Here is a 44,299-nt window from a genome sequence, read left to right as displayed (position 1 = left end):
CTCTACGTGACCGGTTACTTTGAAAAAACTGCATTCGGGTCACGTAGACACCCTCTACGCGACCGGTTACTTTGAAAAAGCCAGATCGGGGTCACGTAGACTATTCTGGGCAACAATTAGTGGTTTTCATTGGCTGGCAATTCTTGTGCTTACCTTAAGATTTAGGGAACATTTCCTTTATGCCCCAAAATAGCCCTGGCCCTTTCATCTGCACTGGGCCAATGAATTATTCTACATTTTCTGATTCGAGAATTGTTAAATTGCCTGGGCTGTGAGGTCTCCAAATTTCCCCTTAGCTTGTCAAGCTTCCTTTCAACCAAGCACGGGGACGATATGGTCCTACAGGGATTTGGATGAGACTCGTTACTTGGTTCGAATCGGCTCTGTATAGTTCATCACATCGATTCGCGTCAAACCCTAACAAAGGGTGCCCTCCCATCCCTAAGGCACACGATATCAAGAGCAGCCGTTGTACGAGGATACCCGCCTCCATCTGTTGTATTCGATATCCCCTATATCCCAATTCCTCGTTAAGGTGATCCTTTCCTCCAATAACATGCAGGCAGAGCGGAACTTGAAACAGATTGACATTGGGCATTGTGAGCCCATATTGCAAAATCTCACGGAAATCACCGCTTGCTATTCTTCGAAGTGCATGTGCACTTTTGTCATAAGCATATGCACCATTTGGTATACCCTCTACATTATTAAAAAAGCCATTCAAAGATAGACGAGTCTTAGAAAACCTCTGGATGCCATCTAGGTCATTCTGATACGAAAAAGAAAATGTCTCTTTTAACAAAGTAGACAGTGTAGCTTGACTGACTTTCCCTCTCATAAAATCAAGGTCGGGAGAGTGTCTCTCTCTACAAACAGAAGCAAAGTCGTATGAAAAGGGCTCCGTAAATGGCAGAATAAAAAATTCTGAACTTAAGGCCCTTGTCCCCTGCTCCTCCTTGGTTATCTTCCCAAATGACTGTGTCGTTTCAAATATCGATGCTTCATTCATCTCTTTGAGCAGCGGGTAATCAACAATTTTCTTGGAACGATTGTAAGTTTCATGCTCCAGTATTGGTACTTCCTGGGACAGTTCAGCGGCAGAAACATGTTCTTTTTTAGCAAATGTGCCAACATCATGGATAGATGAATGACTCGATAATGGGATGACTGCATAGACACTTTCGTCCTGTTCAGAGAGCCCTAGCAAATGATTAATCGAACGATCAAGAAATTGGTAACATACCCGTGATGAGAACCCCATCCTACTGGCTACTTCTAATGTTTGCCCTATGACCACACCTGCATCTAGACCTTGAAGTCTGTAGGAAAAATTATTATATTTATAGAAGTTTTTCCAAAAAACAGTCGAAACAAAAACGGTGCAGAAACAATCAGAAATGTCACAGCTGTTGCCGAGGCCTCTGGATATATAGGAATCGTAATTACCTTCGCGCAGCAATAGGAGGCGATGATGTGCCACATCGTAGTGATAAATTCCCTCGGGTACATCCTCCAGCTTTAAATAAACATATAATTCATTGGGATATAATGCCCCACCAGAGGGAACATATCTGCGATACAACTGGGCATAACTGACAGAAGCAATCTCCTCAGATGTTTCTAAAAAAGCTGTTTGGGCGTACTTGGAAAGCCCGTATACATACCATAAAAAATGGCCAAGCTCCTCAAGTTCTGGTTGTGCCTGAGTATCTCTTAGTGTGAGCGTTAGAGGTACATCTCCGGATAATGCTATTTCAGGCAAGCCACGGTACAGTTTATAAGGAAGTGGCGCGTCCTCCCAGTCCACTTCCCAATCTGATGGTACAACTTTATCTGTATCATAATGCAGATGATGCAAAAACGTTTCCAGCTTCACGCTTACACCTCCTGCTTTTCATTATGGGAATGGATGAGGATAGGGATTAAGCTGTTCATACGATAACGGCTGTTTGGTGAATCCGAGCTTCATTGGTACCTGGCGGACCCTCTCCAGTCCTTTGACACGGGTAAGGTGATGTCCGAATGTCATCGGCAGCATACCAGGAATCAATACTTTAACACAGTATAATCCATTCCGTTTGGTTACCGGTGTCGTCTGGTCTACCACAATGACTTCGAGGTCTAACTGGCGAAATGTTTGCAGGATATCCTGAAGCTCATCCCTTAAATCAGCATGAAACGGAGGCTGTTTAAATTCCTCAGCAAATGTCCTTAATGGGCGAGTCACATCTAATAAAAAGTTCAGCCGTTCCTCTGCTTCCCGAAGACCATAAAGCATTCCATGATCCTCCATGGTACGGACAGCAAATGAATTTTTCAACATTTCTTCATATTGCTTCCGGTTTTTCTCCAACTTCTCGTCATGCCGAACCATCATTCCCGCAAGTTCGTAGATGGAACTTTTCGCCGCCCTTACAGGGTCGGGACTGGCACCTGCGGCACAAATCAGGTTCACACCCTTTGAGCTTCTGTTTTTTGCCACTGCCCAAATACTGGGGATCCCATGTTCCATTGTAGAATTGTAAAAATAAACATCATAACCCGCCACGTCACGTAAACGGTCAACCATCAGCTCTAATTCCTTATCGTTAGCAGAATAAGGGTCAAGACGCGGAAGGGGCAGCTGCGCATACCATGTTACCAAGAAGGAATCGCGCTCAACGACCTCCATAATTCCATGGAATATGGCTTCCTCTACACTCCCTCCTAATGCACACCCGTTAGAGGTTTCATAAGCAAAACCCTCCCCATATCCCAAACTGTAATAGGCGAGTAACTCTGGAACCAATATAGGCCGTTCTTGTAAAAACGAATATCCCCACACCCAATTGATTGGGGTATCAGGGTTAAACCGTTTAAACGGGAAATCAGACTTTGCATATTGTTCGTCTTCATGTAACCCCACTCTTGTCGGATTTAAAGCGATGTCCTTTAAATGATGATAGCTATCACGAACTTTCTTCCTCTTGCCTTGAGGCTCGATTCCACAATGGCGCTCCAATCCCTCCAAGATGGCCGTGAGCTCACTCATCTCATAGGAATTCGTACGTCCTGCCACTCCCTCATCTGCCCCAAACAACGGCATGTTGACTAAAACATCTGCAAATGGGAGCCTGATATCCTCGATTTTGCCATTCATAATCCCAGTACGATCATCCAGATAGTCATCGACTAGCACTGTTTTCAATTCCTCCATCGAACGACTGCGATAGCCTGCACCAGGCAATTTAGGACTGGACTTTAAGCTAATCCGGGCTAGCTCAGGTGAGTCTTCCGGAATTGGACTGCAAACAGGACACAATGGATCAGGCAAGAAAAAGTGACTAGTGTTCGTTAAAGTCCTGAGATTGGTAATGAACATGCTATCTTCTAAGGAGGATGGCTTCCCCTGAAGGACTTTCTGCACTTCATCACAAATTAAACCAGCCATGTGAAACATCCCTGAACGTGAAGACCAAGCATCCCGCAAGCCACCTGCACCTGTACCCATTCTTGCTTGAAGGAGCCACATTTCAACCCGGTCGGGGCCAGCTATCAAACGCCGTTTATCGGCACAAAGAGAACATCCCGATGTACCCTGCCGAACTAATGGACCAATAATTCCCTCGCCAAACGAAACGAAACCACGAAGCCAAGGAATTCCGGAGAACCTAAACCGCTCTTCCGCCTTCTGGTGTATCGATGGATGCCAGGCATCGTCCAAGACCAATGCTAATTCTATCTCATCCGATATTTCCTCCATCATACTTTGACGTTTTACTAGATAGTTGGTTGACAAGTGATCGTAAACATAATCTGCTAATAGTCCGTCCCCGACAATGAGGATATGTGGAGTCATACAGTATCCCCCTCTCGCACATGCACACCATACACACCTGCCAGCCCTTCCTTTAAAAAAGGTTCCATTGACAAATCATAGACTACTAGCTGTTTACCGTGTCTAGATAAAACCTGGATGGATGAATGCAACAGTTCCAAATGGGTCATGTTCTCACAAGTGGGGATTTCAAGTTTGGAGTCCTTTTTTTCAAGATAAATCAAGGATTCTTTCTCTTCCCTATCTACGGTATTCACTTGGTTCTGGGCATCCAAAAGTGCTTTTTGCAAAGCATTTTGCAATGCCATTGTGATATTTAAATCTATCCCTGTGTACCACCGGCGCTTAGACTTTACCCCGACAACTGGAAAACCCAGCACATCGTCTTTTAAACCGATGATTGGGGAACCGTTCAGAGTTGTGATAGCATTCAAATAGTATTGGCATCTTTTATCATCTATGGCTCCGATCGGCGCACGAAAAACCGTATTTAAGCCATCTCCCTCTCGACTTTTCAATTCTTCATTCAGATAGTCTTGCAGACCCCGGCAAACAGCCTCCGCGGTGGTTTCCCCTGAACCAATGCCTAGAAATCCTTCTGGAAGCACCCTATTAACGCTATATTTCCGATTTACTGAATGGACCAATTTGGCGACATACATTTCGATGCCCTTCAATCCGGCATTTTTTCTTGCTTCTTCGTGGGTCATTCCCGAACAGACAACTTTGGTCAGCAGTTGTGCTGGTCCATCTGACACTGGATTAACCGCTTGAACATAGCACTGGGAAAGAGGAAGCTGCGACAGATTTTGTTCCTCCCAGGAATGAAAAATGCCAATTTCCTTTGAAGTTAATCGACTAAAATACTCCAAAAGCTGCCCCTGCTGTTGTTCTCTATTGAATTCTTGTTTAAGTCTTTCATCAAGGTTTTCAACTAGCTCGGGTTTAACACTGTTTGATGAAACGGATGGATGCGGGATGAAGGAAAGCCAATCTCCCTCCAACGTATCAAGATGGAGCAGGTATATTTGATTACTTTGATTGGGGCCTGCTATACCCGTTGCCTTTTTGAAAAATTCAAATACAGAGACGTTTGCCAAAATGGCTCCTGCTGTGGAAGAGTACATCTGGGGCTGCTCATTTGCCCTTAGAGAAGAGTGATGGATTCTGCGCCAGGCAGACTCGAAGCATCCATCTGATTCTGGGTGAGTTAACGGACCGGCGAGCCCAACTTTGTCTAAATAAATGGCCGGGAAAAATGCTTTCTTTTCTTCTTTGCAAGCTTGATTTATACTCCTTAATTCATTTACATTGCCTTCCTGAGAAACATAGAGAATCCAATCATACTCCCGAACGGCTTCTTTCCAAAAAGCTGACCCCGCCCCTTTAAAGTAGGGTATTTCTTCCAACTCCACAACGGAATCTAGTTCCCTAGCATTTTGCACCAACTCATTGAGCCGCTTTCTATTGGTTTGAACCGCATCTGTAACCATGACATTTAATTTCGGCAAACCTGATTCTAATAATGCCGATACCAAGGATACAAAGAAGGGGCCCGAGCCGACAGTCAGGACCCTTGCCTGACGGTACTTTTCAAAATGGTATGCGCCCGATTCGGTAAAATTCTCAATAAATTCAATTTGTGAAGCATACTTTTCAAGAACCTCACGATTTAACTCATAGGGCAAATCTTTACTAACATCGCGAACAAACCCATTCTTGTACAACGTCTCCCCAATTTCATAAACCCTGTCACGGTACGGTGCTGTTAGTCCCTCTGTGATGGCTCCCATTGTTACATCTCCATTGAACATCGGCAGCAATTTTTCGATCCACTGATAGATGGTTTTGCCTTCCATACGAAAAGAGCTTATGTTATTTCTAAAGTACACCCCCCCTTTTTGGTCTGGGAGAAAAAACGTATCCCTTTTGACCTTCAGACGTGAGGACGAGTTAAGTTCTGCCACTGGAGTACCTCCTTATTCCTCATTGTCACTACTTACGCACTATCAGTTTATGTACGATTTTTTGTCCATTATGTTAAATGCTGAAAAGAAGTGCCCCCCGCGGCACAGTTACTTGCAGGGGACACGTTCTTTCTAGAACGATATTTTCCAAGTGCATTCCTAATTGCAAACCAATTAAATAAAACCAACACCGATGCCAAAACAGCTAAAACACCCAAATCCACCAAAACCAAAGCCGCCACAGCCAAAGCAGCCGCCGCAACCGAAACAGCCGCCACAACGAAAGCCGCCACAACGGAAGCCGCCACAGCCACCGCAACGGAAACCGCCACAGCGGCCCCACAGGCGCGTATCCTCGAATTGTGGACCGATTGCCATTAACTCACCAGTTTGATAAGGATCGATTCCCAATCCTTGCAGTTCATTTTGAAAGTTCTGCATATGTTCCTCCCCTTTGTATTTAATAATATTGAGCCTAAATAGAGAGCGGGAAAGTTATAAGGTTTTTTTTACAAACATCCAATACGATTTGTACTCTCTTCAACAAATTATGATTCTGTTTAGGTCGCTGTTACTAAAGAAAGAGCCTATTTTAGGTAGCAAATTACACAAAAAAACGGTTACTCTATTAGCTAATAATGGGCAAAAGAATAAAGGGACAGCACCTAGGAAAAATTGGTACTGCCCCTTCAGACTTTATACTTTTTTGGGCCTTATTTTAATTAGTTAAGAAAAGGTAAGTTAAGCTTTTATCCTCTTTTAAGTTCCAATCGACAAACATATCTCCTATTTGTTTTTTAAATATCTGTTCAAACCGGCCATTTCGTTGACAGAAACTTTTCTCTAACTCATCCTTTACTACTAAAAGTTTCTGTTCATAGCCTTTTTGAATCATTGCCTTTTCAATCGGAACTAATATTCCTTCTCTTATCACCAAATATACCTTTGAGGTTATTTGAAAGGCCTGTATTTGTTTTGGCTTTTTTTGAATTAAAATAGTTAGCCGCTCTATTTCTGCAATAAAATCTTCATACTTGGGAAAGTGTACACTTGATTCAAAAGAAGGAACCACCTTTTCAAAAACAGCCGTTATCATTCCAGTGTTATTAGCATAGTTCCAATCATGATAGAGATACTCAACATCTTGTTGATAGTTTAATTCAAGCAGTCCCTTTAATTCATTTAGAACTGATTCCATAACAATATTTCGTGAAATGACTATATTGTCCAAGTTGTCATTTTCTATCAAAACTTTTTCCATCGGCGACAGAAACCCTCGTATGTAAAAAACAAGAAACCGATCCTTTGCATAAGCATGGCAAGAAATGGGGCCCTTGCCAAAATTCTTTCTTAATAACTTACTAACGAAACTACTAATATCCGAAAGTGTGTGTTGCATGGGAGAAGACATGTAAATGATCCTCACTTTAATTATTAATATTTATTTCTTAGAGTAGAATTAGCGAATCGACTTCCTTTCATTGCCAAAAATTTACAAACAAAAAAAGTCAAGATAGGAATATTTCTTTCCCACCTTGACTTATGACCAGCTCAATCAATAAATTGTCCAGAACATTCCCGTCAGAATAAAAGAAGTTTATCAAAACATTTTTATGGTTCTAACTTTTACCTACTATTAATTACATCCTTGAATAAAAGCATCCATTCTCTTACCAATGATAATTATATTCTAACTTGTTTAATGTAATTATTCAAATACAAAAAATATAGGGTTCTATGGGCTCGTTTTGGTCACGATTGAAAACCTCTTTTCCCCCATCCACTTTTCTCCTTTATCATTGATGATGATGCTGGCAGTGTAATCACCTTCCATTTCAATATCTGCGTTACCAACATATACCCCATCCTTTGTTTCTTGCATCTCTATTGAAAGATTTCCATGACTCATGCCTTTCATTTTCAGGTCTACGGTTACCTTTGCACCTACTACTGGGTTACTATCAGAATCTTGAATCTTTATTTGAATGGGAGAAGGCTGATCAAGGGTAAAAGATTTTGGGGTAGAGAGTTCTATCTGAAATTTATTGTAATCACAACCTGCCATTACTACCAATAATAAACTGAAAACAAAGGCCAAGTATTTGCATTTTTTCATTTCACTACAACCTTTCTGGTTTTCTTTTCTACTGTGGGTTCTATTTTATCAAATTAAAAAGGACTCTCCTCATTTTACCAAATGAGAAGAGTCCTTTTAACAAAGTTGTCCTTGAGGTTATATGTACATCCAATTAGAATGGGTTAGTGGCCAGCAAACTTGCTGTTTTCACATAAATACGAGGATGCAACTTCAACTGATTTACGATCACTTCAGCAATATCCTCTGGCTGCATATATTTTTGATCGTTGTTTTCAGCAATTAAGTTTGTATTAACCGCAAGTTCCGTAGCAACAGTGCTCGGAGTTAATGCGGTAACTCGGATATTATTTCTTCGAACTTCCTGTGCCAACGATTCGGTTAAGCCAATCAATCCAAATTTGGATGCACTATAGGCACTAGAAGTAGCTGCCCCGTTTAAGCCATTTGTAGACGAAATATTAATGATATCTCCGCCATTTTTTTCAATTAATTGAGGTAGAACTGCACGTGTGACATAATACGGGCCCATTAAGTTGACATCAATAATCCTCTTCCATTCTTGCGGATCCATATCTAAAAGTGTGGCAAATTTTCCGATTCCTGCATTATTAATCAAAATATCAGCTGTGCCTAGTTCATGGGTAAGTTTTTTAATAGCTTGGTCTACCTCTTCCTGTGATGAAACGTCAACAGCCGCATAGGCAGACTTTACTCCTAAGCCTTCAACTTCTTTTGCAGTTTCCTTTAGGTCCGCCTCTGTTCTAGCAAGCAGTCCAACGTTTACACCTTCGCTCGCTAATGCAAGCGCAACCGCTCTGCCAATGCCTTTTCCAGCACCAGTGATAAATGCTGTTTTTCCTTTTAATGATTGTGCCAATTTCAACCACTCCTTCCATATCTCATTATATTATTGTGGGAAAATAATTCTAACAGTATGCTCACAAAATGAGAATATGGTATTTGGTTGTCATAGACTACGGTATCTTCCGCTGTCATTAATATTTAGGGAACCTATAAGCTGCTTTCCCGTATTTCAAGGAGGTAACCCATACTTAACAAACCCAAACCAACACCAATCTGGTAACCTGTTTCACCGCATCCAAATAAACTCCCAATGCTGCCGCCTATAATGACACATGCAGACATAATGATGCCAACCATTATTCATCCTCCTCCAATATTATTTTTCTTGAACTTAAGCTTTAACTGGCGTAGCAGCAAGAAAGCTTTGTGATTGTTTTACCTTCCTAAACTTAATAAAGGAAACTATTCTCCATGGCACAACATAGCTAATGGCGACAGCAAAGAAAAGCATTCCTAAACTTGCCGGATCCAATCCAGAAATGAACTGTTTGAAAACCATTCGAATAACTAGCACGAAAATCAAGGCGATAAAAAAGCTTTTGTTCTTCTGAGCATATATTTGACCATCTTCACGAATTTCATAATTGGTAGTCCACATTAACGGAATGGCAAGCAATAATCCAGCTAAAGCCGCAACAGCAATTTCCCAGGTCTTTAATTGCAACTGAAGACTCATAAATACTGAGATTCCTGGTAAGAAAATCATTAGCGGCATCAGTATTCTTATTCCAGACCCTTTAATCGGGCGAACCATTGCCCGGGTTCGTCTCCAAAACACTAAACCAAACACCAAAATAATCATCCCATACATTGCTAATCCGTTCATTTTTCCGTCCCCTTTTCCCTTGAGCCTAGTGGCTGTCAGGTTTGATTTGATGGTTTAATCTTACAGCACCTAGATCAGACCTTTTAGGATTCATTGTCATGAATCTTCGGTGACATTTGTCATTACTTTTAACTTCCTCTAGCAAGTTTTATTCTTGATATAACTATAGTGTTTAAATCTTACTTAAATCTTACAGATTTCAAACAAGATTCTTAAAATAGCAGATCTGTTCTAGGCCACGTAGCACCCTTTACGTGACCCACATCTGTATTTTGACCCATTCTCGGTCATGTAGAACTCTTTCAAGATGAACCAAACTTACACTTATATTATTTAGACAATCCGCTTCTAGATAGAAGAAAAGATCATATTAAAAGTTGTTTCAGAGATGAAATTTTTGTATAAGCTATGAAAAAAGTGGCCATCCTGTAGCTATAAAACTAGCTTAGGAGAGTAGGAAAATGAGGTGGTTTGGCCTCGGAAGAGATCGGTCAAAACTGGGGCGCTATATTGATCAGCATGGCATCAGCCAGAAGGAGTTAGAGAAGTCAGGGGTTAGCCGAGCAACCATTAGCCGGTTATGCTCAGACGATACACATCAACCGACGATAAGCACAGCCAGGAAAATCATTCATTTCCTCCAGAAGTATGATTCAACGATAGATTACAGAGACTTTTTTAATATGTAGGGAAGGGGATTACTAATGAGCACAGATGAATTAAACAAAATTATCGCAGTTAAAAAAATGGATTTAGAGGAATGCGAACATGAACTTAACAATAAATACTACCCATCCGTGGTAAGAATGGCCATGATGCGTTACATATCAGAACTTCAGCATCAAATAGAACTGTACAGCGGTGATGATTTAAACAAGATCGAGAATGGATAAAAAGAAAGACCAGGGGACGGCTCTAATGGTTATTGACTTGCACAACCTCAAAACAACCAGAACCGTCCCATGGACTTATAATAGAAACTTCAATACCTCACGATTGAATTCTTCCACCTTTTCTATTTTACCCATATGCCCAGCTTTTTTAATGGTATAAAGCATGGAGTCCGGTATCAGTTTCTTCATTCTCTTTTGAAAGAAGGCCGGACAGATTTTATCCTGCTGACAGGAAATGACCAATGTTGGCACCGAGATTGTCTTTAAAGTTTCTCGATAATCAATATGCAGACAGGCTCTCCACGATGGCATAAACCCGTCCAGATGATTGGACCAAACTGGCATTACTTTTTGGACCATTTCATCACTTTTATCATAGAGACAACTAAATGTTGCTTGACGTTTAAATTGGTCAACCGTCATTGTTTCAAATCTTTTAAACACCATCAGTAGAAGTTTTTCAAGCCATTTGGGTATGTAAAAAACCGTACTTGCTAGAATGAAAGACTTTACTTTTTCGGGGCGGATTTTATATATTTCTTGTGAAATAATTCCTCCCATTGAAAAACCGAGGATATGCGCTTGGTCAATTCCTAAATGGTCCAATAAGCCAATGATATCTTTTGCAAAAGCGTTCATGGATATTTCTTGGTCTTTAGGACAAAGAGTTTCCCCAAATCCTCGCAAATCAGGGATAATGACATCAAAATACTCGGAAAGGCTATGCTGTAGCACCCATCCTTCTTTTCGTTCACCTAGACCATGAATAAGTACAAGGGGCTGTCCGCTGCCCAACCGGTCATAATAAACATTCGTTCCATTAACGGGTGCATAATACATACAGGAACCTCCCTTTAAGTTTTCTTTTGTCTTTCCCTCAGCATACTTCCGAGAGGCAAACTTCACAAGTGTTATATATGTATAAATACTAGTTTAAATTAACGCAACATTTCTTTTGCTTTTTCCCTCATTTCGGCGAAACGGTCGTTTAATAAATTTAGGTTAGAAGTGTCGGCGGTAAAATGCAAGTAGATAGATTGAATTTCACGTTTATGGAATCCGCCTTGTTCATGTATTCGAAACCCTCTGCCGTTAAGTTTTACCCCTATCATAAAACTATCAGCCTTTTTATCCTCTCTCGGATAAACTTGAACAAAATTAAGTGCTGACTCTTGGCATGTACACTCCGGATTCATGCAATAGGAGTCAGCGATTAAAAATAACTTCCCCATATAAGCAAGATGGAGATAATTGTTGTCACGATCAGGAAAAACTTCTGCATAGCAAACAGTAATACCTTTAGCTATCTTATTCAACACAGCAATCATAATACTGCTCCTTTATGGGCCTATTTCATCTGAATGGCCCCCTATTTATTTAGTTATTAACGAAATTACAGCCTTTTGGTAAGAGTGATGATTAGCGGAAAATAGTAGGTTTATAATGAGGAAAATGACAGTATTTTTTATAGAAAGGTTATGAAATTAATTATTGTTCAACATCTTTCCCCTCCCTTCCGGTAAGATTATATCATGTTTCATCGCAGAAAAATTTTGTCTTTTCTAAAAGTTTTCTACAAGTATGTGAACATACGAAAAGTGAGACGGTCCTCTGGCTTTTTAAAGGAATCAAATTAATCAAAGTCACGAGAACCGTCCCGCATGCAATTAGTGTGCCCTCTTGGGAACGAGGGACCCCACATTTCCCAGCTTGTCCATTTCTTTAAAATACGGGAACAAATGTATACTATCTTGCTACTTACCTTTTAATTGTTTACCTGGTACACGAATCATTTAAAGTCTTCGAAATAAAAAAAGAATAGTTTAATTAATTCTAATCCACTTTCTTTTATTCCGCCGCTGGAGTTTTCTGCCACCAAGGGATAGACCGAAAACAGCCATTATTATTCCAACTAACCAAAATAATTGCCTCAACTTATTTTACACCTCCACACTTTTTCTTTATCCATTGGCTGTGTTAAACTTGGTTGTTGATTTCCGCTCCAGGCGCTTCGCTTTCCGTGGGCGTGCCCGGGGAGCCTCCTCGGCGATAAAATCGCCTGCGGGGTCTCCCCATCCCCGTACTCCCACAGGAGTCTTCGCGCCTTCCGCTCCAATCAACTGGTTAAAAATCAACAATCGTCTTTAACACAGCCTATCCATTAAAAAGATGGTCAATAAAGAAGGTCTTAATGAATCCCTTAAAGGTTACTCAAGCAGGATCCCTGTTAATATATTCAAGTAAAGGACAAAGTGTTATCGGGCAAATAAGATTGGGCTGCTATTTGACCACAGTTGGGCAGCAGGAAATCTCTTTGAAATATTGCAGTAATTCCAAGCGAGCAAGGATGAGGAATACTTATTAAACAAATTTAAGCATTTAAAGAGGGATGAGTACGATACGTAAAAAAGCTGTTAACTATTCATGCAGAAGTAGCTTAACAGCTTTTTGTAAATATAAGAATTTCATTCACAAGTGCCCCAAACAGGGGCAGACTACGTATTCTCCTTTGTTAGCCCTCGTTTACAGCAGGCAGCTTTACGATAAAGGTCGTTCCTTCATTCAATTTGCTTTTTACATCGATTTCCCCGTTATGGGTTTTAATAATTTGATAAGTAACCATTAGCCCCAGGCCAGTTCCTGTTTCTTTTGTGGTGTAAAACGGCTCCCCCAAGTGACTTAATTGTTCTTCTGTCAGTCCAGCTCCGTTGTCCTGAATAGAAACAGAGACAATCCCATCATGGCTTTCGACAAAAAGGCCAATATTTCCCCCATTAGGCATTACTTCAATTGCATTTTTTATAAGATTTAGAAACACTTTCTTGAGCTCGGTTCCAACTCCACTAACGGTCACTTTTTCTTGAGTAAAAAACGTTTGGAACGTAACCGATCTTCTGCTAGCCTCTTTTTCTAAAAGATTCACTACATTTTTCACAAGTTCTTTTATGTCAAGTTCCACAAAGTCTAGATTGTATGGTTTAGCCAGCGTGAGAAACTCACTCGAAATGTCATTGATTCGTTCCAATTCATTTTCCATAATCTTGAGGATTTCCTTGTTAGGAACCGTATCCTCTCGAAAAAGTTGCACAAATCCTTTTAAAGAAGTTAAGGGGTTTCTTATTTCATGAGCAATTCCCGCTGCAATTTGTGCGACCACGTTCATTTTTTCTGCTTGAATCTTCAAGTCTTCTGCACGCTTCCGTTCTGTTACATCCTGAATAATCAGCTGTTTGGCTACTTTTTCTTTAAATATGCTCGGAATCAATACCGCTTCTGTATAAATTTCTCTGCCATTTAGGATCTTCCAATTAAATCGAAACTTGGAGTCTTCTTCACCATATTCCTTAAGTCTGTTATATTCCTCAATAAACCTCGGTGAGAGCATGTCATAAATACTTCTACCTAATAGTTGCTCTTTTGACTCTGCTCCGAACAATTCTAAAGCAGCCCTATTGGCAAAAACCCACTTATCATCCTGTATGACAACAATCCCATTGGTCGATGATTCCACTAACCTTTGATACTGATCCTTGGTTTCACGTATCTCTTTTTCGGATCTTTTTCGATTCGAAATGTCCCTGCAAACGGATAACGTGTAGTTTTCCCCTTCAATTTCGAGAAGATGGGTGTTGACTTCCACCGGTATTCGACTCCCATCTTTACATTTATGAACGGTTTCAAAGGTTAACGATTGATTATTTTTTATCATTTTAAGTAAATCAACGATTTCATCTTTTTCATGATAATCGATATCGAAAGGAGATAAGTTCATGGCTTCTTCACGTGTATAGCCTAATCGACTATGGGCTGCTCTGTTCACTTCTATAAAGTTTCCGACAATTCCATCCTCTTCTATTTTCAAATAATAGATAGCATCTGAAATACTATTAAATAGATGCTCAAACTTCTTTTCACTGTCATCGAGATGGGTGCTAGCAGCTTTTGATGCAGTAAGCTGTAACTTTAACTGCTCATTTTCCCTTTTTACTCGTTCCAATTCATCAAGCAGATGCTGATTATCTCGATCTACGCCATTCATGATATTCAAGTTGTTTCACCGACTTCTACTATGATTCTTTAACTATATTATACTTAAGTACGTTTTTGAATATCATGGAAACTATTGCAAAATCTTTTTGTGATCCTTGTCTAGAAAAAGGGAATTACAAGTAAAAGCATTATGGAGCAAGAACCCAGTTTGTCCCATTCCAGTATCGCCACACCTGTCCAGGCCCATCGAACCAGAACCATGTCTGTGAAGCATCATCGAAGAAGATATGGCTTCCGGTATAGACTCCATTATTATCAACTTGGTAATAGGTGTTGCCGGTTTGAATCCATTGATCTGTCTGGCGAATATTGTTGTCGTAATAGTACCAATTGCCACTGTCTTCATCTTCCACCCAGCCATTGCTCGGAGCGGGCGTAATTCCTGTGACATTAAACATCGTCCAGTTACAAGTTCCTCCATTCTGCCAATAGGGACTAACAAATGGGTTATTAATGTCAAAATCGGGGTTAGGAAAATATCGTACCAGATGAACATGTGGTCCATTTGTTTCTGCCGAATTGTCTACCGCTCCAAGAAGAGTACCTGCTTGAACCCTAGAGCCAACTGTTAAAATCATTCTCGGGAGAACATGAACATATTCGGTGAAGAATCCATCATCGCCTCTGATGACGACCTCATTAGCCTCTAAACAACCTGCTGGTGACCTTCCTGCGGGGTCTGCAGAAGTCGGAGAGGTCATTGGACTTTTACAACCAGAGTTCCCTTCCAGGAATACCACGGTGCCTGCCTCCACGGCATAAACATTTTCACCCCAGCGCATACCAGAATATCCAATGTCTTTTGCCCCAGATGCAAACCCATGGCAAACTCCCCACATTTGAACCTCTTGTGCGGTATTAAAGGGAGTACGTTGATATTGATAAGGCAATATTTTCATCCTTTCTTTTAAAAATATTTAATGATACTAGCCACTGCTATAAATTAAGGAGAATATGGGATATTAAGTGGAAAAGTTGGCGGTCTTTGACTTGTTGGTGGTTGGGATATAATTGGCGGCTGATTTGTTGGGGGTGCTGACATATTCCGATCACTACATCTGTCATTTCTATGACGGTTTCTCATTTTTCTTCGTGTTCGTTTTTGTGACATTTTTTCACCTCCTTCAAAATTTATAATTTATTCTATTAAAGTTATCACAGCTTGTCTGTTTTCTTTCACTATACGAAGAAAAATTATTGCAAAATGATAAATTTGACCAATAATTCGTTAACAGCTAGCACTCGGCCCCTTGCCAATCAAGGGATTTATCAACTTGAAAATGTTATAGGGAAATTAGATTTGCAAGTTGTACCAGATGGATATATTTTAAAAAAAGTGCCTGTCACTGCCGAATGATGCCGATGAGAATTCGACATATTACGGGTAGTGACAGGCACTTATATCTTTTTTTCTGTGCTTCTATTATTTGTCTAACACCAATTTTTCAATTGCATAAGCTACTCCATTTTCATTATTGGATAATGTATGGAACTGAGCCACCTCTTTTACTACGGCCTCGGCATTGCCCATTGCAACTCCACAGCCTGCATACTCTATCATAGTTAAATCATTTTCGCCATCGCCGATACAGATAACTTCTTCCCGTTTAATTGAAAGTTTCTCAGCCAGCTGTTTTACTGCATTCCCTTTGCTGACACTCGGGTCAAGGACCTCTAAAAAGAACGGGGCGCTTTTAACCAAGGTATACTTCTCCCAGACTGATTCCGGTATTTTGCCCATAATTTGGTTTAAACGTTCCGGTTCATCAATAAACATCACTTTCGGAATAATCATGTCATTCGGAACTTCCTCGATTGGAAGATACTGTAGGGGAACTCGATTGACATAGGCCTCATGGATGGTGTATCTGTTAATTTCTCTATTTGGTGTATAAATTTTTTTGGTATCAAAGAAATGGAGCGGCGAATTGATCTTTAGGCTTAGTTCATATAAATCCTTTAAGTCATCATATGTTAACGTAATTTGAGATTTTACCTCATTGGTGTGGGTATTTTGCACAAGGGCGCCATTAAAGGTAATGACATAGTCATCTTGATCATTTAATTTCAATTCTTCAATAATTGGTCGGACACCGCCGATTGGTCTTCCAGTACAGATAACAACCCGCACTCCTTTTGCCCTTGCAGCTTGAATGGCATCATTTACTTCTTTTGTAATTTCTCTTCGATCATTTAAAAGCGTACCATCAATATCGATTGCTACTAATTTATACAAATCTCTTCCTCCTATATCATGGTGTGAGTACAGACTAATATTAAGAATTAAAAGACTTATGAATCTTCATTATACCGAAACTATAATAAAAAGGACTAATATTCGTTTGTCTCACTTTTAAAGAGCCATAAAAAAAGTCCTCTTTGATATTCTGTAAAAGAGGACTTTTGATTGACTATGGTTGATCGGGACTGTTTACCATAATGGCGGCTACTTGGGTCAATCGGTCATAAAATGCCTTTCCTGCCGGGGTTTGGTCAAGTCCAATTTCTTGAAAGGCTTCCTTCATACAACGCAGCCAAGCAATGGCACGTTTTGGGGTTACCTCGTGTGGTATATGCCGGTGCCTCATGGCTGGAGGTCCGAATTCCTTACTATACAAAGCAGGGCCGCCTAAAAATTGGGGTAAAAACATTTTTTGCTTCCGTTTAATCTCGTTCATATCGCCTTGAAATAATGGGGCTAGGTCTGGATCAGCATATACGCGCGGATAAAATGCCTCTACCAGTTTATCGATGGTCTCCTGTTCACCTATCTCGTGATATAGTGTCCGTAATGGATATTCCAATTTCTTCACCATCCCAAATGAAAGTTTATAGTTAATTTTCATTATATAGAAGTTGTTACTAGTGCTTAGTGATGTACATCACGCTTAGAAATACTTACATAAATCGTATCGGCCACTGCCTGATTAATGCCGAGGGAATCAAGACGATGGTCTTAACGACAAAACTGAAAGAGAATTTCGGGAAAATGTCGTTAATTGGTCGTCTTAACGACAAAACCTAAGAAAAATCATGGGAAATTGTCGTTAATCAGCCATGTAGTTCCGGTGAACTTCACTAAATCTGTTTTAACATGTATTCACAAATTTTGCTTGAACTCAGTCTAGCTGCTACATAAGGCGGCTGAACTCCTTTAGTTCCTTCTAGTGGCAGTCCCAGCCACAGAACTTTCTCGTCCACCATGACAAATGGAAACGGGAAACTCTCTTCAATCCATTCATCGGCCTCACTCCACTTCTGAGGGGAAATGATAGTCAATTTTCGTTTTCCTTTATTCCGTAACTGCTGCTTCCATTCCTCAGATAACTTAGTTCCCTCCGGGAAGGATATCGTAATCGATGACTTTGCCAAGTTGAGGTCCCGAAAGACAACCTCCAATCTCCGCGCATGAAACCATCTTAATTTTGGAAGCTGGTTTTGTATCCATGAGCCAATTTCTTTAGTAGACACCAATTGGTTGTGCCGAACCTGATGGTCAACAAGCTGCCGAAGCGTTTTTCCCCGATAAACGTGCTTTTCGATAAAATTCCGGTTACTGACGTGTAGAAATTTCCCCTTCGTTCTCGTAATCGCTACATTAATCAGCCGTTCGCTATCCTTGCCGGTTAAGAGCATGCCAGCCCGGTCTTGCGGTTCGCTGTCCACTGTATCAAAAATCATCACGTCCCGTTCACTCCCCTGGAATCGGTGGACAGTAGCCGCAATAAGATCCGCTTGGCCTCGCTCTTTCTCATAAAGCTCTTCTAAAAGCAGTTCCATAAGATTAGCCTGGGCCCGATAAGGCGTTACATATCCGATCGACTTCGCCCCACCCAGATAGGTTTCATGAATCAACTGAAAAGACAACAGCAGCTGCCATAGATTAAATCTAGATTTTGTCGCTTTATCACTGATACAGTGCAAGCCTGTGAAACTAGTATCTAGCAGCACTGCGGCCTGTTCTTTAAAAGGAGTCTGACTTACGATTTTATTTCTGCTTTTATACACACTTTCATGGTCCCCCACCAATGAATGATAAATATATCGGTTAGTAAAGGCAGAAATATCCGGATGCATCCTTCTTTGTTCTTTTAACAGGAAAAGTTGAGGATGAAGCTTTCCCTCATTCAACGACTCTACCACCCCCGCATGGTGAAACACATCCTCTTTTAGCCATTTGGTTACAAGCAGGTCACGGCTAGAAGCAATCGGAGGTAACTGCTTGAAATCCCCGCAAATAATGACCCGTTTTCCCAAAGAGGCGGCAAAGGCCGCTTGTGGCACGTAAGCCATACTTGCTTCATCGAGAATAACGACGTCGTATTCCGGCTCATAAATAGCACTGTCACTAGCTGCCTTTGCGAGTGTGGTACCGACAATGTATGCATCTTTTACTAATTGAACCTCTTTCTTTCGGACTTTTTCCAGAACCCTCGCAATCTTTGTTTCAAGTTCTAGCAGTTGATCCGAATCTCTTTTACTAAAAGAATGCACTAAATCTTGTTTCAAGTTTCGCCTTTCCTCTACCAGCTGCTTGCGATCCTGGGCAAGTAGCGGGTCCTGTTTTTCTAGAAGCAGAGTAGTGGTAATTTCCTGATGTGCACCCAGCGTTTCTCCGAGATTCCCGCCGTAACGAAGTACATCACCTTCTCTAAATCGTTGTTTCTTTTTGATAAAATCCGTCAGCTCCCCCATCAATACATCGACCGCTTGATTGCTATGAGATAAAATCAATACTTTCTTCTTCTGAAAATATTTGTTGGCGGCTGTTCTGGCTAGAGTATAAGTTTTCCCTGTACCCGGTGGTCCCCAGACGAACGTGACAGGATTGTACTTGGACCGTAACACGAGTTCATGGACATTGCTCTTTATCTTTTCTACGGGATGTTTAGTTTCCTTGGAAGGGTTCATCAATCGTTTCACTCTAAGCCGTTTTTGTTTGTTTTTTTTCATTTCATCCAAACGCTCGATTAATTGTTCAAGCAGTTCCCAAGGATCATGAAGCAGATAGGCATTCGGAATGAGGTCACCAAAGCTTTGCTCTAATGCCAAAATGATTCCCCTGCCTTCAGAGGAAAGCACTTTGCCACTCGTTTTCATCGCCCCCCACTCTAGTTTAATCGAGGAACCAACTGGTACCCTTAAGGATATGCTTGTATCAAAATAATAGCTGTAAGGTCCATCATTAGATAGCAGCCTTCCATTGGTTACGGAATATCGGCTTCCGCCAAACTTTTTCAAATGATTGATCTCTTGCTGCAGAGCCTGCTGCCACTCTTTTATGTATAACTTGATTGTTGTCATTTATTTACCCTTGTCTTTCTGCTTTTAATAAATATCAAATTTGGCTCAATTTCAGATGGGCCGGTTTCCTCTATGGACCTTTCTTTAAAAGGATTGCCTGCTTTTATTGAGAACATGCTATGTTGTCATAATCATAATTTGCCTAATTCTCTTTGGAAAAGTGAATTCGGGCCCTGTATGAGGACATAATATCCTATAAATTACATTTATTTAGGGTGAGTTAAAGGAGCTTTTTGTCTATGGCGGATGAACAAATCGTAAGGGCAAACTACAAGGATCTTCAAATCGTTATGGACGTATTTGAGGATTGCAAATCCTATTTGAAAAGTAGGGGCATCCTGCAATGGGATGAAAAATATCCAAACCAGGAGTATTTCGAAACAGCATTAAAGGGCGAAACTTATTTGTATTAAAAAAAGAAAAACAAGTTTTAGGCGCCATGGTCCTAGATGAGTGGCAGACACCAGAATGGGAAGCTGAACAATGGACCGAAGTGACGAGGAATCCATTGGTTCTCCATTCTTTTTGCGTACATCCCTCTTCTCAAGGTGGGGGGTATGGCGGGAAGATGCTGCAATTTGCCGAAAGCTTTGCAAAGGAACAAGGATATCAGGCACTTAGGCTCGATTCGTTCTCTGGAAATCCCTCCGCTGTAGGCTTTTACGAAAAAAAAGGATATAAAAGAACAGGAGTTGTAAAATTAAAAGGAAAACCACAAGATCATGACCAATACTACTGCTTTGAAAAAATATTTAGGTGAACCAGGTACCTGTCACCACCCGAACCATGTCCGATGCAATTCCACAGATTAGCGGCAGTGACTGGCAGGTGGATTAACCTTAACTTTCTTAATTGCAATAAGTCCCTCAAAAAAGTGCCTGACCCCTAATCACTGGGGGAAGCAGGCACTTGCTTTTTATGGCCTGTATTTTAAGGCTAGGCCTTTTAAGAAATTTCTTGCGAATTTGTCACCGCATTCTTTGTAATTCTTATGGCCTTCTTTCCTTAATAAAGCACTTAATTCCCCTTTTGTTACCCTCACGCCTGCTTCTTCAAATATATCAAGCATATCCTCACTTGTTAAAGCTAGCGCAATTTTCAATTTTTTTAAAAGGACATTATTAACATTTGCATTATTTTTCAGGGTCATTTCTGGTGTAGCAGGTTGTCCTGGTTTTGGATCCTGTCTTCCTCTTTTAAAAATGATCAATCCATTTAAAAATGACTCCAGCATACTATTCGTGCACCTTATTTGCTCCTCATTATCAGCAAAATCACCATCCTCATCGTAACTGTCTTGTGTTTTCACAAGAATTTTCATCACTTCTTCTTTTGTTACTTTTATGCCGCCAAGTTTAAAAATATCTGCCATTTCTGTATTTTTTATATCTAGGGCATATCTTATTCGAATTAATATATCATTGTTATCCATCTATAAACCTCCAACCTTAATCTCTTATTTTTGCGTTAGACAGTCATCTTCCAATTTGATAAAGCCAACCAGGTCTCCCGAAGTTCATAATCCGGGTGAATTTTTCCAACTAGCCGCCAAAAGGACCGATCGTGATTCAAGTGGACCATATGGCACATTTCGTGAACCACGACATAGTCAATGACCTCCGGTGGTGCCATCGCCAGCCTCCAATTAAAGGTTAACTGCTGCTTGGCATCACATGTTCCCCAATTCTTCTGATTATCTAAAATCCGGATAGACCGTGGTTTTGTTTTAAAATGACTTTGATGTGCACGAACACTTCTATCCACTAACGTTTTACACTGCTGATAATAAAACCGTTTTAGTGCCTGTTTTATTTTTTCATCCCCAAGATGTTTTACAACTACATGTATCTTCTCCTCTTCAAACACCGCGTAGTCTTGTTTGATGTTTACATCTTGGGAGACTTGAATGGGATACTCGTTTCCCAAGTAAAGACCGACTTCCCCATCACCATAAGTCTTTACCTTTGGTCCTGATACCCGCCCCAACATGTCTTTTGATGTCTGTTGAATCCACTCCCACTTTTCCTCCAATAATTGTAACACGCGCTCCTCAGGTGTCCCTTTAGGAACTTGGACCTCAACATTACCATAAACATCTAGATAAATCCCCATGGATGTACGGTTTTTATATTTTATCTCAACATTAATGGTCTGTCCTAAATATGTATGCAGCATTTAATCACCTTGATTATCTGATATAAAGGAAACAGGGGGACGGTTCCTAAAGGACTGGGCTAAGTCCTGCTTTAAGGAATGCCTTTCTTCAAATAGCCTCTCCCGATACTTAGCAAGGAGCGGATCCTGCTTTTCAATCAACAGATTGGTAGTTATTTCGTGATGGGCTCCCATCATTCCCCCTGGTTCCCTCCGTAACGGAGCACATCTCCTTCGCGGAATCGCTTTTTCTTTTTAATAAATTCAGTCAGTTCAATCCATCAACACATCGACCGCTTGATTGCTATGCGACAAAATCAACACTTTTTTCCCTTTAAAGTATTTGTTGGCGGCCGTTCTGGCCAAGGTGTAAGTTTTTCCGGTACCCGGCGGCCCCCAGACAAACGTAACTGGATTATACTTGGATTGCAAGACCAATTCGTGGACATTACTCGTTATCTTTTCCACGGGATGTTTGGTTTCCATGGAAGGACCCATTAACCTTTTCACTCTCAGCCGCTTTTGTTTGCTTTTCTTGATTTCATCCAAACGCTCGATTAATTGTTCAAGCAACTCCCAAGGGTCATGAAGCAGATGCGCATCCGGGATGAGATCTTCAAAGCTTTGCTCTAATGCCAGAATGATTCCCCTGCCCTCAGAGGACAGCACTTTGCCGCTTGTTTTCATTTTGCCCCATTCTAATTTGATAGCAGAACCAACAGGTATCCTTAAAGTGATGGTGGTATCAAAATAATAGCTATAAGGCCCGTCGTTAGATAACAGGCGTCCATTTGTGACAGAATATCGGCTGCCGCCAAACTTTTTCAGGTGATGAATTTCTTGTTGCAGCGCTTGCTGCCACTCTTTGATATAAATTTTGGTAGTTGTCATTTGTTACCCCTTGTCTTTGTTGCTTTTCAGATTGTATCAAAGTTAGCGCAAATTGCAAAAGTTGTTAATTTCGCTAAGAAAATATCTAATTAAGAGTAAATAAATCAAATATAAAAAAAGTGCCTGTTACCTCCCAAAGCATGCAGATGGGGTCTCGGCAATTCACGGGTGGTAATTGGCACTTACCTAAATATTTAATATTTCTCTAATCTCTTGTTCCGTGATTCTTGACGCTGTTTGTTCTCCTGGTTGAACTACGGTTTCAATGAGTTCCTTTTTGTTTTGCTGCAATTCATACATTTTCTCTTCTATCGTTCCTTGTGCAATGAGTCGGATGACTTGTACCACCTTTTTTTGCCCGATGCGATGGGCCCTTCCTGCTGCTTGCTCCTCAACAGCCGGATTCCACCAAAGATCATATAAAATTACCGTATCCGCACCTGTCAAATTGAGCCCCGTATTCCCCGCTTTTAAGGAAATCAGGAAAATGTCAGCCTCTCCTTGGTTAAAAGAATCTACCATTTGAACCCGTTCTTTTGGAGCTGTTTGTCCGTCCAAGTAGAAGAATTTTAACCCTGCATCCGTAAACTGATTGCGAATAATGGAAAGCATACTGGTAAATTGTGAAAAAATCAGCAGCCGTCTGCCATTGTCAATGGCATTGCTGACAATCTCCATAAGCTGTTGCAGCTTCCCTGATTCGCCTTGGTAATTTTCCAAGAACAAAGACGGATGGCAACATAATTGACGAAGTCGGGTTAAACCTGCCAAGATTTTGATACGGCTCTTTTGAAACCCTTCGCCTTCCAGCGATTCGACAGTGTCCTTTTGGATTTTTTCCAGATAGGCCAAATAGAGCTCTTTTTGCTGTTTCGTCAACTCCGAATAGTTGACCGTTTCAATTTTGTCCGGCAACTCTTTCAATACATCCTTCTTCACTCTGCGCAATAAAAACGGGCGTATCATTTTTGCCACCTTTGCCGGTTCTAGCTGGCGAAATTGTTTCTGTTGCGGAAAGAACCCTGGCAAGACCGTTTGAAAAATTGACCAAAGCTCATCAAGAGAATTCTCGATTGGTGTTCCGCTCAACGCAAAGCTTGTTTCCGCTTGAATATCCCTTACCGCCTTCGCTGTTTTGGTGGCATAATTTTTAATCGCCTGGGCTTCGTCCAAGATTAACGTACTAAACTCATGCTGCCTATAGAAGTCAATATCCTGCCTCAAAGTCGGATAGGATGTAATCCATACATCCGGAAGCTGGTCACTTTGCAGTTTCTCCATCCGCTCTTGCGGTGTCCCGATCATCACTTCCGTTGTCAAAGAAGGGGCAAACTTGTTGAATTCATTTCTCCAATTATAGATAAGCGATGCAGGGGCAACAATTAAGGCCGGCTTGGGGTTTTTTTCTGACAAAATAAAGGCAATACTTTGCAGTGTCTTCCCTAGACCCATATCGTCTGCAAGAATACCGCCAAGCCTGTAATACTTAAGCGTCTTAAGCCACTGAAATCCATAATTCTGATAGTCTCTTAATGTGGCATGCAGCGTATCAGGCAGCTCAAATTCCAACTCTTCGGGGTTTTTCAATCGGTTGAGCAGACGGCGGAACTGTTTTCCATACTTGGCATCGCTGCCTTTTTCCTTATGAACAATTTCATCCAGTTGCAATCCCCTGTATATAGGAAGCTGAATGGTGTCGTTTTGCCATTTGTCCGGTTTCATGTTTAACTCTTGCATCATGTTTTGGATGATTTGGAATTCATCTGATTCCAGCGAAACAAATGCCCCGCTTGGAAGCCTGTAATATTTTTTCTTTTCGACCAAGGATTGCATGATATTCCTGATTTCTTTTTGCTCAATCCCTGCCATATCAAAGCTCACCTGCAGCCAATCACCTGAAGAATCCACATCGATATGGGTAACCGGGGCATGCCTATTTGATAATACCAATGACCTCACAGTATTCGTTAAGAATATCTCCGTTAGCTCCTCAAGCTTCGGTAAGATCTCATATAAAAACTCGAATATCTCCGCTTCGCCTTCTACATACAGAAATTTTCCATCAACCCTTAATGAGGCAGATTCGAGCACTTCCATGATGGACCGTTCCCTCTCCGCCTCCCTCATTAAAATAGGTCCGCTTTTTTCAAGAGCCATTAGCTCAAATGGATTGATTCTATTTTCACCGTAATGGAATTCCAGTGAAGCTTGGATAAGATCATCCATTCGGTCAACATACAGCTTGGCCTCCAAAGGAAATTTGACAATATTGCTTGAAACAGTTTCCGAAATTTCCAATTGGCCAATTTTTTTCATTTTCGGGACCACTTGGGAGATAAACGGTTCAATCTGGTCACTAGCAATTGACAGCACAGAACTGTTTGACTGGTCTATCAGTTTCTTCAGTTCTTTTATGAGCAGTTGTTGTTCATCTGTAATTTTATAGAAATGGTTTTCTATTATAATATATCCATATAAATCTAAGTATTGAACAGTCGCCAGAGTAGTTAAGTCCAGTTTGAAATTACCGGTTATTCCTTTATCTAACTGAAACGAAATAGGCAATTCTGATTGATGGATTTTTATTTCATTAAAGGCTTTACTGCCGATTTCCACGCGGACCCCTTTGGTCTCCAGCCTCTTTAGCAAGTCTTCGGCTATCATCGGGGGAATCGTCAGCGTGCGTTCATCTGAAGAACCATAGCTTCTGTAAAAACTAGGCTGCAGTTCCTGGTATATCTCCTCATTATTAATCGCATCCTGCAAAAGATGAATAATCTCTTGATCTACCTGCGAAAGCTCTTGTTCCGAGGAATTATAGGTAAAGCCTTTGGTAAAAGGATATTGTTCCTGGCTTTTAACCGCCTTAAGAAACTCCTTGATTTTTTTAACCACATAGGTTCTCTTCTGGCCTATTTTCATTTCCAGCGTTAGAAAATGTTTGGATGAATGGTAAGGTTTATAAACTTTCATGATCCATTCAACCAGTAAGGGGTCTATGTTGCCCTCTGGACCCAGCTCCTTCCTTGCTGGCGAAACAGTAGAAAAGCTTTGAATAAATTGGTTGGTCAGCTGCTTGACATAAACGGCTTGTCGTTCTTCACGTTGTCTTTCTATTTCTAATAGACGCCTTTGTACGGCTGCTTCCTGTCGTTGATTTCTCTCAGCATAACTTAGCGTATGGTTATTAGTAGAGTTTTCCTCTGGATTATCGTTAATTTTTAGCAGTACAGCAGCAATATGTTTACAAGGTTCCCCATATTGATGATAAGCAGGACAGTTGCACTCTGGTAATAGACCTGATTCATCATCCTCAATGGTCACTTGATAAGTTTTTGAACCCTTTACTTTAGCAGTCCAGATATTTTTAACAGGATCATGGTTTACATCTCTGACGCGTCCATCTCGAAAGTAACCAAGCCCACGACGGAATATGGCATCCGAAAAAATATTTTGAATGTCGGATTTGGTTAAATGATCAATCATATGGTTACCTCCACTTAAACATAGAAAATATGAATTCTATCCTACTATCTTATCGTAATTAGACTCTTGTCGCTCTTTTTTTAAATAGGATTTGGGCATTCTCTTCATAAGTATTGCCGTTTTTTCTATTTTGCAGAAGTTTATTTTCATGGATTTCTGGCAAAAAAAAGTGCCGGCTGATTAATTATAAATCAGTCGGCAATAAGGTTCCTTTCCATATGGTGACAGGAACGTAGTGCAGGGACAAGCAAACAGAACTACTTTATCCCAACTAAAACTTCTTCCCCTCCAACCACCATTTTATCCATCTGGTCGGTAGGGGAAAAATAGAGATGACTTAAAATGATACTTCTACTTATTAATGGTTTGTGCTCATCCATTAATTGTTGAAAGTCTTTTGAACAGGATACATAAAGCTCCACTCTTTTATCAACCGGCAAATCCATTTTTTTGCGAAGATCCTGAACACCCCTAATGAAATCACGGACCAATCCTTCTCTTCTTAATTCTTCACTGATATGGACATCAACGATAACAGTGAAATGCCGGTTCGAAGCTTCAGAATAGCCTTGTAAAACGGCCATTTTCTGTACCACAATATCATCTTTTCCCAAAGAGACAACCTTTTTGTTTTCTAATTTCACTTCGAGGGTTTCTTCGTTTAGGAAAGTGTCAATCTCTTTTGCCGTGGCTCGGCTAAGGGCTTGATTCACTTCATTTACCCATTTGCCCAATCTAGGGCCGGCTGTTTTAAAGTTTAGCTTCAGTTTATACTCAATATACCCATTCGAGGAATCTTCCCACTCCACGGTTTTTATATTTAATTCGTCTTTGATAATATCTTCATAAGGAGCAAGTGTCCCTGCCTCGTAACCATTCGATACAATCACCAGTTTTGCAAGCGGCTGTTTTGTTTTGATTTGATGCTTATTTCGGACGCTTCTCCCCAACTCCACAATCGCCAAAACGGCCTGCATTTGTCTCTCAAGCTTTTGGTCCATTAACTCTTTCTGTTCTTCCGGATAGTCTGCTAGATGGACACTTTTCCCTGTTAAGGAATAATGAATTTCTTCTGAAATAAATGGAACAAAAGGAGCCACCAGTTTGGACGTATCCAATAATAATTTGCTTAGTGTATGAAAGGCCGCTCTTTTATCATCGGACATTCCCTGGCTCCAAAAGCGCTCCCTGTTTCTTCGCACATACCAGTTGCTGACCTCTTCAACAAATTTTCCAGCCAATCGTGCGGCATTCGTTACTTGATACTGATCCATTTCCTTTTTCATCAGAGATGTCGTTGTCGTTAGCCTCGAGAGAATCCAACGGTCCATAAGGGATACTGAACCATTGTCATGTGCCTCGGGATCAAATGAATCAATTTCGGTATAAAGCTTGTAAAAATGATATAGACTCGACAAAGTATCAATCAGTTTGGATTTCGCTTCCTGAACATTTCGTTCGGAAAAACGTTTGGCATTCCACGGAGCACTATCTTCAATCAGCGCCCACCTCAGTGCATCAGCACCGAAGGACTTTATTAAATCCATTGGGTCTAGTGCATTTCCTTTACTTTTGGACATTTTTTGGCCATGTTCATCTAATACATGGCCAGTGGCCAGCACATTTTTATAAGGGGCCTTACCTGTATAAAGCACCGAAACAGCGAGTAACGAGTAAAACCATCCCCGTGTTTGATCAATTCCTTCAATGACCACATCAGCAGGGAATTGTTTTTCAAACAGTTCGTCATTCTCAAATGGGGTATGGTATTGAGCAAACGGCATGGAACCGCTGTCAAACCAGACATCAATTACTTCAGACGTTCTGTACATCGTACCATTACAGGATGGACACGTAAACGTAATAGCATCTACGTATGGTTTATGAAGTTCAACATTGGTGACCTCTTCATTGGCCTTCTCCTTCAGTTCTTTCATACTCTTTGGTGCTACTTCTGTTTCACAGGAAGAGCAAACCCAGACATTTAAAGGGGTCCCCCAATACCGCTTCCTGCTAATATTCCAATCCACCAAGCTTTCTAAAAAGTTCCCAAACCGGCCATTCTTGATGTGCTCTGGATGCCAATTCACCTTCTGGTTTTCGTTGATTAGTTCATCTTTTAGTGCAGTGGTTTTGATAAACCAACTCTCCGTTGCATAGTAAAGTAATGGAGTATCACAACGCCAGCAATGTGGATAGGAATGTTCATACTTTTCTTTATGGAAAAGCAGCCCCTTTTCATGCAAAAGCTTTACAATATCCACATCACATTCTTTCACATGCTTACCGGCAAGCGGCTTTACTGCATCCATATATTTGCCGCTCTCATCCACAACATTGATAAAAGATAGTCCGTTTTCCCTTACGACACGATAATCATCTTCCCCATATGCAGGAGCAAGATGGACAATTCCGGTGCCGCTATCATCCGTTACAAAATCGCCTTCTATGATCCGATGGCCATTCTTTACCGCAACAAAATCAAATGGCGGCTGGTAAGCAAGCCCAACCAGCTCTCTCCCTTTTAGCTTTTCAAGGGTTTTATACGGTGCTTTTATGACATCATCTACTCTTGCGGAAGATACAACATAGATTTCATCGTTCTTTTCCACTTTTACATAGTCAAGGTCTCCATTTACAGCCAGCGCCACATTTGCCGGGAGCGTCCAAGGGGTAGTGGTCCAGCCGAGCACATATACATTGTCAGCGATTTTAAATTTTACTGTTGCACTTAAGTCTTTTACCACTTTATATCCCTGTGCCACTTCATGGGAACTTAAAGAAGTCTGGCAGCTGGGGCAATAGGGTGAAACACGATGCCCTTTATAAAGCCAGCCTTTTTCATGAATCGTCCCCAGTATGTTCCAAACAGATTCGATATAGTCGTTATTCATCGTCATATACGGATCGTCCATATCTACCCAATAGCCCAATTCTCTTGTAAATTCTCTCCATTGCTTCTCATATGAGAAAACACTTTCTTTACACTTCTTAATAAACGCCTCCACACCGTATTCCTCAATTTCCTGCTTGCCTGAAATACCCAAGGCTTTTTCTATGCCTAGTTCGACTGGTAATCCGTGTGTATCCCAACCTGCTTTTCTTACCACCTGCTTCCCGTTCATCGTATGATATCTGGCAATAATGTCCTTAAGAGTCCTCCCTAATGCATGCCCGACATGGGGAAGACCGTTTGCTGTAGGCGGACCTTCATAAAACACAAAACTCTCTTGATCCTTACGATTTTCCACAGACTGCTGAAAAATATTGTTTCGCTCCCAATATTCCAGTATCCGATTTTCACGCTTTACTCTGCTCTCCTTCTGATCGCTAAAATCCATGTTAAAACCTCCTTTTTGTGAAAATAAAAAACACCCGTCCCTAGAAAAGGGACGAGTGTATTACCCGCGTTACCACCCAAATTCTGTTGTAAACACAACAGCTCTTTGTCAACGTACCATCATACGTGTTCCTTTTAACGGCGGAAACCCGACAAGACTTACTCGAGCGTGTCTAGTTCGGGCGCCTAAATGCCTCCACTTTTCATACTTTCAGCCTTGCATCTCAGAGATGATTTTTTCCGTTAAGGTGTCCTCACTGGCTTCCACCATACCCAGCTCGCTGTTAGAACCTTTCCTTACGTACTTGTTCTCTTCATAGATTTTTATATTTGGTATATATTAACATTTATTTTCAAATACAACAATACTTATTTTTATTTTTCCCAAAATAGCAGATTATAACCTATAAATGAATGACGAATCGTTTTTTACATTTCTGAAAATACAATTGACCCTCACATTAATGTGAGGGTTTATAATTTAAATAACCTCATAAGAAAGGGGGGCCCCAATGAAAATTGGCGAGTTATCCAGGATAACTGGAGTGAGCATCCGGTCACTAAGATACTATGAAGAACAAGGACTCCTAAACCCGTCCGATTGGCCAACGGCTATCGAGAATTTAATGAAACCGCAGTGGAACAAGTCTTCACCATTAAATTTTATTTGAGTTTGGGCCTAACAATAGAACAGATTTCCAGCTTTTTGAGCAGTGTTTTAAAAAACAAAGAAGCATTCTGTCAAGAAATCCTTCCCATCTATGAAGAAAAGCTGGAGGAGTTAAACCATCAAATCCAATTACTAAGCATGATCCGCTCAAATCTAGTGGAGCGGATTGAAGCTGTAAAGGAAGAACGCTCCCAATTCCGACGGGGTTAAAATTTAAATGAGGTTTTATCAATGGTGAAAGAACTTAGTTCCCATAGTTTTGAGACGGAAATTGAAAAAGGCATCTCCATAATCGAGTTTGGTGCACCAAGGTGTGCCCCATGCAGAATCCAAGAGCCAATTTTAGAAGAACTCATCCTTGATTTGGGTGACACCATAAAAATTGCTAAGGTAAATGCAGATCAAGAAATGGAACTTGCTGCAAAGTATCATATTCAAGGAATCCCCACCCTTGTTTTGTTTAAAGATGGAATTGTGATGGATTCTTTACGCGGGCTCCACTATTTAGATGCTATCAAGTCAAGATTGAACAGAATCCAATAATAAATGAAATGGCCAATTTTCATCTGATTATTTCCTGTCATCGTCCTCTATAACCTATTTGAGTCCCTTAACTTATTCCACAATAAAACTGTAGATATTTTCATCTACAGTTTACCTTTTTTTTGGCAAGCTAAAAATACTTATAATGCCTGACTTAGTACTTCTTTTCTTACCTGTTATTCCAATGAAATCTTGACAACGTCATCCAAATATTTTGTTGTATTATAACCATAAATCTGCAGCGTTTTAGGAATGACATTTTCTCCGTTGATTTCACTTCGTAATTCCAAGCTTTGAACAGTAAAGAAATAACGGGGCTGCTCAACCTCCTCGTACGAGAAAGGCATCTGATTCTCATCGTATTTCACTCCGTTTTTATCGACGAGTACTCCCTCAAAATTCATATCCATTGAAATGGGAAAATCTTTATCCTCGCCCAAAATATTGAATTGAAGTGATTCATACGTTCGATTTTCAATATTGGCATTGCTTATGACCATCTTGGTTGGTTGTCCAACTTCCAGTTTGTCGATGGAGATGGTACTGCCTGCATATTCAAACGTTTGAGGATATTCCTCATCAGCATCGAGCGCTATGTCTTTTTGTTCTTCAACAGATAAGGAAACGGAGCCAAATTGAACACGAACATCTTTTGGTTTTTCTCCAAATAGAGGGTCAAAGTTTATTTGAAAAGTGCTCCAATTTGTGTCTTGAGATGCATCAATAAAAGAGCCTCCGTACAAATCGGATTTCACTTTTTTATCGTTTACTTGTAGGTTATCAAAATTGACGTAATCAATCCGCTTCTTTCGCTGGTCATTATTTATACTATATTGCAGAAGCGTCGCTGTCGGAGCAAGAATTAGTTTATCAAACCGGATTGGAACACCCTCGAGTTCTGTCTCTTTATCCAAGGCATATTCTTTGGATGGCTGTTTTGTTACGGGGATTTCGAAGTTCCACTCCCCTTTTTCAAACATACTCTCAAAAGCGCTGCCATCAATCGAATCAGATGGATCACGAATCAATTTCTGGAGCTTTGTGATTTTCATTTTGATGGTTGCGTTATCCTTGGAGAGTGGCTGCAGGCTGATTTTCCCTTGATACACGTTCTTATTCTTGTTATTCACATCTAATTTAAGGTCAGGAGGGTAGTATTTTGGATTAGTATCACGTTCCATGATATCAAACCGGTTCCCCACAAAAATCCCATCATCATAATTAATCAAATATTGGTTGTCTTCTTCCGTATCCTCTATTTCATAAAAAACAAGTGTCTGGACATCATCAGCAATCGCACCTTTAATCTTAATTTTCACACCATTGCTTTCCGCTTCAAGGTCCAGCCTCTCGCCAAACCCCTGTTGCAAAAAGGCACGCAATTGCGGATTATCTTCTGTCCAAGAATAGTAGGCATGGGTAAATGCCCCTGTAAATAAACCTATACCCAGCAATAAAACAACTACACCTGCAAAAACAGCCCCAATTTTTTTACGTTTTCTCATACTCTTTTGTTTGTGATTTGCTTGTTCTGCCATCCTATTTTTGACGTTCTCTAACAATCCAAATGGCACCGGTAAATCTTCCATCCTATCAGCAAGACTCAGCATGACCTCCTGAAAGGCAGCCAAATCTTCCTGGCAGTCCTGACAATGATAGATATGTATCTCAAAATCAATCTTTTTCGACCGTTCCAATGATCCTTCTAAATAATCCATATATATCTTGTGATACTCCGTGCAGCCATTAAAAGATAATCCGTATCCGATTTCTTGTCTAAATGAACGGATTCCTGAAAACAAAAGCTCCTTTATTTTTTCCACGGATATTTGTAGAAGATGTGCTGCATTCTCCTTAGAGGTTCCATTAACATACGTGAGGACGAGAGCCTCCCTCTCGGACTCTTTCAATTTGTCGAGTGTTCTAAAAAAATCGTGACGTGGTTCACCTTCCTCTGAAGCTGGTAAATCACTATCATGAGTAAGCTCCCTGCAGGTCTCTATGAATATCGATGTAACCCATGTTTCGAACGAAGTTTCCCTTTTAAATTTGCGCAATTCCTTTTTGACTTTTTTAATGGACCGATAAAAAAGCTCTTCTATTTGCTGCTGGCTTTTAAGATAGGATAAACCAAGTGTATAAAATGATTGTTTATGTCGATCAAACCAATCAATAATAGGATCCATGCTTTTTTCTTCTTTCATGGTTGCTGAAATAGAATCTATTTTTGCCGGGATCATAACCGTGTTTCCCCCTTTATCTGCACAACCTTATGACTGTCACCATTGTCGCACATAAAAGTGCCAGTCACCATCTGAACTACGTCGAAAGATTTCGACAAAATTCGAAAGATGCTAGATTATTATAAAAAACCGAAGGTTTTACCGGTGTTATACCAGAAAACCTTCGGACAGAGAGTGCATAGAATATATCTGTTTTATTGGATTGAACGCAGTTTCTGAATTTCTTTTAAACGGTAGGCAATCACACAAGCCACGCTGCCTAAGATGCCTGTGCATAAAAACATGACCGCCATGCCACTTCCTGTTCCAGTGCCAACAATATAGTGAAGCACTTTAGCTGTAGAGCTGTCAGAGTTCATAAATGGTTCGAATACATACTCGGCTAATGATCCACCTAATAATATGCCAATTGGAATGGTACTAAACTGGATGGCATTCCGTACAGAAAACACTCTCCCTTGCATTTCTTCAGGAATTGTTTTATATAAAATGGTCTGTTGTCCTGCGATAATGAATGGGATGGGAGCACTCGCAGCTATTCCAGCGATACTCCAGGCAATCCCTCCACGACCTATTCCCATTAGTACATCCCCCAACAAAAAGGAAAGACCTGCGGCAAAATAGATCATCCTCACTTTATCCCTTGAGAACTTACCGGCAGACACAATGATGCCGCCTACAATGCCGCCAATCCCTAATACAGCATTTACCATTCCAAGGATTCCACTATCGCCGCCGCTTCTAGCCAAAATCATAGGGGATAATATGTTTTCATACGTCAGTCTAGAAAAGAAATTAATGACTGCCAAGGTAATCACAATATACCATAATCCTCTGTGTGCTAATAAGAAACGGAAGCCATCTTTACATCCCGCAATTGCCGATTTGCTTTCTGCCTCTCGCTCCATGCTCTCTGGTATTTTAATAAATAACAGCAAAACCAAGAAGGCAAATAAAAAAGTAGCCAGATCAACCAATACCACTTTTTCCAAACCAAAATAGGCCAATACGGATGAAGCCAATACAGGTGAAACCACTGTTACCAAATTAGTCGAAAAAGAATCCATGCCACTTGCTTGCGACAGTTTCTCTTCAGTCACCAATTTACCTATTGCCACTGATCGAGCAGGTGATTGGAATGCGTTCATAAAGCCGATTACCAAATTCACGATATAGATATGCCAAATCTGCAGGTTCCCAAAGTTCCATAAAATTACTACAAATAAGGAACATACAGCTGCGATAAAATCGGAGCAAAGCATAATCATTTTCTTATTGTGACTGTCAATAAAGGCACCTACAAATAAACTTACAATAATATAAGGAACATAGGAACAGAACGTCATCAATGACACTGCCATCACGGAATTCGTCTGTGTATATGCCCAAATAACAAGAGCAAAACTGGTCATGGCGCTACCAAATTGGGACACTGCCTGACTAAACCAAAATAATATATATCTTTTAAAATTTTTATTCATTGGATTCTCCCCTTATAGAAATATATCATTGTCCATAAGTTCAAGATCCAATGAGGACGAATTTATCTTTGCTCTCTCTGCACAAGTTTCGTCCCATTAGACCTTGTGCAGAGCAATACCGCTGTCTTTATGACCAAATGGCAAAGCATATTAGATTCCCCTCCCTTTTTACTTTATTCACTAATAAAATTTTCTACATTTCTAGCGTTATAGTCTGTCGAACTGTGGTTTATTACGATGATTTCGTCCGCTTCACCAACCATTGAAAAAATCTAAAATGTATCACGAGAAGATAGATCAGAAATGGGTAACACAGAGCAGAATACCCAATTTTCCATTCATTATATTTGATAAATTTAAATTTATACGAAATAAACTCAAATGCCACAGCAAGCAAAGTAAAACAGAAGATATACACTATTTTCCGTTTTGTAGACTTATGATATGGGAAAGAGTTCAATATGATGACATTAGTGGCAGCATAAAAAACCACTTGTGCCACTAAAGGAGGAATTTGTATTCCGGGCTTATCCAACAAGTAAAGACGATATTTTGTCTCCAGTAAGCTATCGACAAGAAGACCAAATAAGGTTGAAAACAACGAGGTTGCATAAATTTCATAAGGCTTGATTTTTTTAGGGATTTTATAAGCGATGAATGCTAAAACAACACTTGATACATAAGAATAAATGGTTTCCATCACTTAAATTACCCTCTTCCCTAAAATTGTCGCCTATTCCCCCATATTATGTAAATATTGTTTTTTTATTATTCGATTTGCATTAAATAAACTTAGTAGTAAAACTGGCTTAGGTTTGCAATCCTTTGTAATGAAAAAGCTGTGTTAAATTCGGCCTGTTGATTTCCGCTCCATTCAACAGAGTTAATTAAATCAAGATTATCGTTTAACAGAGCCAATGGAAAAAGCGAACACCCATTGACAGGTGTTCGCTCAGAAACTTATCTCCAAATCTCTTTCGAAATGTCTACAATATATTTCAACTTTTCCCATTGCTCTTCTTCAGTCAAGATATTTCCATGGTGAGTAGATGCAAAGCCGCATTGAGGACTGATGCATAACTGCTCTAACGGCACATATTTTGTTGCTTCTTCTACGCGTGCTTTAATATTTTCCTTGTCTTCTAGTTGACCATGCTTTGAGGTGAATACACCTAGCACGACTTGCGGGCCGCCATTTGGAATGTACTCCAATGGTCCAAAGTCACCTGAACGGTCATCATCATATTCTAGGAAAAATCCATTCACTTTTTCTTTTGCAAATAAGGTGGGTGCAATTTTAGCATAGCTGCCTTCAAATGCCCATTTAGAACGATAGTTACCACGGCAAAGATGGGTGGTAATAGTGAGATCTTCCGGTTTATCTTCCAATACTCCATTCACCACTCGTAAGGCTAAGTCGATTAATTGTTCCCGGGTATAGCCGCTATCGTTAAATGGAATTTCCGGTGCATTCAAACCAGCAATGTAGACATCATCCAGCTGCAAGTAACGGCACCCGGCATCATAAAAGGCTTTGATGGCATCGCGGTAGGTTTGAATCACATCATTTGTATATTCTTCAAGGTCCGGATAAATTTCTAGGTTACGGATCCCAGCGTTAAATAATTGATTGGGACTCGGGATGGTTTGTTTGGCAACAGCACGGTCCCCGACAATTTCTTTAAATTCGATAAAATCTTTGACATGCGGGTGATCCGGGTTAAACGAGATTTTTCCGATAACTCGCACATCATATCTTTCTGTTTCTTCACCCTTGAAGGCAAATCCATGGTCTGGAACGTAGCCCTCTACGCCGTTTAAATGCTCAAGAAAGTCAGTATGCCAAAATCTTCTGCGAAATTCTCCATCTGTAACGGCTTGAAGACCGACTTCGATTTGCTTATCAACGATTTTTTTAATTTCCTGTGTTTCAATTTCGTGCAGTTGTTGTGCAGATATATTGCCTGCTTGGAACTCTTTTCTTGCCTGATGAATGGCTTCCGGCCGTAATAAACTTCCCACATGGTCTGCTCTAAATGGAGCGCGAACGAGAGTCTTTGTCATCATTAATCCCCTGCTTTCCTCAAAATCTTCTTTATTTTTCGATAAGGAAAGTGTAGCATGACATAGACATTATAACGTAACACGAAAAAACTATCTCTTGTTATAGTTTTAAACTATACCTGCCGCAATTCTTCTTCAATGGTTTCTTGTAAATATTGAATATAGATGTTGGCCAACGTACTGTTTGCGACGTTTTTGTGGGTAATATAGCCAACATTCATCCGTTCATCCACTTTTAAAGGAACAGCAATAATGTCTTTCCCATTTAATTTCTGACTAATGACACCCGTTGAAATGGTATAGCCGTTTAGTCCAATAAGCAAGTTAAACAAGGTGGCCCGATCACTCACCCGGATATTCTTCGGTCTAGAAAGCGTGCTAAGAATCTCCTCGGAAAAATAAAAGGAATTATAGTCCCCTTGCTCAAAAGAGAGATACGGATAGGGATCCAAGTCTTCTAATGTGACAAAATCCTTTTTTGCCAGCGGGTTGGTAGAGCTAATAAACACATGTGGCTTGGCTTCAAAGAGTTCATGGAACTTTAAATTCCCTTCTCGCAAAAACTTTTGAATGACCTTCCTATTAAAATCATTCACATATAAAATGCCTATTTCACTGCGCAGGTTTTTCACGTCATCAATGATTTCATAGGTCTTGGTTTCACGTAATGTGAACTCGTATTCCTCCCGATCATACTCTTGCAGAAGCCGGACAAAGGCACTTACCGCAAAGGCATAGTGCTGGGCTGATACAGAAAAGTGCTGCTGAGTTGACCGTGTGTTGTTATAGCGATTCTCAAGGAGTTCTGCCTGTTCCACTACCTGCCTGGCATAACCTAAGAACTCCGTTCCTTCAGGGGTGATCACGATTCCCTTATTGGTTCGGGAAAAGATCGTAATTCCTAGTTCGTCTTCCAGCTCTTTTAACGCGTTAGAAAGGCTCGGTTGACTAATAAATAACCTTTGTGCCGCTTTGTTGATTGACCGGCTTCTGGCCACTTCAATCACATATTTTAATTGTTGTAATGTCATCTCTATTCTCTTTTCTGTACATAATTACTATTTTGGACTCCACGCCATCACTCAAATCATTCATTGGGAATGCAATAACTAGTGGCAGGCGCCTATAACGAAGCTTACTGTCCGCTTCGGTTATTTTTTTACTCCTAAACGCATTCGGTAACTAAATAGAATTTCTTTCGTTTCGCCAGAAAAAACCTCTTCAACGTGGGCTCTAAAATCTTGGAATGCTGTTTCGAGCTCTAGTACCCCTAATTTTAATGCTGTTTGTAGTCCGCCTTGACTATATGCAATATTGGCGTAACGTGCAGCATCACATTTTTCCCAGTGATGAAAGACAATTTCCTTTGAAAAAGAAAATAAGCCGGATTGTTGAATTTGGTGCAGATGGTTCTCTTTTTTCCATTTATGTGCCTGCCTTTCAGAAGGAAGAAGTTGGGAAAGCCACTCGTCGGCATGGTAATATAATTTCATAAAATGTTCTTCCAAATTCCAGTCACAAGTTGGCGGCCAATCACAATCATAGGCCGCAAATATTCCATTCGGACGAAGGACCCGCGCAAATTCTTTTAAAGTGGATTGCGGCTCCATCCAATGAAAGGATTGTGAACAAGTAATGATATCTGCTGTTTCGTCAGGCAGGCCAAGCTGATGTGATAATGCTTTGACAAATATAATTCCAGACGGCTTTTGGGCTTCTTCCCAATGCGATACGGCCACCTCACGCATATCATCATTTGGTTCTACTCCTATTACTTTTTCAGCTTCACCAAGCCAAATAAAAGTAGAAAGACCGGTGCCACAGCCAACATCCACTACTAACTTAGGGCTATCTTTCAAGTAAGTAGTTACTATTTTCACCACTTCATTCGGCGCACTCGGACGATTTTGATCATATAGCGAACCGTACCCGTTAAAACGCTCTATATTATTCCTATTCAATCCCGTCATTAACTTCACCCAAATTCTAAACTCTATCAATTTTCTTTAACTACAATTTCTTTATATAAAAAATACCACATTAACAAGATTGTGAAGTAACCAAATTTTATAATTTTCATAAAAACGGCCCCAAGTTTGTTGAACTCCTCTCTCTCATCAGTATCCACTTTCTCAAATCCTTCATCACGTCAAGTGACAATACTTCTATTGGTAACACATGAAAGAAGAATTAAAAGGCAAGATACATTAGGTTTTCACTGTTGTAATCCTAGGAGTGATATAGTTTTACCTGATTTAAATTGCAGTCCTTCATGTTTTTTATAGATAACTGTCGATAAGACCATGATTAATAGATTATAGAGAATTGTCAAAATCATAAAATGAATCACATTAAGTTCTGATTCAAAATGGAGAATGGACAGATCCGTATTCCCAATAATTTGACCGCTTGCTAAGTTTTGAGCCATATGGGCAATTGTAACAGGGATTATTTTGCCGCCCGTTCTTAAATATACATACATTAAACAACAGCCGGTAATGATTAAAAAAATTAAATACCCAGGATCAAACCCCTTGAAGACATGTGATAGCACGAAAAACAAAGTGGTGACCAGATACAGTTTACCTCTGCCCAAATGTTGCAAGTTCATCACAAGATACCATCTGTACAAAACTTCTTCGGAAAGTGCAGCAGTGAACCATGCAAAACAAATCAATAACAATATCAGATAAAAACCAACACTTGTTAACTTTTGAAAATCCCAACTGATGATGAAATGTTCTCCCTTCGTAGCTAACGGAATGTAGATGAAAAATAAGCTAATGGTTGCAACAAATGAAATGACTGAAAATAACAGGTCCTTTTTATTCATTTTTACATGCAGGGAATTGAAAGTTTTTTTATCGACAAATTTGTAGAATAACAAGATAGTTACAGTTTGAAGTATGGCACCAATTGACGCCAGTATACCCCAATCCTTAAGAGATGCGGTTTGCATCTTTTCGCCCCATAAAAAAAACAGCAGAAAAACAGTCAGGACATTGATTAAAATTATGGCTAATGAGCGAAGGAGGTTCTTTTTCATTGTGATCTTCCTTTCTTTGTTAAACTTCACATCCTTACTGTAATATTTTGTTGATCAGTCATGTAGTGCCGAAAAGTCACGATTATAGAGGTTTATAATGACTTTTGGTAATGGTTTCTGGTGACATATAAAAATAGGGAGCTCTCCCTTGTTGGACAGCCCCAGCGCTTTACGTTAATCCTGTTGCAGCAAGCATTCTTCCATTGCTTTCGTAACGGCTTCTGAACGGTTCTTCACATCTAATTTCGAATAGATGCTCGAAATATAATTTTTTACCGTACCCAATGATAAAAACATTCTCTCAGCGATAGCCTTATTTTGGAGCCCTTGCGACAATAATCGAAGCACTTTATATTCCTGCTGGCTTAAGTCATAAGGATTATCCCCAATATCTTGTCCATCTTCCTTCAAATCAACGGACGAACTTTGAAAAACCTCTTTAGCCAAATGCTGTGGGATAAGTGAACCGCCATGATGGATTAACTCGATTCCCTTAATTAAAAACTGAGGGTCAACTGCTTTAAGGATATATCCTTCAGCCCCCGCATTTAAAGCAATGCGTACATAATGAATATCTTCAAAGGTTGTTAGGATGATAACCTTTGAACCCGGCCATTTTTCTTTAATGATTTTAGTAGCTTCCACACCGTCCATTTCAGGCATTTGAATATCCATCAGGATGATATCTGGCAGCTCCCGTTTACAGTTTTCGATTGCAACCTGCCCATTTTCTGCTAATGAGATAATTCTTATGTCTGCCATGCTTTCCAAGACGATTTTTAAGCTTTTGCGAATTAATTCCTGGTCTTCCACAATCATGATTGTAATCAACCTTTATTCACCTCTCCTGCTGAAAATTAGCCAACCTCCTTCTTGAAAAATTCGCCAATTGCTTAATAGATTCCTCTGGTTTGTTCTTACATGCTCGTCAATTCTTTCATTCTTTTCATATCGTTTTAAGCCTTTAGTCAAAAAAGGTCAAATTAATTATTGACTATTTCAGGCATAGGGTGTATAACATAATTGTAGAAGGTCAAAGTTAGTCAAAGTCAAACTATCTATGACCTAAAGCCAATGAAACAATTAACATTTAGGAGGTTTTTCATATGTTTCCATTTTTTAATAAAGATTTCTTTAAATCCATGTTGGATGGTCAAAAAGAATTGGAGATGAAAGCCCCAAATGGCGCCGTTTACCGTTTTTCAACCAATTCCATCGATGAAAAAACTTTTGAGAGCCTTCGAAATAAATTAGAAGTAGCAGCCAAACATAATGATCAAGCTGCGTTTGACCAAGCATGGAATGAATTGACAGCCCAAAATCAATGGTTCCCTAATATAGAATCTGAATTTAAAAAGTATCATGATCATATTCAACAATTTTTCCAAGAAGCAAGTCCATTTTTCAGCAAAAATAATTTCTCACTTTTAAATGATCCATTCTTTATCGAACCTAAAACTTTATCGGAAGAATCAATTGATAAACAAATTGAACAATATCAGCAGAAAATTGAAGAACTTCAAAACAAGAAAAATAATATGGATGCTGAAAAAAGAAAACTACAAATTAAGGAAGAAATCGCCAATAAGAAAAGAAATATAGATGCGAAATTGGATGAGTTTGCGAAAAATCTTGATAATGATGAAATGAAGAAAAAGCTGACAGATGAAATGACAAGCTTAAATGAAGAAATTAAACAGCTCGAAAACGAATTACAAAGTTTATAATGCTCTGAACTAGAACAGAATTCTATTAACTAATGAATAACTCCATTAGGGCCTTCTTTAAACGAGAAGGCCTTATTTGTGTTTATATATATTCACATGAGGATATTATTACTTTTTCCAAATTATCTATTTCCCTCACAAATAAAAAACTACAGACATCTTCCCCACTACTAAACTGCCTTTTTTCCATTAAACGATTGATTTTTTCTTGGGAAAGCCATGTTGAACAGTTGTCTGGCGAATAAATAAAGGACAGTGGAGATCGGGATGGCATATAAATCGAGCCAAAAACCATCTTGATATTGGTCCGGGTTTTCAATTAGCGTCAAGGTCTGGATACCGGCAATCACAAGAGCCGGCGGTAAAAAGACAAGCCACGGATTGGCAAACCATCTCCCTTTGAACAAGTCGAGAACACCTTCATAAATGGCCTCGATTGCTGCCGCGATAACGAAAATGATTAAGAAGCCCATGATGATACTATACAAAGGGACCGTATTTTCAAATTCCGGATGATAATATTCAGACACCGAATAAGAAATGGCACTTAGTCCGAACGTAACAAAGACAACATTCCAGAGAAATCGTACCAATTTATAGAACGGGAAAATCGCCTTTCTCAATTCCCAATTTATTTGATCCTCATGCCCAAAAGCCTTCATCGCTTCCCCAATCGCTTCTTCCTCGGGGAGTCCCTTAATCATGAGTTCTTTCACATGCTCCTTTAAATGAACGGAAAGCTCCTCCTGTAGGTCCTTTCTTTCCTCATCGGTCATCGGCAAGTCCAAGACAATCCTTTCAACATACTGCTCCAGTTTTTTCATGAAAGACCCTCCAGCGTTTTGTCGATTAACTGATCGATTTGTTTCCAGCTCTGCAGCTTATCAGCCAACATCCTTCGTCCTGTATTCGTGATGGTATAGTACTTCCTCCTGCTGCCATCTAAACCTTCCTGCCAATACGACACCACACAATCCTTTGTTTCCAGTCTCTTCAGGGCAGGGTAAAGGGTACCCTCATTCATATGGTACGTATCATCACTTAACAACCGCAGTTTCTTGGTCATTTCATAGCCATAACAATCCTGCTCCACTAATAAGGATAGCAATAATATTTCAATGCTCCCTTTCAATAGTTCTCTGTCCATATGAATTTTCCTCCAATTTTTTCTACTTACATTGTATAACAAGGTACATTGTTAGGCAATGCATATAATTATTTTCCTTGCTATAAAAGTAACAACGGCTTAGGATGTTTCGCCTAAGCCGTTTTAGTGTTTTTATCTATTTTATTTTTGTAGATTACTCCTCATCAAAGATGCTACTTGTATGTTATCCTGTTGAGAAGTGGCTTCCAGATTCTTAATAACTAACTCTTGTCGTTCCACAGGATGATTTTGGCTTAATTTAGCCTTTGCTTCAATTTTTGTGATGTTTATTTTGAACGCAACGATTCCTTTGCTCAATCCCTCGATAAAACTTGGCTCTACATCATTTAAATTATAAGGACTATCCGGCTTTTCGTATTTATTTACTAAGTCATCTAATGAATCGAATATTACTTTTTCATCTTCGATTATCTCTAAATTTCCATAGACATGGACCGAAACATAATTCCAAGTGGGCACTGCTTTTGTTGTTTCGTACCAAGAAGGTGAAATATAACAGTGGGGACCCTGGAAAACCACAAGCACCTGTTGATTTTCAGCATCCTTCCATTGTCCGTTCGGACGGGCAAAGTGACCATATAAAGCATGATCAGATCTATTTAATATCAGTGGAAGATGGGTAGCACACGGTTCCCCGTTATGTTGAGAAAATAAAATGGCAAAACCATACTTTTCAATGTAACCATAAATTACTTTTTCATCATCGATTTTAAAATGTTTGGGTATATACAAAATAATCCACCTCAAAAAAGTTATATGAGTGTTTTGGTCATTATATAATCCGTTTGTTCTTCATCACCCATATAAAATGAGTGGGCTCCCATTTGAACAAATCCCATTTTCTTATAAAAGGCAATTGCATTTTCATTTTTTTCCCATACGCCAAGCCAGATTCTCTTTTTAGATCCTTCCATCGCAACTTCCAAAGCTTTATTTAGCAACATTTTACCTAGACCATGATTTTGAAATTTACTTTTTATATAAATCCTCTCCACTTCAAGTGATTCTTCTCCCAGTTCTTCCGTTTGGGCATCATGGGTATTAACCTTTAAATATCCAGCGACTTCATTGTTAAAATAAACAAAATAGAATTGTGAAGAAGGATTGGATAACTCTTTTTCCAATTGTTTTAAGTTTAATGCCCTTTCCAAATAGGCTTTCAGATTTTCGGGTGAGTTCTGTTCCTTAAATGTCTCGACAAATGTTTCACAACTAATTTCTTGAAGTTTGCGTGAATCTTCAAGGGTGCACAGTTTTATATTTATAGTCATTGAAAGAAGACACTCCTTTATTAAATCAATAATTTCTTTTGTTACCCTTTTTTACAAATTCCCAATCTACTTCAATATTTTTTCTAACTCTTTGTAGAAAATTGAAAATGGTTTCTGCTTCTGTTTCGGAAAACCCCGCTAACGCGACACTGTTGGAATAAACATTTTCTCTCTTTATAAATGGATAAACCTTTTTCGCTTTTTCTGTTGGAAAGAGTTTTTTAATCTTTTTGTTATGTTCATCGGCTTTCTTTTCAATAAAGCCATTCATTTCAAGTTTCTTTATCGCTCGAGAGGCTGTGGTTCGATCTACCTTTATCAGCTCAGCTACCTTTTCCTGAATGATTCCTGGATTTTCACATATTCTGACCAGGTGTGTATCTAGTAATCTAAAAG

Annotated in this window: 41 protein-coding genes, 1 pseudogene and 1 other annotated feature; of the genes and pseudogenes, 7 read left to right on the top strand and 35 right to left on the bottom strand. The window is 39.9% G+C overall.

Annotated features, from left to right (window positions below):
• Positions 1-292: 292 nt before the first annotated feature.
• From BN2425_RS15560 to BN2425_RS15525, 9 genes are all read right to left on the bottom strand, one after another.
• Positions 293-1,876: a SagB family peptide dehydrogenase gene (locus BN2425_RS15560; RefSeq protein WP_042461352.1), complete on the bottom strand. Its 1,584-nt coding sequence runs from the start codon at positions 1,874-1,876 to the stop codon at positions 293-295.
• Positions 1,877-1,897: 21 nt separating this feature from the next.
• The gene (locus BN2425_RS15555; RefSeq protein ID WP_042461349.1) at positions 1,898-3,838 is read right to left on the bottom strand and encodes a TOMM precursor leader peptide-binding protein; all 1,941 of its coding nucleotides are present in this window, start codon (positions 3,836-3,838) and stop codon (positions 1,898-1,900) included.
• Positions 3,835-5,784, bottom strand: a complete 1,950-nt coding sequence (locus BN2425_RS15550; RefSeq protein WP_042461346.1) for a putative thiazole-containing bacteriocin maturation protein — start codon at positions 5,782-5,784, stop codon at positions 3,835-3,837. The genes BN2425_RS15555 and BN2425_RS15550 overlap by 4 nt, the downstream gene beginning before the upstream one ends.
• Before the next feature lie 174 nt (positions 5,785-5,958).
• Positions 5,959-6,225: a heterocycloanthracin/sonorensin family bacteriocin gene (locus BN2425_RS15545; protein ID WP_042461342.1), complete on the bottom strand. Its 267-nt coding sequence runs from the start codon at positions 6,223-6,225 to the stop codon at positions 5,959-5,961.
• Positions 6,226-6,502: 277 nt separating this feature from the next.
• Positions 6,503-7,183, bottom strand: a complete 681-nt coding sequence (locus BN2425_RS15540; RefSeq protein ID WP_074433074.1) for a Na-translocating system protein MpsC family protein — start codon at positions 7,181-7,183, stop codon at positions 6,503-6,505.
• 336 nt (positions 7,184-7,519) lie between these two features.
• Positions 7,520-7,900 carry a FixH family protein gene (locus BN2425_RS15535; protein ID WP_042461336.1) on the bottom strand — a complete coding sequence of 127 codons (381 nt, stop codon included), beginning with the start codon at positions 7,898-7,900 and terminating at the stop codon, positions 7,520-7,522.
• 133 nt (positions 7,901-8,033) lie between these two features.
• Positions 8,034-8,759, bottom strand: coding sequence for a 3-ketoacyl-ACP reductase (locus BN2425_RS15530; RefSeq protein ID WP_042461334.1), 726 nt, complete (start codon positions 8,757-8,759; stop codon positions 8,034-8,036).
• A 134-nt stretch (positions 8,760-8,893) separates the two neighbouring features.
• Positions 8,894-9,043: a hypothetical protein gene (locus BN2425_RS22575; RefSeq protein WP_154663521.1), complete on the bottom strand. Its 150-nt coding sequence runs from the start codon at positions 9,041-9,043 to the stop codon at positions 8,894-8,896.
• A 34-nt stretch (positions 9,044-9,077) separates the two neighbouring features.
• Positions 9,078-9,572 (bottom strand): CcdC protein domain-containing protein, encoded by a 495-nt coding sequence (locus BN2425_RS15525; protein ID WP_042461331.1) that lies wholly within the window; start codon positions 9,570-9,572, stop codon positions 9,078-9,080.
• Between the two features lie 461 nt (positions 9,573-10,033).
• Between BN2425_RS15525 and BN2425_RS15520 the strand changes: the two genes are divergently transcribed.
• On the top strand, positions 10,034-10,261 hold the full coding sequence (locus tag BN2425_RS15520) for a helix-turn-helix domain-containing protein (RefSeq protein WP_042461328.1): 228 nt from the start codon (positions 10,034-10,036) through the stop codon (positions 10,259-10,261).
• 15 nt (positions 10,262-10,276) lie between these two features.
• Positions 10,277-10,465, top strand: coding sequence for a hypothetical protein (locus BN2425_RS15515; protein ID WP_042461325.1), 189 nt, complete (start codon positions 10,277-10,279; stop codon positions 10,463-10,465).
• Positions 10,466-10,540: 75 nt separating this feature from the next.
• On the opposite strand, the gene BN2425_RS15510 is transcribed toward BN2425_RS15515, so the two are convergent.
• From BN2425_RS15510 to BN2425_RS15480, 7 genes are all read right to left on the bottom strand, one after another.
• Complete coding sequence (locus BN2425_RS15510; protein ID WP_042461322.1) at positions 10,541-11,305, bottom strand: alpha/beta fold hydrolase; 765 nt, start codon at positions 11,303-11,305, stop codon at positions 10,541-10,543.
• Positions 11,306-11,403: 98 nt separating this feature from the next.
• Positions 11,404-11,793, bottom strand: coding sequence for a hypothetical protein (locus BN2425_RS15505; protein ID WP_042461319.1), 390 nt, complete (start codon positions 11,791-11,793; stop codon positions 11,404-11,406).
• 1,184 nt (positions 11,794-12,977) lie between these two features.
• Positions 12,978-14,504: a PAS domain S-box protein gene (locus BN2425_RS15500; protein WP_235714665.1), complete on the bottom strand. Its 1,527-nt coding sequence runs from the start codon at positions 14,502-14,504 to the stop codon at positions 12,978-12,980.
• Positions 14,505-14,643: 139 nt separating this feature from the next.
• Positions 14,644-15,405: a M23 family metallopeptidase gene (locus BN2425_RS15495; protein ID WP_042461312.1), complete on the bottom strand. Its 762-nt coding sequence runs from the start codon at positions 15,403-15,405 to the stop codon at positions 14,644-14,646.
• 533 nt (positions 15,406-15,938) lie between these two features.
• On the bottom strand, positions 15,939-16,751 hold the full coding sequence (yidA, locus tag BN2425_RS15490) for a sugar-phosphatase (protein WP_042461311.1): 813 nt from the start codon (positions 16,749-16,751) through the stop codon (positions 15,939-15,941).
• 175 nt (positions 16,752-16,926) lie between these two features.
• Entirely contained in the window at positions 16,927-17,331 is a 405-nt protein-coding gene (locus BN2425_RS15485) for a globin domain-containing protein (RefSeq protein ID WP_042461662.1), read from the bottom strand.
• A 262-nt stretch (positions 17,332-17,593) separates the two neighbouring features.
• Positions 17,594-19,819 (bottom strand): AAA domain-containing protein, encoded by a 2,226-nt coding sequence (locus BN2425_RS15480; RefSeq protein ID WP_042461309.1) that lies wholly within the window; start codon positions 19,817-19,819, stop codon positions 17,594-17,596.
• Positions 19,820-20,058: 239 nt separating this feature from the next.
• Here BN2425_RS15480 and BN2425_RS22570 point away from each other — a divergent pair, with 239 nt between their 5' ends.
• Together BN2425_RS22570 and BN2425_RS22300 are read left to right on the top strand one after the other, a co-directional pair.
• A complete protein-coding gene (locus BN2425_RS22570; protein ID WP_154663520.1) occupies positions 20,059-20,232 on the top strand; it encodes a hypothetical protein in 174 nt (57 codons plus the stop codon).
• Positions 20,233-20,258: 26 nt separating this feature from the next.
• Positions 20,259-20,579 carry a GNAT family N-acetyltransferase gene (locus BN2425_RS22300; RefSeq protein WP_081798087.1) on the top strand — a complete coding sequence of 107 codons (321 nt, stop codon included), beginning with the start codon at positions 20,259-20,261 and terminating at the stop codon, positions 20,577-20,579.
• A 156-nt stretch (positions 20,580-20,735) separates the two neighbouring features.
• Here BN2425_RS22300 and BN2425_RS15470 read toward each other — a convergent pair whose 3' ends face one another.
• The 6 genes from BN2425_RS15470 to ileS form a co-directional block, all read right to left on the bottom strand.
• Complete coding sequence (locus BN2425_RS15470) at positions 20,736-21,251, bottom strand: YehS family protein (RefSeq protein WP_042461306.1); 516 nt, start codon at positions 21,249-21,251, stop codon at positions 20,736-20,738.
• A gap of 35 nt (positions 21,252-21,286) precedes the next feature.
• Positions 21,287-21,994, bottom strand: coding sequence for a M48 family metallopeptidase (locus BN2425_RS15465; RefSeq protein ID WP_042461302.1), 708 nt, complete (start codon positions 21,992-21,994; stop codon positions 21,287-21,289).
• Entirely contained in the window at positions 21,995-22,168 is a 174-nt protein-coding gene (locus tag BN2425_RS23125) for a hypothetical protein (protein ID WP_235714651.1), read from the bottom strand.
• A 78-nt stretch (positions 22,169-22,246) separates the two neighbouring features.
• Positions 22,247-22,864 (bottom strand): AAA domain-containing protein, encoded by a 618-nt coding sequence (locus tag BN2425_RS15460; protein WP_235714649.1) that lies wholly within the window; start codon positions 22,862-22,864, stop codon positions 22,247-22,249.
• 186 nt (positions 22,865-23,050) lie between these two features.
• Positions 23,051-26,350 (bottom strand): DEAD/DEAH box helicase, encoded by a 3,300-nt coding sequence (locus BN2425_RS15455; RefSeq protein ID WP_042461298.1) that lies wholly within the window; start codon positions 26,348-26,350, stop codon positions 23,051-23,053.
• Between the two features lie 257 nt (positions 26,351-26,607).
• Positions 26,608-29,691 carry an isoleucine--tRNA ligase gene (gene ileS / locus BN2425_RS15450; protein ID WP_042461295.1) on the bottom strand — a complete coding sequence of 1,028 codons (3,084 nt, stop codon included), beginning with the start codon at positions 29,689-29,691 and terminating at the stop codon, positions 26,608-26,610.
• A gap of 44 nt (positions 29,692-29,735) precedes the next feature.
• Positions 29,736-30,017 (bottom strand) — a binding site (T-box leader).
• A 185-nt stretch (positions 30,018-30,202) separates the two neighbouring features.
• On the opposite strand from ileS, the pseudogene BN2425_RS15445 reads away from it, so the two are divergent.
• Positions 30,203-30,570: pseudogene (locus BN2425_RS15445) on the top strand (MerR family transcriptional regulator).
• Positions 30,571-30,591: 21 nt separating this feature from the next.
• Positions 30,592-30,903: a thioredoxin family protein gene (locus BN2425_RS15440; protein ID WP_042461292.1), complete on the top strand. Its 312-nt coding sequence runs from the start codon at positions 30,592-30,594 to the stop codon at positions 30,901-30,903.
• Positions 30,904-31,079: 176 nt separating this feature from the next.
• On the opposite strand, the gene BN2425_RS15435 is transcribed toward BN2425_RS15440, so the two are convergent.
• From BN2425_RS15435 to BN2425_RS15400, 8 genes are all read right to left on the bottom strand, one after another.
• The gene (locus BN2425_RS15435) at positions 31,080-33,143 is read right to left on the bottom strand and encodes a DUF4179 domain-containing protein (RefSeq protein WP_042461290.1); all 2,064 of its coding nucleotides are present in this window, start codon (positions 33,141-33,143) and stop codon (positions 31,080-31,082) included.
• A 197-nt stretch (positions 33,144-33,340) separates the two neighbouring features.
• Positions 33,341-34,627 carry an MFS transporter gene (locus tag BN2425_RS15430; RefSeq protein ID WP_042461287.1) on the bottom strand — a complete coding sequence of 429 codons (1,287 nt, stop codon included), beginning with the start codon at positions 34,625-34,627 and terminating at the stop codon, positions 33,341-33,343.
• Positions 34,628-34,859: 232 nt separating this feature from the next.
• Positions 34,860-35,327: a CBO0543 family protein gene (locus tag BN2425_RS15425; RefSeq protein ID WP_319922082.1), complete on the bottom strand. Its 468-nt coding sequence runs from the start codon at positions 35,325-35,327 to the stop codon at positions 34,860-34,862.
• Positions 35,328-35,587: 260 nt separating this feature from the next.
• On the bottom strand, positions 35,588-36,691 hold the full coding sequence (locus BN2425_RS15420; RefSeq protein ID WP_042461282.1) for a 5-methyltetrahydropteroyltriglutamate--homocysteine S-methyltransferase: 1,104 nt from the start codon (positions 36,689-36,691) through the stop codon (positions 35,588-35,590).
• Positions 36,692-36,804: 113 nt separating this feature from the next.
• Complete coding sequence (locus BN2425_RS15415; RefSeq protein ID WP_042461279.1) at positions 36,805-37,722, bottom strand: LysR family transcriptional regulator; 918 nt, start codon at positions 37,720-37,722, stop codon at positions 36,805-36,807.
• Between the two features lie 120 nt (positions 37,723-37,842).
• A complete protein-coding gene (locus tag BN2425_RS15410) occupies positions 37,843-38,661 on the bottom strand; it encodes a class I SAM-dependent methyltransferase (RefSeq protein WP_042461276.1) in 819 nt (272 codons plus the stop codon).
• Between the two features lie 245 nt (positions 38,662-38,906).
• On the bottom strand, positions 38,907-39,737 hold the full coding sequence (locus tag BN2425_RS15405; RefSeq protein WP_042461273.1) for a CPBP family intramembrane glutamic endopeptidase: 831 nt from the start codon (positions 39,735-39,737) through the stop codon (positions 38,907-38,909).
• 174 nt (positions 39,738-39,911) lie between these two features.
• A complete protein-coding gene (locus BN2425_RS15400; protein WP_235714648.1) occupies positions 39,912-40,568 on the bottom strand; it encodes a response regulator transcription factor in 657 nt (218 codons plus the stop codon).
• Positions 40,569-40,843: 275 nt separating this feature from the next.
• Between BN2425_RS15400 and BN2425_RS15395 the strand changes: the two genes are divergently transcribed.
• On the top strand, positions 40,844-41,464 hold the full coding sequence (locus BN2425_RS15395; RefSeq protein ID WP_042461271.1) for a hypothetical protein: 621 nt from the start codon (positions 40,844-40,846) through the stop codon (positions 41,462-41,464).
• Between the two features lie 170 nt (positions 41,465-41,634).
• On the opposite strand, the gene BN2425_RS15390 is transcribed toward BN2425_RS15395, so the two are convergent.
• The 5 genes from BN2425_RS15390 to BN2425_RS15370 form a co-directional block, all read right to left on the bottom strand.
• Positions 41,635-42,288, bottom strand: a complete 654-nt coding sequence (locus BN2425_RS15390; protein WP_042461268.1) for a permease prefix domain 1-containing protein — start codon at positions 42,286-42,288, stop codon at positions 41,635-41,637.
• A complete protein-coding gene (locus BN2425_RS15385) occupies positions 42,285-42,611 on the bottom strand; it encodes a PadR family transcriptional regulator (protein ID WP_042461262.1) in 327 nt (108 codons plus the stop codon). Before BN2425_RS15385 ends, BN2425_RS15390 begins: the two co-directional genes overlap by 4 nt.
• A 141-nt stretch (positions 42,612-42,752) precedes the next feature.
• Entirely contained in the window at positions 42,753-43,364 is a 612-nt protein-coding gene (locus BN2425_RS15380) for an FMN-binding negative transcriptional regulator (RefSeq protein ID WP_042461259.1), read from the bottom strand.
• Positions 43,365-43,384: 20 nt separating this feature from the next.
• Positions 43,385-43,903: a GNAT family N-acetyltransferase gene (locus BN2425_RS15375; RefSeq protein ID WP_042461256.1), complete on the bottom strand. Its 519-nt coding sequence runs from the start codon at positions 43,901-43,903 to the stop codon at positions 43,385-43,387.
• 25 nt (positions 43,904-43,928) lie between these two features.
• The coding region (locus BN2425_RS15370) for a MarR family winged helix-turn-helix transcriptional regulator (protein ID WP_042461253.1) at positions 43,929-44,299 on the bottom strand (371 nt) is incomplete at its 5' end.

Source organism: Neobacillus dielmonensis (genome assembly GCF_000612665.1).
Classification (GTDB): Bacteria; Bacillota; Bacilli; order Bacillales; family Cytobacillaceae; genus Neobacillus; species Neobacillus dielmonensis.
The sequence above is the reverse complement of the archived record's forward strand: the minus strand, read 5'-3'. Positions and strand labels throughout refer to the sequence as shown.

What these genes read in the sequence shown, in the direction of transcription:
- BN2425_RS15545 (WP_042461342.1), bottom strand. Translation starts at nt 6,225, where the DNA reads ATGCAGAACTTTCAAAATGAACTGCAAGGATTGGGAATCGATCCTTAT.
- BN2425_RS15505 (WP_042461319.1), bottom strand. Translation starts at nt 11,793, where the DNA reads ATGATTGCTGTGTTGAATAAGATAGCTAAAGGTATTACTGTTTGCTAT.
- BN2425_RS15520 (WP_042461328.1), top strand. Translation starts at nt 10,034, where the DNA reads ATGAGGTGGTTTGGCCTCGGAAGAGATCGGTCAAAACTGGGGCGCTAT.
- BN2425_RS22575 (WP_154663521.1), bottom strand. Translation starts at nt 9,043, where the DNA reads ATGGTTGGCATCATTATGTCTGCATGTGTCATTATAGGCGGCAGCATT.
- BN2425_RS15420 (WP_042461282.1), bottom strand. Translation starts at nt 36,691, where the DNA reads ATGACAAAGACTCTCGTTCGCGCTCCATTTAGAGCAGACCATGTGGGA.
- BN2425_RS15525 (WP_042461331.1), bottom strand. Translation starts at nt 9,572, where the DNA reads ATGAACGGATTAGCAATGTATGGGATGATTATTTTGGTGTTTGGTTTA.
- BN2425_RS15460 (WP_235714649.1), bottom strand. Translation starts at nt 22,864, where the DNA reads ATGACAACTACCAAAATTTATATCAAAGAGTGGCAGCAAGCGCTGCAA.
- BN2425_RS15435 (WP_042461290.1), bottom strand. Translation starts at nt 33,143, where the DNA reads ATGATCCCGGCAAAAATAGATTCTATTTCAGCAACCATGAAAGAAGAA.
- BN2425_RS15415 (WP_042461279.1), bottom strand. Translation starts at nt 37,722, where the DNA reads ATGACATTACAACAATTAAAATATGTGATTGAAGTGGCCAGAAGCCGG.
- BN2425_RS22570 (WP_154663520.1), top strand. Translation starts at nt 20,059, where the DNA reads ATGGCGGATGAACAAATCGTAAGGGCAAACTACAAGGATCTTCAAATC.
- BN2425_RS15515 (WP_042461325.1), top strand. Translation starts at nt 10,277, where the DNA reads ATGAGCACAGATGAATTAAACAAAATTATCGCAGTTAAAAAAATGGAT.
- BN2425_RS15465 (WP_042461302.1), bottom strand. Translation starts at nt 21,994, where the DNA reads ATGCTGCATACATATTTAGGACAGACCATTAATGTTGAGATAAAATAT.
- BN2425_RS15425 (WP_319922082.1), bottom strand. Translation starts at nt 35,327, where the DNA reads ATGGAAACCATTTATTCTTATGTATCAAGTGTTGTTTTAGCATTCATC.
- BN2425_RS15480 (WP_042461309.1), bottom strand. Translation starts at nt 19,819, where the DNA reads ATGACAACAATCAAGTTATACATAAAAGAGTGGCAGCAGGCTCTGCAG.
- BN2425_RS15405 (WP_042461273.1), bottom strand. Translation starts at nt 39,737, where the DNA reads ATGAAAAAGAACCTCCTTCGCTCATTAGCCATAATTTTAATCAATGTC.
- BN2425_RS15385 (WP_042461262.1), bottom strand. Translation starts at nt 42,611, where the DNA reads ATGGACAGAGAACTATTGAAAGGGAGCATTGAAATATTATTGCTATCC.
- BN2425_RS15555 (WP_042461349.1), bottom strand. Translation starts at nt 3,838, where the DNA reads ATGACTCCACATATCCTCATTGTCGGGGACGGACTATTAGCAGATTAT.
- BN2425_RS22300 (WP_081798087.1), top strand. Translation starts at nt 20,259, where the DNA reads ATGGTCCTAGATGAGTGGCAGACACCAGAATGGGAAGCTGAACAATGG.
- BN2425_RS15485 (WP_042461662.1), bottom strand. Translation starts at nt 17,331, where the DNA reads ATGGTGAAGAAATTGGAATATCCATTACGGACACTATATCACGAGATA.
- ileS (WP_042461295.1), bottom strand. Translation starts at nt 29,691, where the DNA reads ATGGATTTTAGCGATCAGAAGGAGAGCAGAGTAAAGCGTGAAAATCGG.
- BN2425_RS15500 (WP_235714665.1), bottom strand. Translation starts at nt 14,504, where the DNA reads ATGAATGGCGTAGATCGAGATAATCAGCATCTGCTTGATGAATTGGAA.
- BN2425_RS15470 (WP_042461306.1), bottom strand. Translation starts at nt 21,251, where the DNA reads ATGGATAACAATGATATATTAATTCGAATAAGATATGCCCTAGATATA.
- BN2425_RS23125 (WP_235714651.1), bottom strand. Translation starts at nt 22,168, where the DNA reads ATGGGAGCCCATCACGAAATAACTACCAATCTGTTGATTGAAAAGCAG.
- BN2425_RS15455 (WP_042461298.1), bottom strand. Translation starts at nt 26,350, where the DNA reads ATGATTGATCATTTAACCAAATCCGACATTCAAAATATTTTTTCGGAT.
- BN2425_RS15510 (WP_042461322.1), bottom strand. Translation starts at nt 11,305, where the DNA reads ATGTATTATGCACCCGTTAATGGAACGAATGTTTATTATGACCGGTTG.
- BN2425_RS15430 (WP_042461287.1), bottom strand. Translation starts at nt 34,627, where the DNA reads ATGAATAAAAATTTTAAAAGATATATATTATTTTGGTTTAGTCAGGCA.
- BN2425_RS15390 (WP_042461268.1), bottom strand. Translation starts at nt 42,288, where the DNA reads ATGAAAAAACTGGAGCAGTATGTTGAAAGGATTGTCTTGGACTTGCCG.
- BN2425_RS15540 (WP_074433074.1), bottom strand. Translation starts at nt 7,183, where the DNA reads ATGCAACACACACTTTCGGATATTAGTAGTTTCGTTAGTAAGTTATTA.
- BN2425_RS15440 (WP_042461292.1), top strand. Translation starts at nt 30,592, where the DNA reads ATGGTGAAAGAACTTAGTTCCCATAGTTTTGAGACGGAAATTGAAAAA.
- BN2425_RS15535 (WP_042461336.1), bottom strand. Translation starts at nt 7,900, where the DNA reads ATGAAAAAATGCAAATACTTGGCCTTTGTTTTCAGTTTATTATTGGTA.
- BN2425_RS15395 (WP_042461271.1), top strand. Translation starts at nt 40,844, where the DNA reads ATGTTTCCATTTTTTAATAAAGATTTCTTTAAATCCATGTTGGATGGT.
- BN2425_RS15375 (WP_042461256.1), bottom strand. Translation starts at nt 43,903, where the DNA reads ATGACTATAAATATAAAACTGTGCACCCTTGAAGATTCACGCAAACTT.
- BN2425_RS15410 (WP_042461276.1), bottom strand. Translation starts at nt 38,661, where the DNA reads ATGACGGGATTGAATAGGAATAATATAGAGCGTTTTAACGGGTACGGT.